Origin of the sequence: Corynebacterium sp. FDAARGOS 1242, from assembly GCF_016889985.1 — a bacterium.
Lineage (GTDB): Bacteria > Actinomycetota > Actinomycetes > Mycobacteriales > Mycobacteriaceae > Corynebacterium > Corynebacterium minutissimum_B.
In genome coordinates this window covers 57672-114330 of record NZ_CP069568.1, presented here as the reverse complement: position 1 = coordinate 114330, position 56659 = coordinate 57672, and the positions used below count along the sequence as shown (strand labels likewise).

Sequence of the window (56659 nt, the reverse complement as noted above, 5' to 3'; positions counted from 1 at the left end):
GCGGCATCAAGTCCGTCACCATCAACGACAACGGACATCTCATCATCACCTACACCGACGGCACCACCGAGGACGCTGGCAAGGTCGTTGGCGCCGACGGCAAAGACGGCAAAGACGGCGACAAAGGCGAACCCGGCCAGGACGGCAAAGACGGCACCGATGGCGAGGACGGTACTGACGGTAACGATGGCGAAGACGGCCGTGGCATCAAGTCCGTGACCACCAACGACAAGGGCGAAGTCGTCGTTACTTACACCGACGGCACCTCCGAAATCCTCGGTACCCTCGCTGGCTCGAAGGGCGACCAGGGCGCACCGGGCCGCGACGGCTTCGATGGCGCACCGGGTCGCGACGGCACCGACGGCCGCGACGGTACCGACGGACAGAACGGTAAAGATGGCAAGGACGGCCGCGGTATTAAGTCCGTGACCACCGACGCCAACGGCGACCTTGTCGTCACCTACACCGACGGCACCTCAGAGACCGTCAAGGCCGGCGACAAGCCGGCGGCCCCGGCGGGTGGATCCTCTGTGAGTGAGCGTTGCTTGCCGACGGTCCTCGGCCTCACCATCCCCGCCGCCCTCGCTATCCCACTGGCCTTCCTCGGGAACATCAGCGCGCAGTTCAACATCCCGGGTCTTGAACCGGTGCAGAAGCAGATTGAGTCGCTGACGTACAACGTCACGCGCAACATCCCTCGCGAGGCTCAGTACGCTGCTGGTGGAATCGGCCTGCTGGCTGCCCTCGGCATCATCGCTGCTGCCTGTGCTCCAACCAAGTCTGAGTAAAGCTCCCTGCTGAGCGCTTCTGTTCAGCCTGGTTAAGCCCCTCGTGATGACGAGGGGCTTTTCTCGTTCCGGTTGCGGGGTTGGTGGGCCTGTTTTAAGCTTCGTGGCCATGGGGGTATTAGAAACCTACTTCCACTACCGCAACTCGGGGATCGCGCTAGTGGAGAAAGCATCCAGCTCACCCGATGAGCTCCGCGCGCTCGGCGCCGACGCCAGTGATGCCGCAGAACTTTCCCACCTTCACCGCATCTACTTCGGGCAAACCCGCTTTACCGGCAAACAGAAGAAGGCACGTGCTGCCGCGGTGGCACAGAAACATAGCCTTAGCACTCTCACCCTGATTGAGTCCTACACCGCCAAAGTCAACAAAGACCTCGACGCCTGGAACCTACGCATCAAGCTTGCCGGCACCCCCGCCCACAAAATCCGCCAGGTAGCCACCAAGCGTTTAAAGGAGCTTCGTGCCAAACGTGTAGCTAAACCCGGGGTACGCTTCACCTACCGCTCTAAAGGACCGAACTCCATCACCATCACCGACACCCCCACCGTCATCGCCGACATCAGAGGCACCCTAGAATCCGTCAATAAAACAAACCTCCTTGATGCTGCCCGCACCGTCATTGTCACCGGCGGTATTGGAACCAAACCCGCCGTACATGCCCAAGTCGTTGTCACCCTCAACGAACTCGACCAAATTATCAACGGTGATGGGGAGGAAATAGAACTCAACCTCACTAACGGCGCACGCATGACCGGCGCAGACTTCTTGGCCTACAAGTTTGCTGAGATTGGCTACGCCACCATCATCCACCCCCTTGAAGGCCCAGTTAACTCCTATAGGCTCCAGCGGCATGCCAGCTGGAAACAACGCATCAGCCTGGCTGCAGAATTCCAAACCTGCTCACGCGACGGCTGCAACAAACCAGCTGATTACTGCCAAGTCCACCACCTCATCCCCTGGCAGGCCGGAGGATTCACCAACCTCAAAAACCTCACCTTCCTCTGCGCCTACCACAACGGCATTAACGACGATGACCCCAAACGCCCCACCGGGCGCGGTTACATGTTCCGGTTGAATACCGGGGTGAGCTACATCCCGCCCTGGGGTATGCCAATTACCGCCATGCCCGAATACCAAGAAGCCACAGCCAGACTCGCCGCCGAACAAACAAGACAAACCACAAGCCAACCACCCGACCCACCGCCAGAAACAAGCCAACCACCCGACCCGCCGCGTGCAGGCTAAACGCCCGCGATGAGGCAACGCGAGCGCCGGAACGCCAAACCACGCGCCCGCGCCGAAACCCGCCAACCACACCACGGTCAGCGGGCACATCGGCGATCCCACAGCTAGTGGAGGCAAGCGCCGAGACGGCGAAACCCGCCAGCCAGAAGAAGGTTGGTGGGCTATTCGGCGTGCGTGAAGACGGAATAGTCGGCGGGGCGGGCACCCGCAGCGACGGCGCGCTCGGCAGCCTTGAGGAAATCAGAGACAACCTTGCGGTCATCAAGGTTGCGGCCAGAAATGGACAAGCGCACGGTATTGCCGCGCTCAGCGGAGCGCTCCGCAGCGCGGATAATGTTGCGGCGCCACCACTTGGCCGAGCCAAAGCCCTCACCAAAAGACAGGTTGCGGGCTTGGTGGAGCTCGCCAGAGCGAAGGTCGTGAATACCCCGGGTGGAGGCAGCGAAATCGAAGTCGAACTCAGGAAGGACAGAGAGCGTGCCCTCCGACATGCGCCAACGCGGCGGCGCAAAAATCGTGGGCTCAAAGCCAATCTTGGCCATCTGCCGGGTCGCGCCCTTCAGGCGCAGGCGCGCCTCATGCGCATCCAGGTTGGCAAACTCCGCGCGACGCCCTTGGACCGCCTGGTCAAAGCCATTGAGAATCAGCACGCGGCCCGATTCAGCTTGCTCCCGCAACCAAGACTGTGTCACCGCATCCTTAGCCAGGTGCCAGTTGCCGTCAATGTGCGGCGCCACCAGCAACGAAACAGGAATATCGGCTCTATCGAGCTGCTTGAGCAGACTGGAGGCCTGGCTTCGGGTGTCATCAAAAATACTGGAAATCGAAACCAAAAGGTGGCCATGCATAAGGAAAATTATCGCACAGCCACCGCGCCGCCGCGCGCCGAGCGGGGGTGAAGCCTAAGCCTCCGCCCCCGTCGCTTGGTTAATGAGCCACGCATACTCAAACGCGTTCTGCTTCCACTTGGCATAGCGGCCTGACACGCCACCGTGGCCGGCAGCCATCTCAGTCTTGAGGAGGAACTCGCCGCCGGTGGCGACGTCGCGAAGCTTGGCAACCCACTTCGCCGGCTCCACGTAGAGCACACGGGTGTCGTTAAGCGAAGTCAACGCCAGAATATTCGGATACTTCTGCGGCGCGATGTTCTCGTACGGCGAGTAGGAGGCCATGTAGTCGTAAACCTCCGGGTCGTGGTACGGATCGCCCCATTCTTCCCACTCCACCACCGTGAGCGGCAGCTCCGGCATAAGGATGGAGGTCAGCGGGTCCACAAAGGGCACGTTAGCTTCGATGGCCTTGAACCTATCCGGCGCCATGTTCGCCACCGCACCCATGAGCAGCCCACCTGCGGAACCGCCTTCCGCCACCAAGGTCTCCGGCGTGGTCACCCGGCGCGCGATGAGGTCATCAGCCACCGCGATGAAGTCCGTAAAGGTGTTCTTCTTCGCCAGCATCTTGCCGTCGTCGTACCAGTTGCGGCCCATCTCGCCACCACCGCGCACGTGCGCCATGGCAAAAATCATGTCGCGGTCCATGAGCGACAAACGGAACACCGAGAAATACGGGTCCATATTCGCCTCATAAGACCCGTAGCCATAGAGCAACGTCGGGTTCGGCTGCGTGCGGTCCAGATCCGCGCGGTGCACGATGGACACTGGAATCTTCGTCCCATCGGGCGCCTCCGACCAGACGCGGTAGGCCACGTATTCGTCCTTGTCGTAGCCGCCCGGGACTTCTTGCTCCTTGAGCAGCGTGTACTCGCCCGTGGCCACGCGGTAGTCAAAGAGCTGCGCGGGCTGAATGAAGGACGTATAGCTCACGCGCAGCACCGGCGCATCCCACTCCGGGTTGCCGGCCACACCGACGGTGTAAAGCTCCTCGTTGAAGTTGAGCTCGCTTAAGGGCGTCCACCCCTCTCGCACGTCCATCACCGCCGCACGGCCGATGCCGCCGCGGCGATAGCCCACGACGATCTGGTCGCGGTAGCAATCCACGCCCTCGATGCGCACGGAGTCATCGTGCGGCATGAGGACGGTGAGGTCGCGCAGGGCTGGCAGCTCCTCAGCAACCGCGCAATACCCCAAGGCAAAGTTGGGACCCGTGGCATTGTGCGTGACGACCCAATAGTCAGTGCCGCCCACCACGGCATGATCGACGTCGTAGTCCACGCCCGACTCGCGCTCCCACAAACAGCGGAACTCACCCTCCGGGTTGTCCTGCTCAAGTACCCACGCCTCATTCGTCGTCTTCGAGCCGGAGACGATCATGATGTACTTCTCGCTGCGGGTCGTGCCCACGCCGATGCCGAAACGCGAGTCCTCCTCGCTCATGACCACGACGTCCTCCGACTGCGGGGTTCCCACGCGATGGCGCCACACCGTATCCGGGCGCCAGGCATCGTCCACGGTGGTGTAAAAGATGAACTCCTCCCCTACCCACGTCGCACCGTAGAAGATGCCTTCCAAGCGGTCTTCCAACAGCTCGCCGGTACGCAAGTCCTTGATGAAGAGCTCAAAACGCTCATCGCCAGCCACGTCGACCGAATAAGCCAGCAGGTCACCAGAATCGCTCACCGTGGACGCACCCAGGGCGAAGAAGTCGTGGCCGTCGGCGAGCGCGTTGACGTCGAGAAGCACCTGCTCCCCGTCGGGAGCGCCTTCCTCCGGGATAGTCGGCGGGGTCCACGGATCGGAACCTTCTGCCACCGGGATGCGGCAGCTGTAGCCGTACTCCTTGCCCTCCTCGGTACGGCCGTAGTACCAGTACTCGCCACGGCGCTGGGGCACGGACATGTCCGTCTGCTTGATGCGGGACTTGACCTCAGTAAAGATGTTCTCCGTCAAGGTGTCCAGGTGCGCGGTGCGCTCTTGGGTATAAGCGTTTTCGGCCTCAAGGTACTCGCGGGTCTCCGGAGCGTCTTTCTCACGCAGCCACTCGTAGTCATCGACGAAGCTGCGGCCGTGAAACTCTCGCGTGATGGGGTGCTTAGCAGCAATCGGTGCGTTCATTCAGCCTCCTTAAAAAGTGGTTCCGGACAGGCGCTCAAAGGCCTCAACGTAGCGCGCGCGGGTGGCCTGGACCACGTCCTCGGGCAGGCGCGGCGGCGTGGACTCCTTGTCCCAGCCGGAGTTGGTGAGCCAATCGCGCACGTACTGCTTGTCAAAGGAAGGCTGGACCTTGCCTTCCTCATAGGTATCGGCCGGCCAGTAGCGCGAGGAATCCGGGGTGAGGACCTCATCGGCCAACACCAGGGTGCCGTGCTTATCGACGCCAAACTCGAACTTCGTATCCGCCAAAATAATGCCCTTCTCCTCCGCCAACGCGGCTGCTGTGGCATAGATACGTAGGGTCGCCTCACGCAGCTCCTCGGCGCGTTCGCGGCCGAGCTTGTCCACGACGACGTCGAAGGACACGTTCTCATCGTGATCGCCCTGCTCCGCCTTGGTGGCCGGGGTGAAGATGGGCTCGGGCAGGCGGGAAGCCTCGGTGAGTCCCTCGGGCAACTCAACGCCGCATACGCTGCCGGATGCCTTGTACTCCTTGAGTCCAGAACCGGTGAGATAACCGCGGGCGACGCACTCGAAGGGCAACATGTCGAGCTTCTTCACCACCATGGCGCGGCCGAGGACCTCTTCGGGGATGCGCTCATCATCGAGCGGGCCGGCGAGGTGGTTGGGGAAATCGATGGCGTCGAAGAAGAACATCGAGGTCGCCGTGAGCACGCGCCCCTTGTCCGGGATGGCGGGTTCCAGCGCATGGTCATAGGCGGAGATGCGGTCGGAGGCCACCATGAGCAGGGTGTTGTCGTCGATGTCATAAATATCGCGCACCTTGCCGGAGGCGATGTGGGTGTAGGAAGAAAGTTCAGGACGCATGACAACCATCCTAGCCCCGTCTACACTGCATCAAGATACGTCCCTATTCCGAGGAGTTAGACCACCATGCGCACTCGCGTGACCTCTCTTGTGACCTCTGCTGCGCTGGTGTGCGGCGCCCTGTCTGTGCCCGCTGCGCACGCAGCCGACGTCTCCGTGCGCGAGTCCGCCCACGGCCAGTGGCTGTGCTCGATGTCGGCGTCGGCGTCGGATCGCGAGCTGGCTCGCGACGTCCGCGAAGGCTACATCAACACCATCCGCGAAACCTCGGAGCAAATTCAGGCACAGTTCCCGAAGCTGGACTTCTCGGCGTACACCTCACGGGACGTGAGCAAGGCGCCGGGCTATACAGCGACGGTCGCCGCGCTGGGCAGGGCCGGCTACACCGGCGCGGACATGCTCATCATCTTGGTTGGTGCTTCTGCTCCGGAGGCACTCGTGGCGGACGAGTCGGTGTTGCTGCCTGAGGACGCCGAGTATTCCATCAACGCAGCAGCCGCCCGCTCTGAGAAGGGCCCGGCACCGCTGCTGTCAACGGGTAGCGATTTTAGCCCTAAGCTTCGCGCCGCCTTGGCGGAAAACCAGGCACAGGAGAAAGAAGCCGTCGACGCCTTCAACGCGGCTCAGTCGCAGGCCTTCGAAGAGTGCGTTTCTGAGCTGCGCGAACGCGGCGCGGAAGAGGGCATTCAGGAAGTTCCGGAGCTGACTATTCCGGGCGAGACCACGCAGGAGAAGAGCTCGTCTACGGGCGCTGCGGTCATTGGCGTGATGGTGGCGCTGACCGCGATTATGGTCGGCGGCTACCTGGCCTCGAACGGAAAGTCGATCGGTGCCTTCGGCGGCTTTGAGCTGCCGGTGCTGCGTGTACCGGGGCTTGGCTAATGGCAGAGGACCCTCGTTCTGACGAGCTGGCTGTCGTCGTGAGCGACGATGGTGCCCTCGTCCTCGGCCCCGCAGCTGAACTAGAGCGCTTGTCTGACAGTACTGACTCCTCTCCCATTACTCCCCAGCTCCTCCAGCGCGCGGGCCAGGCATTGTCGGGCCTTGAGCAGTACCAGAAGGAATCTGGTCGGTGGCTCAAGCTCGACGCGGAATCGGCTGCGTATCTCAAGCGCATGGGAATGAAGCGGGCGATATTCGGGCTGGTGTCATCCGCGTGAAGGACACCCCTCGCGGGGCGAAGGCTGCCAACGGTGGCGCTCTTCTCAAGCACGTGAAGTTTGACAAAGCGGGGTTGCTCACGCCTGCGGCGCCGATGGTGTTGGCGTCGATGATGCAGCAGGTGGCCGTCGAGAAGCAGATGGCGCAGATGCAGACTTACTTAGAGCGCATCGATGCGAAGCTCGATGCAGTGTTGCGCTTCCAGCAGAACACGCTGGCGGGCGAGCTCGACGGCGTGGCGGAGACGCTTGCCGAAACCGCTCTCGTGCTCGAGGAGACTGAAAAGGTTACCGATACGCAGTGGGCCGCCGTGCAGCATCTCAACGCCGACCTGGCCAAGCTGCAAGGCCGGGTGTTGCGGCACCTCACGGCGGTGGCCGAGCGGATGGCGCAGTCCAAAACCTCGCCCGGCAGGGTCAAGGAGACATTCCAGAAGACCAACGACGACGCGCGCTTCTGGCTCTACGAGCTCGCCCGCACCGTGCAGCTGCAGAACCAGATGTACATACTGCAGCTCAACCGTGTCGAGGCCGTGGAAGGCGAGGCCGCCACCGACTACGCCGCTGCGGTGGCCCGCGCGCGAGACAAGCGCGCTGCGCGGCTTCTGGAGACCCTGTCCGGGATTGCCCAGACGGCGCATGAGCTCGGCAGCTTCTCGACGTTCCGCAAGGCCATCGACTGGAACTCTCCCCGCGCCGTGCAGGAGGTCAACCGCTTCTTTGCCCAGCTTCGTGATTTCTCCGAGGCTGCCAACCTAGTCGTCGAAGGCACGGAGGACTTAGAGCCCGTCCGGCACCTCGACGCTGCCCGCGAGCTCACCGCGTCGGGCTCAGCCCGCGCCCGCGAGGCTGCTGGTGTTGCGCAGCAGCGCACCTTAGAAGCCCGCGAAACCGTAGCCAACCGCACCCGGCAAGCCTGGGCACAACCCGCAGCGCCCTCGAGGCCGCGACGAAGGGCGCAGACAACGCGCCGGATAAAGCAGAAAGTGACTAAATGGTCGTTTCGATCAAATAAGGGCCAGAAAATTCGATCTGGGCAACCTTATTTGATCGAAACGTACATGGACCGGGCCAGCGCGGTACGTTTTCGTAAATAGCGCCTCAAAAACTCACGTTTGAGAGGGCTTGTCTGCGAAAACGTACCGCCAAGGGTGGGGAGCTAGAGGATGTCGCCCGGAGTGTAGGAGGCGGCGTGCGGGTGCTGGTCCGTTAAGGCCTTGATACGGCCAAGCACCTGGGCCACCTGGGACTCGGCGGCGCCGATGAAGGCGTGCTTGTCGGAGAGGGCGTCGGCAAGCGCGGCGGCATCGAGCGGGAGGCGCTCATCCGCAGCAAGGCGCTCGATAAGATCCTGCTCACCGCCGTTCTCGCGCATGTTAAGCGCCACAGCGACGGCATTTTCCTTGATGACCTCGTGCGCGGTTTCGCGGCCCACGCCCGCGCGCACGGCCGCCATGAGGATGCGGGTCGTGGCGAGGAAGGGCAGGTAGCGCTCCAGCTCGCGGTCAATCATGGCCGGGAAGGCGCCAAACTCAGCCAACACGGTGAGGAAGGTTTCAAACATGCCGTCGAGGGCGAAGAAGGCGTCGGGAAGCGCGACGCGGCGCACAACCGAGCAGAAGACGTCGCCTTCGTTCCACTGCTGGCCGGACAAGTCCGCCACCATGGTGAGGTAGCCGCGCAGAATCACCTGGAAGCCGCCGACGCGCTCGCAGGAACGCGCGTTCATCTTGTGCGGCATGGCGGAGGAGCCCACCTGGCCCTCCTTGAAGCCCTCCGTCACCGTCTCGTTGCCGGCCATGAGGCGAATCGTCGTGGCCAAGGAGGACGGCGCAGCGCCGAGCTCCACCAGCGCGGAGACAGCGTCAAAGTCAAGGGAGCGGGGGTAGACCTGGCCCACCGAGTTAAAGACACGGGAGAAACCAAGGTGGTCCGCAATGCGCGTCTCCAGTGCAGCAAGCTTGTCCTCGGAGCCGCCCATAAGATCCAGCATGTCCTGGGAGGTGCCCATCGGTCCCTTAATGCCGCGCAGCGGGTAGCGGCTGAGCAAAGACTCCACGCGTTCGATGCCGAGCAGCATCTCATCAGCGGCAGAAGCGAAACGCTTGCCCAAGGTTGTGGCCTGCGCTGCCACGTTGTGCGAGCGGCCCGCCATCACCAGCGCCTGGTACTGCGCGGCGCGCTCGCCGATGCGCGAGACCACCGCAATCGCCTTATCGCGGACCAGTTCCAGGGAACGCAGAATCTGCAGCTGCTCGACGTTTTCGGTGAGGTCACGCGAGGTCATTCCCTTGTGGATGTGCTCAAATCCAGCCAAGGCGTTGAACTCTTCGATGCGCGCCTTGACGTCGTGGCGCGTGATGCGCTCGCGCTCCGCGATAGAGGCGAGGTTGACGTTATCGACCTGCGCCTCGTAAGCGGCGATGGCCTCGGCGGGCACGTCGACGCCGAGGTCCTTTTGCGCCTTCATCACCGCAATCCAGAGCTGGCGCTCCAGGATGATCTTGTTCTCCGGAGACCAGATTTCAGCCATGTCTGGGGAGGCGTATCGAGCGGACAGGACGTTGGAAATGTTCTTCTTTTCAGCCACGTCGCTCATTATTCCACGCCGCGGGGCACTAGATACTAATTTCGCCCTTCGCCGCGCGGTCACCAATGTCGGTGCGGAAGAAGCTACCGTCCAGCTCGATGCGGCGGATGACGTCGTAAGCGTTGGCACGAGCCTCCTCCAGTGTGGCGCCCTTGCCCAGGACGTTGAGCACACGTCCGCCGTTGGAGACCACGCCGCTTTCCGACGTCGCCGTGCCCGCATGCAGGATCTTCTCGGGATCCGCAAGGTCTGGGGAGGTGATGACATCGCCCTTGCGCGGGGACGCCGGGTAGCCCTCAGCTGCGAGCACGACGGTCACGGCGTAGCCGTCCTCCCACTCCAGCGGCTCCAGCTCCGCGAGGCGGCCTGTTGCGGTGGCGTGCAAGACCTCTCCGAGCGGGGACTTCAGCAGGGACAGGACCGCCTGGGTTTCCGGGTCGCCGAAGCGGGCGTTGAACTCGACAACGGCCGGGCCTTCCTTGCCCCATGCCAAGCCGGCGTAAAGCAAACCCGAATACGGGGTGCCGCGGCGAACGAGCTCGCGGGCGACGGGGACACAAATCTCGTCGACGATGCGCTGCACGCCATCCTCCGGCAGCCACGGCAGTGGGGTGTAAGCGCCCATGCCGCCGGTATTGGGGCCCTCGTCGTTGTCGTAGGCGCGCTTGTGGTCCTGGGCCGGCAAAAGCGGGACGACGGTCTCGCCGTCGACGAGGCAGAAGAGGGAGACCTCCGGGCCATCCAGGAAGGACTCGAGCAACACCGGGTTGCCCGCGGCATGGACTGCGTCGACGTGTGCGCGGGCCTCCTCGCGGGATTCGGTCACCACCACTCCCTTGCCGCCGGCGAGGCCGTCATCCTTGACCACAAAGTGCGGGCCAAAGCGGTCGAGGGCCGCTTCAATGTCGGCCTCCGCGACGCCCGGCGCAAGCTGTTCCGCGCGGGCAGTGCGCACGCCGGCGGCCGCCATGACGTCCTTGGCGAAGGCCTTGGACCCCTCAATCTGAGCCGCGCTTGCCGACGGCCCGAACACCGCCACCCCACGTTCCCGCAAGGCATCAGCCACACCGTTGACCAGCGGGACCTCCGGTCCAATGACGACGAGGTCCGCAGCGATGTCAAGGGCGAGCTCCACCATGCGGGCAGGGTCATCCACCTGGGAGTACTCCGGGTGGACCGTGGCCTGCTGCGCGTGCGCCGGGGAGCCCGGAGCGATGTGAAGATCGGTCACGAAAGGATCAGCTTTGAGGCCGGTGAGCAGGGCGTGTTCGCGGCCGCCCGAGCCAATTACGAGTATGCGCATGACGTCCATCTTAACTGGCGGTAGCCTAGGGGCCATGTCGTCTGTATTTACTAAGATCATCAACGGTGAGCTGCCTGCTCGCTTTGTGTACCGCGACGAGAAGTGCGTCGCCTTTTTGTCCATCGAACCGCTGCGCTACGGCCACACCCTTGTCGTTCCGGTGCAGGAGGTTGATAAGTGGACTGATCTGGATCCTGAGACCTGGGCACACCTCAACGCCATCGCACAGGAAATCGGCGGCGCTATCAGCACCGCCTTCGATACCCCGCGCGCCGGCTACATCATTGCTGGCTTCGATGTTCCGCATACCCACATCCACCTCTTCCCTGCGGAGAAGATGGAGGACTACGACTTCACCAAGGCCTTCGCCGCTGACGCCACCGACCCCGCCGCTATGGACGAGGCTGCCGCGCGCATCCGCCAGCACCTCGGCACCGACGAGGAAGGCTACCGCAGCTAGTCGGCCTGCTTAGCCTTCGGAAGGCACACCGTAAAGACGGAGCCGCGGCCCAGCTCGGAGTCCACAGAAATCGAGCCGCCGTGCTGCTCCACCAAAGACTTCACAATCGCTAGGCCCAAGCCCGAACCACCGGTGTCTCGGGTACGCGAGGTATCCGCCCGGTAGAAGCGCTCGAAAATGTGGGAGGCATCCTCGGGAGAGATGCCTTTGCCGTCATCGGAGACGTCGATAAGCACGTGCTCCTCATCGTCCCGTAGCGTGAGCGTGACGGACGCATCCTCCCCGCCGTGGCGAATACCGTTGGACACAAGGTTGAGCAGCACCTGGTGGAGGCGGTCCGGATCGCCGTCCACAATGGGGATATCAGTGGCCTCATTGTTGACGTTGATGGTGCGACCGGCAAATGCCGCGCGCGCCGAAGAGCCCACCGAAAGCACCAGCTCCAGCATGTCCACCTGGCGCATATCTAGGCGGTTGCCCTCCGCACGGGTCAGGGACAGTAGGTCTTCCACCAGCAGAGACATGCGCTTCGACTCAGCGTCAATCTTGCTGAACACAAACTCCGCATCCTGCGTCGCGCCCGAGCGGTACAGCTCAGTATAACCGCGCAGACTCGTCAGCGGGGTGCGCAGCTCGTGGGACGCATCGCCAACGAAGCGGCGCATCTGCTGCTCCTTCTCCTGCGCGTCGACCACGGAGTTCTGCAGCTGGCCCAGCATGACGTTGAGCGCCGCGGCGAGCTGCCCCACCTCGGTATGCAGCGGCCATTCCGGAACGCGCTTATCGAGGTTTCCGGCCGCGATTTGTGACGCCGTCTTCTCCACGACCCGCAGCGGCCGCAAGGCCCTATGGATGAACCACATGCCCACGATGGCGATGATGAGCATGACCACCGCCGCGATAATGACCTGCACGATGGCTAGGCCTTTGAGAATAGAGTTCTCTGTGGTCATGTCCTTGGCCACGACCACCACGGAACCATCGGGCTTTACTGCGGCCACCGCGCGCCACTCGGTGTCGCCCTCCGTCGAGGCAACGCTCATCGGTTCGCCGCCGACGTAGACATCCCGGACATCGGGGATGGCGGCCATGGGCCCGGTGGAGACCACGGAGCCGTTGGGGTAATAGGCAATCGCCACGTAATCCGTCGGTGGGCGGCGGCTGCGGTCCTGGGTGTAGAAGGTTTCGTCGAGGTTGCTAGCCCAGGAATGGAGGGCGTCGTTCAGCTCTGTGTCCACGCGGGTATAGAGCACGTTGCGCATAATCGACGAGACCGCCAGCGAGGACATCGCCAAACCGATGCCCGAGACAAGCACCATGAGCACGAGCAGCCACGTGCGCAGCGGCAGGGCCTTGGGGCGCTGGATGCGACGGCGCTGGGTCTTCTCGCGCACGGGAGTGCCCCCGGAAACCGAAGCCTGCGTGTTCGTGTTGTTCGTGGTGGTATCGCTCATGCTCTCTTCAGCCTACGAGCGGGGCATGCGCAGAACGTAACCCACGCCGCGCACGGTGTGGATCAGCGGGGTATCACCGGTGTCGATCTTGCGCCGCAGGTAGGAGATGTAGGACTCCACCACGTTACCGTCGCCGCCGAAGTCGTAGTGCCACACGTTGTCGAGAATCTTCGCCTTGGACAGCACCACCTCACGGTTCTGCATGAGGTAGCGCAGGAGGTTGAATTCGGTGGGCGAAAGCTCGACGATTTCGCCGCCCTTGGTGACCTCGTGAGTGTCATCGTTGAGCGTGAGGTCAGCATAGGACATGGTGGCGCTGCCATCCTGGTCTTCCGTAGCACTGCCACGGCGCAGGATGACGCGCAGACGGGTAATCACCTCTTCCAAGCTGAAGGGCTTGGTCACGTAGTCATCGGCGCCAATGGTGAGGCCGTGGATGCGCTGGTCTACGGAGTCTTTGGCGGTCAGGTACAGCACAGGACCGTCGAGGCCTTCGCTGCGCAACTTGCCCAGCAGCTCGAAGCCATCCATGCCGGGCATCATGACGTCCATGATGTAGGCATCCGGGTTAATCTCGCGAGCAATACGCAGGGCCTCGTTGCCGGAGTTAGCGCTGTGAACGTCGAAGCCCTGGAATTTCAGGGAAACGGTGAGCAGCTCAACGATATTCGGCTCGTCATCGACGACGAGTACCTTGATGTCCTTGGAATCATCCATGGTCCCGCTTAATCCTTTCTCCGCTGAGCTCGATGCCACGACGGGGCACCTGGGGCGCAGCCTCTGTTCAGGTATCTCATTCAAAGAGATGAGTATGGCATTGCGCCTTCCCAGGGTACTGAGCGGAGTCTGTGCGTGCGCTGTGAACCGAAAGACGGCTGGATGTTTGCCTAAAATAACGAACCATGACACACGTTTCCCAACGCACCGACCGCCTCACCGTGGCCGCTTGGGCCCTCTGGGACTGGGGTTCTGCCGCCTTCAACGCGGTGCTGGTGACGTTCATTTTCTCGGTCTATCTCACCGATTCGGTGGGCAAACAGATCGAGTCCCAGTTCACCCCGGCGCAGTGGTTGTCCTGGTCCATGGCTGTCGCGGGCCTTGTCATCTTCGCCGTGACCCCGATTATGGGCCAGCGCTCGGACCGGTTAGGCACGCGGCGCCGGGCCTTAGGTTTCTGGTCGCTGCTGACGTTTCTCGTCATGGCCAGCTTGTTCTTCATCCGCAACGATGCACCGCTGTACTTCTGGCTCGGCCTTGCCGGCTTGGCGGTCGGCAGCGTGACCATCCAGTTCGCGGAAGTCAACTACTTTGCCCAACTCAACCAGGTGGCCACAGAGGACAACGTGGGGCGCGTGTCCGGCTTAGGTTGGTCCGCGGGTTATTTCGGTGGCATTGTGCTGCTGCTCGTCTGCTACTTCGGGTTTGTAGCGGGCGAGGGCGGCGCACTGGGGCTGAGTACCGAGGGCGGCTGGAATATACGGCTTGTCGCGCTGTTGGCAGCGCTGTGGTTTGGCTTAAGCGCCATTCCGGTGTTGCTCCGGGTGCCTGAGATTGCCCCGTCGGGTGACACGACCGGTGGCGTGGCAGCGTCCTACCGCGAACTCTGGCGAACGTTGCGCTCGTTGTGGTCGGAGGATCGCAACGCCTTTGCCTTCCTTTTTGCCTCCGCCATCTTCCGCGATGGCCTGTCGGCGGTGTTTAGTTTCGGTGCGGTGCTGGGAGTCTCGGTCTATGGGCTTTCGCCTGGCGATGTCCTCATGTTCGGCGTCGCCGCCAACATTGCAGCCGCACTTGGCGCGGTGGTGGGCGGGCTTATCGATGACCACGTCGGCCCCAAAGCCATTATCCTCACCTGCCTGGCGATTCTTACCACCATGGCCGGGGTGATGTACGTCGCGCAGGGAGCGACGGCGTTCTGGATCTGCGGGCTTATCCTCTGTCTCTGCGTTGGCCCAGCGCAGGCCTCCGCGCGCGGCTTCCTCGCTCGCGTGGCTCCGCCGGGCCGCGAGGGCGAACTGTTCGGTCTCTACGCCACGACGGGACGCGCAGTCTCGTGGCTAACGCCTTTCCTGTTCGGAGTTTTCGTCTCCGTGATAGGTCAAGGCGACCGCGGCGGCGTGCTCGCCATCGGCCTAGTCCTGCTCTTGGGGGCTCTTGTCCTTATCCCAGTCAAGGACCCCGCCAAGGCTTAACGCTCTCACACGCTAGAAGTCCTGCGGGCGCGGGATGTTGCGCAAGTTGGACTTCGCCATGCTGAGCATCTGGCCCACGCCGCCATCAAAGACGGTGCGGGTAGCCGCCTTGGAGAAGCCCAGGAGCTGCTCGAAGGTGAGCGTCGGCGGGAGGGAGAGGGCGTTGGGGTCGGTGACGACGTCGATAAGCGCAGGCCCCTCATAAGCCAAGGCCTCCTTGATAAGGCGCGGCGCGTCCTTCGGGTCCTCGATGCGGAAATGCTTGATGCCCGCAGCTTCCGCGATCTGGGCGAAGTTGACGTGCTCGTGGTCGGTCTCGTGTTCTGGGAGGCCTTGGACCAGCATTTCCAGCTTGACCATACCGAGGGAGGAGTTGTTGAAGACGACGGTCTTCAGCGGCAGGTTGTGCAGCTTCACGGTGAGTAGCTCACCCATGAGCATGGAGAGACCACCGTCACCGGAGAAGCTGATGACCTGGCGGCCCGGGTTCGCGGCTTGAGCACCAATGGCCATGGGCAGGGCGTTAGCCATGGTGCCATGGCGGAAGGACCCAATCTGCTCACGCTGACCATTGGGGGTGATGTAGCGCGCGCCCCACACGTTGCACATGCCGGTATCAACGGTGAAGATGGCATCCTCGTCGGCTTCCTTGTCGATGAGGTCCGCGATGTACTCCGGGTGAATCGGGGTGTGCTTCTCCACACCGGAGGTGTAGGCCTCCACGACGTGCTCAAGCTTGTCGTAGTGCTTCTTGAGCATCGTGTCGAGGAAGGAGCGGTCCTTCTTTTCATCGACGTGCGGCAGGATGTTCTCAATGGTGGCGGCAACGTCACCGGTCACCGGGTACTTGATGCGGGTGCGGCGGCCGATGTGGGAACCATCGATGTCGACCTGCGCCACGTTGGCATCGGGCAGGAAGTCGTTGTACGGGAAGTCCGTGCCCAAGAGGATAAGCAGGTCGGCGTCGTGGGTGGCCTCATGGGCGGCACCGTAGCCGAGGAGGCCGGACATGCCGACGTCGAAGGGGTTGTCGTACTGGATGTACATCTTGCCGCCCAGGGCGTGGCCGATGGGCGCCTTAATCTTTTCCGCGAGGGCCAGGACCTGCTCGCGCGCGTTCTTGACACCGGCGCCGACGAAGAGGGCAACAGTCTTGGCCTCATTAATGGCCTGGGTCAAAGCAGCGGCCTCGGCCGGGTCCGGGTAGACGATGGGGCGGCCCGCAGAGATGGCCGAGGACGTAAAGGTGTCATCCTCTGCCTCCTGCATGGAGACGTCACCGGGGATAACGAGGACGGAGACGCCGTTGCCCGCCATGGTGGACTGGATGGCGTGGTGCAAGACAACGCCTCCCTGCTCAGCAGAGTTCACCATTTCGCAGTAGCCGGAGCACTCCTGGAAGATGGCCTCCGGGTGGGTTTCCTGGAAGAACTTCGAGCCGATCTGGCGCGATGGGATGTGGCTAGCAATGGCGAGGACCTTGGCGCCGTTGCGGTGGGCGTCGTAAAGCCCCTGGATAAGGTGCGTATTACCCGGGCCGCAGGAGGCAGCGCACACGGCCAGCTTGCCGGTGGTGAGAGAATCCGCCTCCGCGGCGAAGGCAGCGGCCTCCTCATTGCGGACGTGGACCCACTCAATAGAGGAGCGGCGCACCGCATCCACGATGGGGTTAAGGGAGTCACCCACAAGGCCGTAAATGCGCTCGACGCCTTGGGCCTCGAGCATCTCGACGAGTTGTGCAGCATATGTGCGTGCCATGAAGTCTTCCTCTCTAACGTTTGTTGTGAACAGAACCCCAGTGTTGCTCTAACAGGGCCGGTTTCGCCACATTAAAGCTAGATTCTCACGTAAAAATTCCTTTGTGACCTCAACAACAAAACCCTTTGCGAAGAATTGAAACTGTAACGGCCGTTCGGTAGAGTTTCGCATCATGACTGACACTCAGAACACGGCGTCTGCCGACGCCCTCCGTGCCTCCGCGACGCGCCGCTGGAGCTTCTTTGGAGTCGTGTCCTTAGGTCTGCTCATGATCGGTCTGGACAACTCGATTCTCTACACCGCGCTACCGGAGCTTTCCGAACAACTCCACGCCACCTCCCTGCAGCAGCTGTGGATCATCAACGCCTATGCCCTGATGCTCGCCGGCCTCCTTTTGGGCACCGGAACGTTGGGCGACAAAATTGGGCATCGCCGAATGTTTGTCATTGGTCTATGGATTTTCGGTGCGGCGTCGTTGACAGCAGCACTCGCGCCCGGCGCGTGGGAGTTGGTCGCCGCCCGCGCCTTTCTGGGGCTTGGTGCCTCCATCATGATGCCCGCCACGTTGGCTCTTATCCGCCTGACCTTCGAGGATGAGATCGAACGCAACACCGCGATTGGCATTTGGGGCTCCATTGCCGTCGTCGGTGCCGCAGCTGGCCCGACCGTGGGCGGCTTCTTGCTGGAGCACTTCTGGTGGGGGTCGGTCTTTTTAGTCAACGTGCCCATCGTCATCATCGCGCTTGTACTCACCGCGTTTCTCGCGCCGCCGAACGTGGCGAACCCCGCCAAGCACTGGGACGCTTTGTCCTCGTTGTATGCGCTGATGACGTTGGCATCCCTCGTTCTCGTCATCAAGTCTGTAGCCAGCTCCCACCTCAACGCCATGCTCATCGGCGGCGCGCTCGCTATCTGCCTCGTGGGCGCCGTTCTGTTTACGCGCCGCCAAGACAGGCTGGAGGATCCCCTCCTCACCTTCGATATCTTCCGCTCCCCTATCTTCACGGGAGGTGTACTTGCCGCAGCGGGCGCCATGTTTGGCATGGCGGGCCTGGAGATGACCACAACACAGAAGCTTCAGCTCGTCGACCTGTACTCACCTTTGCATGCCGGCCTCATCATCTCCATCATCGCGCTGGCAGCACTGCCCATGTCTGCCCTGGGTGGTGCAAACCTGCACCGTTGGGGTTTCCTGCCGATTATTGCCGGCGGCTTCCTCTTCATGGCGGGAGGCATCGGCTGCACCGTGTGGGGCGGGCACCGCGAACTCTTCCCTGCCTACTTGGCGGGGCTCTTCCTCACCGGTGTGGGCGCGGGCCTTGTCATGTCAGTATCCTCCACCGCCATCATCGGTGCGGCCCCGGCGTCGCACTCCGGTATGGCCGCGGGCGTGGAGGAGGTCTCCTATGAATTCGGTACGCTGCTGTCCATCGCGGTGACGGGCTCGCTCGTACCATTGCTGTTCACGCGCGGCCTCCCTGAAGACATCCAGGAGCTAGGTATGGAGGCGCTGTACACACCGGAGCTTGCCGGAGTATCCTCCAGCGCCTATACCCACGCCTACCTCAGCACCGCCGCCGGGCTCGCCGTGGTGATGCTCATCTTCGCCGCAGTAACCGGATGGTGTTTCCGCACTAACCCGACATCTGGAGGTGCCGATGCCCCGCATCAGTAAAAAGATCGAAACGCTCGACATGGCGCTCGCGATCATCGAGAAGGAGGGCGTACATGCGCTGACCTACGATTCCCTCGCCACGGCGACCGGCATGAGCAAGTCCGGACTCATCTACCACTTCCCTACCCGGCACCAGCTGCTCATTGATTGTCATACGCTCTGCGCGGAGCGCTGGGAAGAGGAACTCATCCGCCTCTCCGGCGGCAAGACCGCAGATCAACTCACCGAACGTCAGCGCTACCGCGCGGCCATCGAATCGATGGGCAAGAATGACCCGCTCATTGAACTCCTCATGTCCATCCACGCACAGTCACATCCGGACTTTCAGGGGGTATGGAGGGACGTCGATAAGCGCTGGCTCCCTGACCCCGCCACGGCAGACGAGTCCGTCCTGTTAGCGTCGGTCATTGCGAACGGGCTGTGGGTACATGATCACCTCACCGAGCGCGCCCTGCCGCCGCGGCGACGCCGAGCGCTCATCGACGTCGCCCTCAGCCACCTCGCCGAATAGTGTGCGGCCGAACAAAATGAGCTGGAGACGAGACTTGAACTCGCAACCTACGCATTACAAGTGCGTTGCGCTACCAATTGCGCCACTCCAGCACCGCGGATGATCCGCTAGGGGAATCGTACCCGAGTCCACCCTGAAGACGGAAAGTCGGGGTCTCTATGCTGCACAGAAGCGTGCGCCGCGCCACACTAAAAGCACTGGCAGGTGCATAATTCGGCGGCAGTTACTAAAGTGCTGATTTATCGAACCCAGAAATGTTGTTGAGGTCTGACTTTTCCGTGTCTGTTCTTTCTTCGCTTCGCCAGCGCTTGCGCGATGGCTCGGCACACGTCGCCACCATCGACGCCGCCAAAGCTGCCCCGCCGCCCTCCCCGCTTGCCCCGGTTGATCTGACCGACCCGGCGCAGGTCACGGGTGTTATGGAGATTGCCGCGCGCGTCGGTGAGATTCTCATCGCAGCTGGCACAGCGAATACGGATGCCCAGGCGCAGATCCACCTTGTGGCCTCCTCCTATGGTCTGCACTACTGCCACGTGTCGATTCTGCTTAACACCATCACGATTCACACCGCGATTGGCACCGGAACAAACCGTCGTAACCTGCACGTATTCCGCGTCGCGCCGAGTATTGCGGTGGACTTCACCAAGCTGTCCGCGGTAGACCGACTCATTCGCTCAATCCACTCGGGTGCCACTCCGCCGTCGATGGCGGAAAAGATTCTCGACGATATCGATGCAATGAAGAATCCGTACTCGAAGAAGACCATCGTGAGCGCCTGGGGCGCTATGGGTGGTTTCATTGCCGTGATGCTGGGCGGTGACCTGCTCGTCGGCGTGGTCACGTTCCTCATCTCGGCGCTCATTATGGGCACGAACATGTTCTTGGCCCAGTACCGCCTGCCGCCCTTCTATCAGAACCTCGTGGGCGGCCTCTTGGCGGTTGTTCCGGCGGCGATCTTGTACAACGTGTTTGCGCAGTTCGGCATCCAGATGCTGCCCTCACAGATCATTGGTTCGGGCATTATCGTCCTCGTGGCTGGCCTGACGCTGGTGCAGTGTTTGGTGGATGGCATCACGCGCGCGCCGGTGACGTCCTCCGCGAAGTTCTTTGAGGCCCTCATGTCCACCGGCGCCATTATCGCCGGTGTGGGCCTGGGTATCCAGATAGCCGGCTGGCTGGGCTTTAGTCTGCCGCCCTTGGCCACGTTGGCGCCGCCCGTCTACCACCAGATTCCGCTGCTCGTGGTGTGCGGTGGAATCGGCTCGGCGGGTTTTGCGCTGGCGCTGGGTGCGTCGTGGACAGAGGTCGCCATCTCCGGATTGACGGCCGCGGCAGGTATGGTCTTTTACTATTCCGTCGTCGTGCCTTTTGGTGTAGGCACGGTGGTGGCCTCGGGTATTTCGGCAGTGGCCGTGGGCCTGGCCGGTGGTTTGCTCTCCCGCCGCTACATGATGCCGCCGCTTATCACGATGATTGTGGGCTACACGCCCATGCTTCCGGGTCTCACGTTGTACCGCGGCATGTATGCCACGCTCAACGAGCAAATCATCACCGGCGTAACCAACCTGGCCAGCGCTATGGCCATCGCCGGCGCGCTAGCAGCTGGCGTGGTCTTTGGTGAACGCGTGGCTCGTCGCCTGCGCCGCCCGAAGTACTTCCGCCCCTACACCGCCTTCAAGCGCCTGGGCACCTTCTCCTTCGCCCGTGCCACGCGCCTGGCACAACGCGCCCGCATCCCGCGCGTGCCTATGTCACCCTTCGCCCCTCGTCACAACCTGCCGGCTCCGCCACCGCAGTATGGTCCGAAGCCACCGACCCCGGCGCAGCAGGCTCGCTTCCAGCAGGGCGATGCGGTCACCGATATGTGGCCTGCCACCACCCAATTTCCTGCGCAGCGCCCCACCTACACGGTGCCAGGCAAAGACGCCCCCACCACCCCGCCGGCCGAGCAATAGCGTAGAATGGCCGGTCTGAAAGCTTTCACACTTCATTCCAGGAGGACTCCGTGCCACCCAAGGTCACAGACACTCAGCCTGCCGCTGATCAGACTCATGCCGTCGAGGAAGAGACCGCCCGCGCCGCGCGCCGCGTCGTTGCTACCTACGCCGAGGATTTCCTGGACGGTGTGACGCTCATGTCGATGCTGGGCGTTGAACCCGAGGGCTTGGTTCACCGCAAGGTACTGGCAGAGCACGAAGACGCTGCGCCGAAGAAATCCACGAAGAAGGCGTCCAAGAAGGCCTCGAAGAAGGCGACTAAGAAGGCAACAAAGAAGGCCACCAAGAAAACCACTAAGAAGGCGACCAAGAAGTCCACCAAGAAGGCAACGAAAAAGGCGACCAAGAAGACCACTAAGAAGGCCTAACTATGCCTGGGCGCTCCAATAGCTTCGTCGTCGTGGCCAACCGCCTGCCGGTGGACCTCGAGACCAGCCCCGATGGCACCCGCACATGGAAGGCCTCTCCGGGCGGGCTCGTCACCGCGCTCTCCCCTGTCTTGGAGAAACACCACGGCTGCTGGGTGGGCTGGCCAGGCGTGGCTGATGAAGCCCCGGAGCCCTTTACCACGGACAACGGGGTTTTACTCCACCCGGTGCGCCTGACCCAGGACGATTATGAATCCTTCTACGAGGGCTTTTCCAATGCCACGCTGTGGCCCTTGTACCACGATCTCATCGTGACACCCATCTATAACCGCGACTGGTGGGACGCCTACCGCGAGGTCAATTTGCGGTTTGCCAACGAAGTCGCTGCCGTGGCCGCAGAGAACGCCACGGTGTGGGTACAGGACTATCAGTTGCAGCTCGTGCCGGGGATTCTGCGCCAGCTGCGCCCAGACCTCACCGTTGGTTTCTTCCTGCACATTCCATTCCCCTCCCCCGATCTCTTCCGTCAGTTACCGTGGCGTGAGGAATTGGTGCGCGGGCTTCTCGACGCCTCCTTGATCGGCTTCCACCTCGAATCCAACGCCCGCAACTTCCTCGAACTCGCCCGCACTCAAGGTCTTGAGGTCGAAGGAGAGGTAAGCACCCGCCGTGTTACCGCCCATATCACCTCGAATAGTGGGCATTCCGTGGGCGTGGCTGCCTTCCCGATTTCCATTGCGGCGGGTGAGTTTGGAAATGAGGGGGATGAGGGGGACGTCGCTAAGCTTCGCGCCGAATTGGGGGATCCGAAGCGCATCATTTTGGGCGTGGACCGTCTGGATTATACGAAGGGTATTCTGCAGCGTCTCACCGCGTTTGAGGAGCTGCTCGAGACCGGCGCGCTGGACCCAGCGGAGGTGACCCTGGTGCAGCTGGCCACTCCGTCGCGGGAGCGGATTGACCACTATCGCGCCACGCGCTCCAAGGTGGAGGAAGCCGTGGGCCGCATCAATGGGCGCTTTAGCCAGCTCGGCCGGCCGGTGGTGCACTATCAGCACCGTTCCGTGCCCAAGGACGTGCTGCGCAGCTACTACCGTTTGGCGGATATCATGCTGGTCACGCCGTTTAAGGACGGCATGAACCTCGTGGCCAAGGAATACGTGGCCTCTCATGGCGATGGTTCGGGCGCACTCGTGCTTTCTGAGTTTGCCGGTGCCGCGGCGGAGTTGACGCAGGCCAACCTGTGCAACCCCTTCGATATCGAGTCCATTAAGCGCGCGCTGCTTTCGGCTGTCAAGGCCCTTGATGAGTCCCCGGAACTCATGCGCGAGCACATGCTGGCAATGAACCGCCAGGTTCGTGAGCATGACATTGCGCTGTGGTCGGAATCCTTCCTCGGCGCACTGAAGGCAATGAAGGAGGCATGATGCGCAGGTTTTCTATGGCGCTCATAGCGCTGTGCTTGGCCGCGCTTCCTGCCTGCAGGTCCGCTGAGGAGGAACCTGCTCCGCGGGGTGATGAAAGGGTCGTTGGCAAGCAATGGCAGGTCACAAACCTGTACACCACTCCGGAGGCACCTTCGGCTATCCCACCGGATACGGCGCAGGTTCCGCACATGAGCTTCGGTGAGCACACGGTGGTGGGCTCGACGGGATGCGTGCCGTTTACCGCCGAGGTGTCTTTTACCGAGGGTGATAAGAACTCCACGATTTGGGAGGCCGATGGCATGCACGTGGACAAGGTTGACTACGAATCGGTGCCGTCGAACGAGGACTGCACGGGCTCGGCGCTGTGGGCGGATAAGCTTCTGCGCACCCTCATCGCGCAAGGTCATGATTTTGATTTCGCGCTGAACCACAACAACCAGCTGGTTTTGACGCTGCGCACGGACAAAGTGGATTCCCCCATCATTCGTATGGCCTCGCTCTAGGACTAGGGTTTTAGGGCTAGGGTGGGCACCATGATGGATGCTCTTGCCTCAGCCTCGCACCTCGCGGTGGTGTCCGATTTTGACGGCACACTCGCCGGTTTTGCCACGCGCCCAGACGCCGTCCAGCCGGAGAAGCGCTCTCTCGACGCGCTGGCCTCGCTTGGGCAGTTGCCCGACACCACAGTGGCGGTGTTGTCAGGCCGCCACCTCGACGGGCTCAAGCGCGTGTGTTCGCTGCGCGAGCCGGTGCTCATGGGTGGCTCACATGGCGCGGAATCCTCGTGGGAAGAATCCCCGCTGACCCCGGAGATGAAGGCGCACCTAGCAAAGAAAGAGGCGGAGATTGAGGAGATCATCGCCCGCCATCCCGGCGCGGAGCTAGAGGTCAAACCTTTCCAGCGTGTGCTGCACTTGCGTGCCCTAGAGCTCACGGACCCCGCTGCTGCCGCCGCGGCGTATGAGAAGGGCTTAGCCTTAAGCGCGGATGGATTCCCCAAGACGGCGGGCAAGTGCGTTGTGGAGTTTTCCGCCACGCAAGCGACGAAGGGCACGTGGATTAAGACCTTGCGCGAGCGTGTCGGCGCCACGGCCGTGGTTTTCTTAGGTGATGACACGACCGACGAGGACGGTTTCGCCGTGCTCAATCAGCCGCCGGACCTCGGCGTGAAGGTGGGCGAAGGCGATACCTTGGCCACGCACCGCGTCGCGGATGTCGTGGCGGTGTCGGAGTTTCTGGAAGATCTCGCGGCCGCCCGTGCGGCTCACGTTCCACGTTAAAAGCCCGCGCCGTGCCCCTTACCTGTGCCGCGGTGTCTTACGCCGGAGGCGCGACCGTGCGGCCTTCGTGGAAGGTCGTGCTGAGCACCTTGCGTGGCGGCTCTTGGGTCTGACTGGTGCGCGACGACGCCCCCGTCCGGGCACCCGCGCGGTCGATGAGGTCGGCGAGCATATGCCCGGCGGCCGCTCCTTTCGCTTTGTTGGGCTGCACGACGGTGCTCAGACCCACGGCTAAGGCTGGGGCGATGCCATCGAAGCCGGTAACAGACAGCTGCGAAGGCACGGCGATGCCGTGGTCGCGTGCATAAGCCAGCACGCCCAGCGCCATGGAGTCCGTCGTACACAGCACCGCAGTAAGCTCCGGATGCGCGGTGAGCAATTCCTCCGCGGCAGCGTACGCCGTGCGGGAATCATTAATGTGCCGGGTGACCACAGGAATCGACTCAGGAGAAAGACCAGCTTCCTGAAAGACATCCAGTGCTCCCAGCACGCGGGAGCGCTGCACGTGCATATCGGCGGCCGCCAGCTGCTCGGGAGATACGAAACCGTCGAGACGTTCGCGGTGTAGGCGGATGGTGAGGATACCGATGTGGGTATGGGAGGCGTCGATAAGCGCGCGCGCTGCTGGGGCAATCGCAGCCCTGTCATCGATACCCACGAAGGGCAAGCCGGAATCCGTGGGCTGGTCACAGACCACGACCGGCAGCCCGCGCCGCCGCACGGCCTCGAGGTAAGCATCGCCCGCAGCCACGGAGTACACCACGAACCCATCCACCGCTGCGGAGCCGACGAGCTGGCCTGCGTGAGCGTCATCGGACGCGCCCACTGTATCGGGGCCGGCCGGAATGAGGGTCAACGTTGTGTTCGCGCCTGCGGAGGCCTCCGCCATGCCGGCAAGGAAATCAACGGACGCCATGTCCTCGAAGGCATAGGACAGGTGCTCGGTGAGCAGTACCCCCACCGAGCCTTGGCGGCGCGTGCGCAGGCTGCGCGCGGTGGGGTCTGGCCCGACGTAACCGCGGGCGGCAGCTGCGGCTAGGATGCGTTCGCGGGTGGCAGGTGCCAGCTGGTCAGGGCGGTTATACGCATTGGACACCGTGGTGCGGGAGACCCCGAGTTCGGCGGCGAGGGAGGCCAGCGTGGTGCTGCGAGTGGACATGCCGGTTACCTTACCCGTTTTCAACTCATCATCATTTGACAACAATTTTCACTAGGACGTTAGAATAGACGCCATGACTACATCGCTCTCACGCCAATCTTGGCGCCGCCCCACCGCTCTCCTTTTCGCCGCTACCCTCGGCGCTGCATCGCTGACTGCTTGCTCCTCCAGCGGTGACAACTCTGACGGCGATGCGGGGGCCGGAAGCGATAAAGAGACCATCCACGTCGTCGCCTCGACGTCCATCTGGGCCGACGTGGCGCAGGCGGTGGTCGACACAGCACAGACCGACGTCAACATCAACGTCCGGGCCATTGTCACCGGCAACGGCGTGGACCCGCACCACTTCGAGCCCACCGCGGCCGACATCGCCCGGGCTAACGAGGCCGATGTCATCATCGCCGGTGGCGGCGGCTACGACGCCTGGCTCTACCAGGCCGTCAAGAACCAAGACGCCATCATCCACGCCCTGCCCCTCACGGAGCATTCCCATGACCATGCGCACGATGAACATGGACATGACCACGAGCACGCGCATGAGCATGACGAGCATGAGCACGCGCACGACGAGCATGAGCATGAAGACGCCCACGATCATGGCGACCATGACCACGCACACGACGAGCATGCGCACGATGAGGGCCATGACGAGCATGAGCACGCCCACGACCACGAGCATGACGTCGAAACCGTCAGCATGGACGAGGCCAAGAAGATTGCCGCCGAGCACCCAGAGACGATCACCAACATCGAAGGCAACGAGCACGTCTGGTACGACGCCGCAGCCATCGAGAAGGTGGCCAATGAGGTAGCCAAACTAGTCAACGAGACCAACCCGGAAGCCAAGGCCACTGCGGACCCGCTGGTTCAGCGCGTGGAGAAGATTAAGGATCGCGTCGAAAAGCTGCCGGCACAGAATTACGCGCAGACCGAGCCCATCGCGGATTACATCATGAAGTACTCCGACAGCACCGACGTCACCCCGGAGGGCTACCGCAAGGCCACCGTCGCCGAGGGCGAGCCGAGCGCTGCGGACCTTGCGCGCTTCCTCGAGGCGATTAACCAGGGCGAGGTCGACCTGCTCATCTTCAACCCGCAGACGGAGACGGACATGACCAAGCGCATCCGCTCCGCCGCTGAGGACAAGGACATCCCGGTCGTCGAAATCGGCGAAACCCCGCCGGAGAACACCGACTTCCTCGACTACTACGAGGAAGCCGTCAGCGCACTCGAGGCTGCATAAGTGCTCGTTTCCTTTCACAATGCCGCAGTGGAACCGCTATGGTCGGACCTGAACCTCGCCGTGGACCGCGGCGAGTTCATCGCCGTTTTGGGGCCCAACGGCGTGGGCAAATCCACGCTGCTGGGCACCATCCTGGGAACGCGGAAGCTCACGACGGGCACGGTAGACGTCGATTGTCGCGTCGGCTTCATCCCCCAACAGCGCATGTTCCCCGCTGACCTCCCATTACGCGCCCGCGACCTAGTCTCCCTGTCCCTGGCACATGGCACCGTGACGCGCCGCCGGCCTCCCCGGCACCGCGTCGATGAGCTGCTGGAGGAGGTGGGCGCAACCGGTATTGCGAACCGCCGCGTGGGCCAGCTTTCCGGCGGCCAGCAACAGCTTGTCCGCCAGGCCCAGGCGCTTGCCAACGACCCAGAGCTCATCCTCGCCGATGAACCACTCTTGTCGCTGGATCCGGGCAAGCAGCAAGTGACGGTCGAGCGGCTCGAGGCATGGTGCCGCGAGCGCGGTACCTCCGTCCTTTTCGTCACGCACGGCATCAACCCCGTGCTGCACGTCGTCGATAAGGTGCTTTACCTCGCGCCGAACGGGCATACTTTTGGCCCAGTAGATGAAGTCATGCGCTCCGACGTGCTGTCCGAGCTTTATGGTTCCTCCGTGACCGTCCTCAACGTCGATGGGAGGCTCATCGTTGTCTAAGTTCATCGAAGACACCCAGTACCTTTTGCAGGTTGATTTTGTGCAGGACGCGCTCATCGCCTGTGCGCTTCTGGGCATCCTCTCGGGAGTGATGACCTCGCTCATCGTCTTGCGGCAGATGTCCTTCTCCGTGCATGCCACCTCGGAGCTCGCGCTCATGGGTGCGGCCGCAGCGCTGTTGTTCGGACTGAACATCGGCTTCGGCGCGATTGCCGGCGCCATCGTCGCCGCCATCATTCTGGCGGTGCTCGGCCTCAAAGGCCAACAGGACAGCGCCATCGGCGTGGTCATGAGCTTTGGCCTAGGCTTGTCGGTGTTATTCCTGCACCTCTACCCTGGCAACGCCAACACCGCTATGACGCTGCTGACCGGACAAATCGTCGGTGTATCTTCGGCGTCCGTGTGGCTGCTGGCGGCGACGACCGTCATCATTGTCGCAGCCGTTACTATTTTGTGGCGCCCGCTTCTTTTTGCCTCCGCGGACCCTGTCATGGCGCAGGCAGCGGGCGTGCCGGTGAAAGCCCTCTCCGTGGTCTTCGCAGTTCTCGTCGGTTTGACCGCCGCGCAGTCGGTGCAGATCGTCGGCTCGCTGCTCGTCATGGCTTTGCTCATCACGCCGGGCGCGGCGGCAGTGCAGATTACCTCCTCCCCGCTGCGCGCGGTGGTGTGGGCAACCATCTTCGCGGAGGTCTCCGCCGTGGGAGGGTTTATTCTGTCGCTAGCGCCGGGCCTGCCGGTGTCGGTCTTCGTGACCACTATTTCTTTTGTCATTTACCTGGTTTGCCGTCTAATCGGCTGGCTACGCAACCGCCGCGCGGTTCGCGACGACATCGCCGCCGCCCGCGTCACCAAAGCTCACTTCGAGGGCCGCAGCGATTCGGAAAAGCACCACACCAGCACCCACGACGAGCACTGCGCCCACCCCGACTAAACTTTTGTTCCATGACCATCGTGGAATTTCAGGGATTCAAGCGTAAATACACCGTCGTCGCGCCGGAAGATCCCGGCCCGAACCAGCTGCTTTTCCTCCACGGTTCGCTGCAAAATGGCAGCGTGATGCGGCGCTTTACAAACGGCACTTTTGATGAGCTCGCCGCCCGCACGGGCACGGTGGTTGTCTACCCCGACGGTGTGGATAGGCACTTCAACGACGCCCGCGGGGTACTGCCGGTCAAGGCCCGTGAGCTTGGCATTGACGACGTCGCCTTTCTCCAGCACGTCGCCGCCACCGTGCAGGAGGAATACGGCACGCAGCGCACCTACGCCTGCGGTTATTCCAACGGTGGGCAGATGGTAATACGCCTGCTTTTCGACGCCCCCGGCTTCCTCGACGGCGCCTGCATCTTCGCCTCGACGATGGGCAGCGGCGCTAACCATGCGCCGTCTAATCCCGAGGGCTATAAGCCCACCCCAATTCTCATGATGCACGGCACTGCGGACCCGCTAGCGCCTTATGAAGGCGGCCAAGCTGGCCTCGCGAATAGCTCCCGCGGCGAGGTTACTTCCGCGTTGTGGACTGCGCAGCGCTTCGCCACGATGAACGGTTGCTCTAAGGCCAAGGTAACCCGCCCGTTTTCTGATGTGTCTTTGCACTCCTGGGAAGGTGACAACCCCGTCGAACTGTGGACCATGGAAGGCGTGGGCCACGTCATCCCCTCGGGCAACGGGCTCGACGCGCGCTTGGGCCCGAATACCGATAGCTTCATCGCAGCCCAGGTGGTGGAGGACTTCTTCGGCTTTTAGCCCCGCGGCTCGCCTCCCCCACCACCTACCCAGCCCTGGAAATGCAGCTCTCTGGTGGATTGCAGGGCGTCGGCAAGCGCGTGAAAATGCGAACAGGAGGTCTGGTTTTCCTGCCCTGGGAATTTGCAACAGGATTGGCAGCTCAACCCATAGCGGGTAAGGTTTTGATGGCTAACTGGACTCTGTTCTCTGCAGCAAAGATGTCAAGCAGCTGGGAAACTATTTTCTTGATCATCGGCACAGAAAGATGTTTTTCTTCCGCGATGCCATTATTTGAGTGCCCACATACAATTCCGTTTAGAATTCGAAGCTGAATTGCGGATAGTCGCTCGAGGTTTCGCTGCATAGAGGTTTCGCTGCATATCTGGTTCAGGCATTGTCCCAACAGCTACGCCGTTTATATCGAAGCAACAACTTAAGTTAAGGCCCCCATGGCCGGAGCGAGCTTCCCGGGTAACCACACAATATGCAGACGCGCCCAAATTGATTGCCTTTTGAAGCTTCTCACGCGAATGCTGTGAATAATCCACCAAGTAAATGAAATCGCTGCTCTTTAACTCTTGTATATCCCATACCCAGGTCGCCGAGTCTTTGCGCTCGCACAACACCAGCAATTGCTCCTGTGAGCGAGACAATGCATTCAGCAGCTCCCTTTGAGTGGACGCACATTCAACCTGGGGCCAGAGGAAGTAGCGTCTTAGCTCATCGAGTATCGGTTGCTCATCGTCTCGGATGCCAGCGAGCAGACACGGCATATCCGAGTATTTCAATCGCCACACTAAAGCGTTACCTCGCAGTCTGCTTGGTCGGCTACATGCTTGGAATGCGTCGCGACGACGACAACGGCGCCTTGGTCAGCGAAAGCACGAAGGTGTTCAACAACCAGCTGAGCATTGTCCTCGTCAAGCGCACCGGTTGGCTCGTCCGCCAATACGATTTTGGGCTTGGAAAAGAGGATCCTCGCCAAGGCTACTCGTTGTTGTTCGCCGCCCGACAAGCCGCTGACCACACGCTTTTCATAGCCGCGTAAACCAACCTGCGCCAAAGCGCTGTCTAGCGCCTCGTCGAAAGCACGGCGCGAAACGTTACTGGCTGCGAGCTTCACGTTGTCGACAACGGTGAGGTCAGGAACCAAGCCGTAATCTTGAAAAAGATACCCAACGCATTCGCGTCGATACTTGCGCAGTCGACCTGCCGATAGCGATGCAATGTTGTTTCCATCCCACATGATTGAGCCTTTGTCCGGCGAGATCAGACCGCCCAAGAGGTTCAACAGGGTGGTTTTCCCACTTCCGGAGACACCGGTTAATGCAGTCACCCGGCCAGCCGCAAAAGACCGCGTAAGGCCGGAAAGAATCATTTTTCCCTTCACACTGTAGTGAAGGTCTTCAACCTGAATTTCCATATCCTAATCTCCCTCGCTGTCTGTCCAGCGCATTTGATTTCGCGCACTAATCCACCAGGTCAAACCGATTGAAATACACATCCACACGATCGAAAATGCGACGACAGCAAGAACGGTTGCCGTGGACCACCTGTTTTCAAACCCCATCGACCACGTTGATGGATAGTGCGATTCCAGTTGTTCCTTATGCTCGCGCAAACGATACAAAACCCAGCCGATGGTGGTAACGAAAAAGAATAGCTCGGCCAGCAGAATCTTCCTGCACATCTTCCACGGGCTGCGCCCACAAATGAAGGAAACATAGAGCTCTCGCCGGAACGCCACCTGGAAACTGAAAAGCCCCGCGACGATTAACAAGGAAACCAGTAATATCGCTACGACCGTATTTAACGACCAAAGGCTGAATTGATCTTTGGCTTCCTCAAGGGACGATCGCCAGGAATCAGCATGCGGTTGTGCCGTGGCAAGCACCTTGCCCACCGTCCCATCTTTCAGCTCACCAACGACAGTTGGCTCGATGGCAAGGAGGACTTTCTGCGAGGCTTTCGCGAGTAAATTCCGGTCACCGATAGCTTCAAGCCCCACTGGTAACGAGACCACAATGGGGTCATTAATTACTGGCCGCAGCTCAACGTCATAGGAAAAGACTTGCCCAAGCGAACAATCCTCTTTCCAGTTAAAATCTGGAACTTTCTTCTTCGCGAGTTCGGCTTCAAATGCAACGGAGTCAATAATCGTCTGTTTGGATTCTTCACTGAGGGCAACGGGAGCACAAACGGTTACGTCTTCTTCAGAAGGGGAAACACCAGCTTGAACGGCGAACCGATGGTTGCTGAGAATAACCGGGGCTTCCAGTTGAGTCGGCCAGGTAAGCCAAAAAGGATCCGCTAAGAGTAGCTTTCCTTCGCGGTCCGCCTGGCGCAAGGGCGCTGCAGCTGCAGCCTGTTCTTTTTCATCCGGAGTGATATTCGAGCTCAGGGCAAACTCTTGCTCATTGGCATGTCCGCTCCAATACGGTTGCAATTCCTCTCGCGCGGACACCTCAGCACCGGTATCAACCATCTGCGAAAGTGCCGTCAGGCTCGTCAAGAGTGCCAATAGCCGGACAGCATACAGTGCGTAGGTAATTGGACGCGCCCGAACCTTGCCTTTGATGGCCTGCGGGATCGAAATATTTCGAACCAATAACTGCCCGAGCACATAGCCCAGCGCCAAACCGACCCATTGGAGCAACACAGAAACGCCGAAAAAGGCCCAAAACAACGTCGCTTCTGCCCAGTCGTTGTAAAGATACAATGCCGCCGCAATAAAAATGATCGCAAGAAAAAATGGTAGCCATGTTTGCTTGGCAAACCGCGTTACATCAAGCCTTAGCGTCTGCGATAGCTTTAGCCCCAAAAGTCTGTGAATGCCGATTTCGCGAGCCCGCACTAGGCAGTGCCCGCCACCCAACACGAGCGCGAGTAGAAAAGCAGCCGCGACCAACAAAGGCAGCGACGAAGTCATGACGAAACTCCAAGTCAAGTTCTGGAGCCCTATCACGGAATACCCGCGCTCCTCCAACCATGTCGTTAGGTCTCGAGCGTCGTTTTCCGATCCTTTAATGTTAAAAACTTGGCGCGGTTCCTTAGTCGGAATTTCCGACAATGGATACCAAACAAGCTTTTCGCCTCTCTGAAACTTTTGAGACTCAAAGTTAGCTACACCTGAAGGCAGAGCCGAGGAGTAGATTCGCAGCTCACCATCCGAATCAGCTAGCGAGGAGTAATAAATCGATACGTCAAATCCTGAGTCCCCTGCAAATTCAGAAAGCTCAGGAAACAGTGTTTCTGTGTGACTGTCAGGTTTGAAGTCTTCGATCTGGACAAACTCGTTGCCAAGCCGATAATCCAGAGTCGATAAGAGGCTGGCTCCGACAAAGGCAATGAATGCGCTAATAACCGTAGAGAGCAAAATCCCTACGGTTAGTAGTCTGACTGAAGTTTTCATCGAGCCTTAGCAGTGTCGGTAATAGGACTTATTTCCAGAGGGCTTCTTGGGAGCTGTTGCTCGTGACCAAGTGTTTTTGTTGACGCAACCGCTATCCGACTTGAAGGTACCAACAGCAGTTGAACCGTGCCGCACCCCATTGTGAAAGTAGTGCGACCAAACTTGGCCACTACCCGTACCGTAGTCCCACGTGCCGCCATCGATATTTACAATCGTGGCCCCAGCAACACCTGTACCACCCAACGCCAACAAACCTGCGAGAGTTACTGAAACTGCTCGCTTAGACATGCTCACTTTCATAAGCATTCCTTTCTTGAGAAGGATCCGAACTTATAGCGCGCGATACTGAAAGATATACGCTGCCCCTAAACCGCATTCAAGTGTCAAAAGTTACCTTTCGCAGATTCATCAACTCCGCGCAAATATCCAGGCCTCAATCCGCAGCTCTCTGGTGGATTGCAGGGCGTCGGCAAGCGCGTGAAAATGCGAACAGGTGGTCTGTGTTTCCAGCCCTGGACATTTGCGACCAGGACGGCGGGAGCTGCCCAGCAGACACATTGGAGGCAAACAAAAAGGCGCCACACAACGCGACGCCTTCCAAATTACTTGTTACTTCGCAGCGCGACGCTGCCGAGCAAACTCCGAAAGCACTGCACCCGCAGCAACGGATGCGTTTAAGGATTCGACCCACGCGGTCATCGGGATGGACATGATGACGTCACAGTTCTCGCGGACCAAGCGGGAGATGCCCTTTCCCTCAGAGCCGATGACGATGACCACGGGATCCTTGCCACCCGTGTAGGTGTCGAGCGTGTGCTCGCCGCCGGCGTCCAGGCCAACGACCTGGTAGCCGGCTTTCTGGAATTCCTGCACGGTGCGGGTCACGTTGGTCACGCGCGCGACAGGCAGGCGTGCTGCGGTACCGGCCGAGGTGCGCCAAGCCACCGCGGTAACGGAGGCCGAACGGCGCTCCGGGATGATGACGCCGTGGCCGCCGAAAGCAGCGACGGAGCGGATAACCGCGCCGAGGTTACGGGGATCCGTAATGTTGTCGAGGATGACGAACATGCCCGGTTCCTGAGCGTCGCGCGCGCGATCCATGAGGTCATGCACCTCGGCGTACTTGTAGGGCGGAATCTGCAGGCCGATACCCTGGTGCAGACCGTTGCCAGTCATGCGGTCCATCTCGTGGCGCTGCACCTCAAGAATGGGGATGTTGCGGGTATTGCACATGGCCACGGCCTCCGACAGGCGGGCATCGTTGCGCGTGCCCTGCACAATGTAGAGCGAGGTGGCCGGCACCTTGGCGTGGAGGCACTCGATGACCGGGTTGCGGCCCACGACCATCTCTGCGGTTTCCTTCTGGTGGCGGCCCGAGTTACGGCGCTCGCGCTCCAGTTTTGCCTTGTGCTTGGCGTGGTAAATACGGTCCTCCGCCTTGGGCGTGGGGCCCTTTCCAGCCAGGCCCTTGCGGCGCTGACCGCCCGAGCCCTTCGTAGCGCCCTTCTTGTTGGACTTGCGGGCGCCCGCGCCGCCGCGGCCGTGGGTGCGTGCCATGGTTCTTCTCCTTTGTTGTCCTTGGCCTAGCCCAAGGACGGTTAGTCCGCCAGGGACCAGGTGGGACCGTCGGCGGTGTCAGTGATAGTAATACCCGCGGCGGTCAGGCGGTCGCGCACAGCGTCCGCAGTAGCCCAGTCCTTCTCTGCGCGGGCGGTCGTACGGCGCTCAAGCTCAGCCTGGACAAGAACGTCCAGTGCCGCGACAGCGCCGCTTGTTTCGCCACCATCTTTCCACTGTTCATCGCACGGATCAAAGCCAAGAACCGCAGCCATGGCGCGCACTGCTCCGGCGAGGCGCTCGGCCTCTTCCCGGCGGCCTTCAGCAAGGGCCTTATTTCCTGCACGCACCGTGGTGTGGACTTCCGCCAACGCCTTCGGCACGGCGATGTCATCATTCATGGCCTCTGCGAAGGCTGGGGTCCACTCGCCCTTCTCGACGCCCTCGAACTTGCCCACGAAGTCCTCGATGCGGCGGTAGCCCGCAGCAGCCTCCGTAAGCGCGGCCTCGGAGTACTCGAGCACGGAACGGTAGTGCGCGGAGCCCAAGTAGTAGCGCAGCTCCACCGGGCGGACAATCTCCAGCATGTTGGCGATGGAGAGCACGTTGCCCAGGGACTTGGACATCTTCTCACCAGACATGGTCACCCAGTGATTGTGCATCCAGTAGTTGGCGAACTTATCGCCCGCCGCATGGGACTGCGCAATCTCGTTCTCGTGGTGCGGGAACTGCAGGTCCAGACCACCACAGTGAATGTCGAACTCGCTGCCCAGATAGTAGGTGGACATAGCGGAGCACTCCAGGTGCCAGCCGGGGCGGCCCCTACCCCATGGCGTCGGCCAAGCCGGCTCACCCGGCTTGGCAGCCTTCCACAGCGCGAAATCCTGCGGGCTGCGCTTACCTTCGGTTTCCGACTCGCCCTGCTCCATATCCTCGACGCGATTACCGGACAGCGCACCGTAATCAGAACCTTCGGCGACATTCCATGCGGCGACGTCGAAATAAACCGAGCCGGAGGCGTCTTCTCCTGCGGTGCCACCAGGCACGGCATACGCATAGCCGGCGTCGATAAGCCTCTGCATGTACTCCACCATCTGCGTGACAAAGCCCGTCGCGCGCGGCTCCACCGAGGGTGGGAGCACACCGAGGGTGTTGTAGGCCTTGGTGAACTCGCGCTCGTAGGTGGATACCCACTCCCACCACGGGCGGTTGTTTTCTGCGGCCTTGGTCAGAATCTTGTCATCAATGTCCGTCACATTGCGCACGAGTGCCACGTCATAGCCCTGGGCCAGAAGCCAACGGCGCAGAATGTCGAAGGCCACGCCGGAGCGCAGGTGGCCTATATGCGGCTGAGATTGCGGAGTGGCGCCACAGAGATAAATCGAGGCATGGCCGGGGCGAACCGGCTCAAAGTCACGTTGGGTGCGGGTGGCGGTATCAAAAATGCGCAAAGTACTCACGCCGACTAGTCTAATTGACCCTCCGGTGGGAATTCACCATGGCCGATGCCCCCGCGCCTCAGCACTAGGTGCCGTGCCTTTCTTTTCGACGGTGTAGCCTATTTCTCGTAGTACTTGCGCAGCAACCTCTTGATTATCGGCTACCGCTCCGCGCAACTGATCATCGAGCCACTTTTCTCGGCTCTGCGCAAGAAAGCTTTTCCAACCGGGACGTGAACGAAAGCCACACTCCATAAAAAGAAAGAAAAAATAATCCTCCAGGGATACCCGGAACCGACGGCCGCCAATAGGAAAATGTATATCCTCAATTCGGCCCTTCTTTCGAGGGTTCTTCACCCCAGAAAAGTTCTTCATTAGTGCGGGACTCAACAGTCCGGCCACCCCTGAGTGGTGAATGTGGGCCGTCGGAGCAGTACGATTCTCTCGCTCATATTCGAAACGAACGCCTGGGGCTGTTCCTACACGCAGCTCGAATTTGCTCGACTTCACGCTGAGAGATGATTCATCGGGCGACAGGGACGTGTGAAAGCGAACAACGGATTCGAAAAGGTCGCTGTAGGAAAACCGATCGCCTCCCTGACTTCCTACCCCGTAGACCAACGGTGCGTGAAGTTCTAACAATCCAGTGCCATCGTCTGGATTGAGATCTGTCCACACGCGGATATCGGAATCTTCATTGAGGGGCAAAACCTTCACATGCACGGCATGCACCCAGTTAAAAAAATTCTGCTGTCAGATGTTGCCCTAGTCCCCCCATGCGCACCGTCATTTAGCGTTCAAGCATCAGCTCTACGCGACGGAGTTCGTCATAAAGGTCGCGCTCTTCCGTGGAAAAACGGCCGGATTCTGCGAGCATGCGCAGATCTTCAGAACTAAGGTTCGCCCCAATGGCTACTTCTAAGGCATGCAGGAGTTCCCCATACCGAGCCCGCAGGGCCTCGGTATTTATAATTCGCATTGTCAATGCCACGGCAGCCTCCTCTCCCTCGACTTTACGTTAGGAATTGGGGGCGCGCCAGACCACGGCGGTGGCCACGGCGGCGCGGCCCTCCTCGCGCCCGGTGAAGCCGAGACGGTCAGTCGTGGTCGCAGAAATGGAGACCGGCGCACCAAGAATCTCACTCAACACAGACTCAGCCTCCTCGCGGCGCGGCCCCATCTTAGGGGTTTGGCCGATGAGCTGGGCGGAGGCGTTGCCGATGGTGAAACCTTCCTTCTCCAGCAGCTCTCGGCACTCGCGCAGCAGCTGCGCACCGGATACGCCATCATATTCCGGGCGGCCCACGCCCACGAAGGATCCGAGGTCACCGAGGTGGGAGGCGGACAGCAAGGCGTCGACAAGCGCATGCGCCACCACGTCTCCATCGGAGTGGCCCTCGCAGCCATCTGCGCCCTCGAAGAGGAGGCCGGCAATCCAGCACTCTTTGCCGGGTTCGATCTGGTGGGCGTCTGTGGCAATACCAACGCGCGGGATGATGGGGTTAGTCACTGGGCACCTCAAAAATGGTCGGTTCGGCCTCATCTGTCACAGCCCTGGCGAGGACGAGGTCAATGGGAGTGGTGATTTTAAAAGCGAAGGTATCACCCTGCACGGTCTCCACGCGCGCGCCGTGCCATTCCATCAGGCTGGCATCATCCGTGGCGGTGAAATCCGGGTCCTGCTCCCAATAATCCATATTGGCCTGACGCAACGCGGCCAAGTTGAAGCCCTGCGGCGTCTGCACTGCGCGCAGACGGGAGCGGTCCGGGGTGGACAGGACAGTCTCCCCCTCGACTTCTTTAATGGTGTCTGCCACGGGCACAACTGGGATAACGGCGACGGCCCCATCGAGCACGCGCTTGGCGACGCGCGCGATCATTCCCGGAGGCGTCAATGCCCGGGCCGCATCGTGGATGAGGACCACGGCGTCCGTGTCCGGGATTGCCTGAAGACCAGCCCACACGGAATCGGCGCGCTCGCCACCGCCATGGACAAGCCGGAGGGGGATATCGGCGGCAACGCGCTCAAGGATACGTGCGGCGAACTCCTCCATCGCGGGACTGACCAGCACGATGACCTCATCGACGATGCCGGAGGTCACCATGGCCTGAACGGAGCGCTCCACCAAGGTGCGGCCGCGTAGCTCGACATAAGCCTTGGGCACATCCGCGCCGAGGCGCGTGCCTTTGCCCGCGGCGGCGACGAGCGCGATGACGCGAGGTTTAGTCTTCGTCGTCGAAGGAGAGATCATCAAGATCGATGTCGCTATCAACGTCGGTAGTGATGGACTTATCGTCCACCAAACCTGCGGCACGATGGCGCTCGATGGTGGCGTCGATTTCCTCCATCATGGTGTCGGCCTTCTTTTCATCGACCGGCTTAGCCAGGGAGAGCTCACCCACGAGAATCTGGCGCGCCTTGGCCAGCATGCGCTTCTCACCAGCAGACAGGCCACGGTCCTGGTCGCGGCGCCACAGGTCACGAACAACTTCAGCAACCTTGTTGATGTCGCCGGAGGCGAGGCGCTCCTGGTTGGCCTTGTAACGGCGGGACCAGTTGCCGGCTTCTTCGACGTCTACCTCACGCAGAACCGAGAAGACCTTTTCCAGACCTTCCTTGCCCACGACGTCACGGACGCCGACCATTTCGACGTTCTTGGAGGGCACACGGACAACCAGGTCGGACTGGTTGATGTGGAGGACGAGGTACTCGAGGGTCTCGCCACCCATCTCGCGCGTTTCAATCGCCGTGATTTTGGCGGCGCCGTGGTGCGGGTAGACGACGACCTCTCCGACCTTAAATTCCATTGCCACTCCTTGTGAAGCCTTTGAAGACGATGCTCATCGAGGACGCTCGCTTAGCTCTCGATGGGCCGCATATACAGGGAATCGATTCTAGCACGCAGGATTTCACCCCCGCCCGCTGAGGCATCGCGGGGAGGCTATACACCACGACGCGTACGCGGTGAAGCACGGCTACCCCCGGTTTACCCAAGGGGTTTGCCGGAAACTGTGTGCTTTTCGTGGAGAGGGACTAGGCTAAAGCGTTGATAAGCTTTGTGATCGCAATTCAATGGAGGACACTCACAGTGCAGTCCCTGAAGTCCGCCGCTCGCTGCGGTGCCATCATGTCAGTTACCGCCCTTTCCGCGCTGGCGCTGGCGTCCTGCTCGGCTGGTCATGTTGCGCAGACCGCAGAGAAGGTTGCAGCTGTCGATGGCGCAACCGCCAGCACCGAAGATGGCAAGGTGGCCGTACGTGACGTCACCATTCAGGTTGAGCCGGACTCCGGTGAAGCCTCCCTGAAGTTCATCGCCGTGAACCAGGGCTACAAGGTCGATGAGGTCACCTTGGAATCCATAAGCGTTGATGGCCAGGATGTCGTCATCGAGGGCGTTACCCCGATTGCCCGCGATCAGGCACTGTACGGCGATTCCGCAACCAACCTGGAGAACCTTCCGAAGGATGAGAAGGACAACAACGTCACCTACGTGACCACTTCCCTGGAGAACGATGGCTTCGCCTTCGGCGGCTCCCGCCCGGTGACCTTCACCTTCAACACCGGCACCATTGAGGTCGACGCCACCGTGTCCGCCTCCCCGCTGGAGGCCGGTAAGTTTGACCGCGACCCGGAGTCCGAAGAGGGCTACACCGAGGCTAAGTAAAGCTTCGTCCACGAGGCTCCACACCGCCCTAGCTGCACACTTCACACCGCCCTAGTTGGCACAGCGTGCAGCTAGGGCGGTTTCGCATTGCTGGACCTTCTCCCTCCTAAAACGCACTAACGCCGCCGCACACAGAAAGTGCACGGCGGCGACAGAGTGGTGAGTTCTACAAGCTTCTAGCGCATGGAGGAGCTAGCGAGGATTGCCTGAGCCCAGCCAAGGGTGGACAGGGTGGCCGGAACCAGCAGGAGGTTCGGCGCCTGCGGGCCACCGTACCGAACCATGGTGTCCATGACCTGGTTCAGCGGCTCCGGGTAGGAAGCAGCGGAAGCGGCCGGGGTGCCAGCCACAGCGACGGCGGATGCAGCAGCGATTGCAACGAGGGAACGACGGATCTTCTTCATTGTGTCTCCTTGAATGATTCTTTGAGGGGGATAGTTACGGGGTTATTACAGAACGTTCAAAATGAAGCCCAAGGAGGACAGGGCTGCCGGTACGAGGATGACGTTCTGAGCATCATAGCCAGCAACGTTGGTAATCTGCGTCAGGACATCTGCGAGCGGCTGCGGTGCCTGAGCGGCGGAGGCAGCAGGGGTACCAGCCAGGGCGATAGCAACAGCAGCACCGGCGGCGACGAGGGTACGACGGATCTTCATAAAATCACCTTAGGGGTTGTGAGAGTTGTGCATGGGGGGACGGTTTCACGCATCACTTATTAAAGTTTTGCCCGTAACCTGACTAACACTGTAGGGCCTTAGTGATGATGATGCCTAGGTTCGTGGGGAATATTTCCATATGGGGGTAATAAAGATTTCTTGATGATGAGTAAACAGAATCCTCGATGTCCGGGCCGCTTACTACAGTAAGAGGCATGGCTAAAAAGGTTCGTCCCGTTCACACGTGCACCGAGTGTGGCTTCGTCTCCCCCAAGTGGTTGGGCCGCTGCCCTGAGTGCGGGTCGTGGGGAACGCTGCAGGAAACTGCTGCCGCGCAGGAAAGCAGTGCCGCGCAGGCAGCGATGAGTGGACGTCGGCCGACGGGCCTCACGCCAACGAGCCCGGCTGTCCCCATCACCAAGGTGGGGGCGGCACAGACCAAGGCGCTTAACACCGGGATTGGGGAGCTTGACCGCGTCCTTGGGCGCGGTATCGTGCCCGGCTCCGTCGTGCTTATGGCAGGCGAGCCGGGGGTGGGCAAATCCACACTGCTACTTGAGGTCGCATCGCGCTGGGCGCAACTAGGCCGCACGGCGTTGTACGCCACGGCAGAGGAATCAGCTGGACAGGTCCGGGCCCGCGCCGAGCGTACCGGCGCACTGCACGAGACGCTCTATTTGGCAGCGGAGTCGAATCTGGATGTTGTCTTCGGACACGTCGAGCAGCTTAAGCCCAGCCTCATCATTGTGGACTCGGTGCAGACCATGCATGCAGCAGGCGTCGAAGGCGTAGCCGGAGGCGTGGCGCAGTCCCGCGCAGTCACCGCCGCATTGACCACATTAGCTAAGACCACGGGAATCCCGATCCTTCTCGTTGGTCACGTCACCAAGGACGGCAACGTGGCCGGTCCGCGCGTGCTGGAGCACCTCGTCGATGTGGTGTTGAACTTTGAAGGTGACCGCCAGTCCTCTTTGCGGCTGTTGCGCGGGCTCAAGAACCGCTTCGGCGCTACTGATGAGATGGGCTGCTTTGAGCAAACCGCCGCCGGCATCCGCGAGGTCGCGGACCCGTCCGGGTTGTTTCTTTCCCACCGTGGTAGCACACCGGACGGCTCCGCGGTCACGGTAGCCATGGATGGTGTGCGCCCCATTCTCGCGGAGGTACAAGCGCTCACGGTTGATCCGGTGGCCAAGAATCCTCGCCGCGTCGTGACTGGTTTGGATGCCAACCGAGTCCCCATGGTGCTTGCTGTCTTGCAGGCTCGGGCGGGTGAGCGCACCAACGACAAAGACGCCTACGTCGCCACTGTAGGTGGCATGAAGATTCAGGAACCTGCAACAGACCTCGCGGTAGCCCTAGCCACGTGGTCCTCACTCCATGAGCGGCCGCTACCACCGAAGACTGTGGTGATTGGAGAAGTCGGCCTAGCCGGCGAGGTACGCCGCGTGCCCAACCTGGATCGTCGTCTAGCGGAGGCTGCGCGTTTGGGCTACCGCCAGGCCATCGTCCCGCCCGGCGAGGTAGAGGTCACCGGCATGCGCGTGCATCAAGCATCCACGTTGAGTGAGGCAATTTCTGCGCTGAGCTAGCACTGCCCTAGTGCTGCCACGAAAGCTAGCGCTTAGAGCAGGTTGAAAGGCAAGGGTGCCGAGTAGTTGTCACCGATGACGGTGTGCAGGAAGTATGCACCGGAATCGGCCTCTGGGCGGTCAGTGCACTGACCGGGTTCAGAGCGCTTGCGGGACCAGTCGGCTTGGAAGAAGCGGGTCTCGCCGGACTTGAAGGTTTGCTTGCCGGTCTCCACGGAGGCGTAGCAATCGGTGTCAGACCACACGCGCTCGTTGGAGCCCATCTTGTAGACCTCAAAGCGCAGTTGCTGCTCATCGAGGTCGATGGAGCAATCCTTCGTGGTGGGGTTGAAGACTTCCATGTAGAAGGTCGGCATCTTGCCGCCCGGAACGCTGTCCTCATTGGTCTTAGCCATAACCTTGAGGTCCTCCAGGGAGCATTCCGTTTTCGAGGGATCCACGACCAGCTCGGTGTTCTGGGATTCTTCGCTCTTCTCGGCATCATCCGAGCCCTCTTCCGAAGGCTGATCCTCTTCGGATTCGGATGCTGGGGTCTCAGACTCAGTATCCTCGGGCTGCGAGGTAGTCGTCTGCTCCGATGGCTGAACCAAGCTGCTGGATGCCGCTGCCGGCTGCGACTCCTTATCCTCTGAGGACCCACCGAAAAGCGCAGTGGCCGCCCAGATAAGGATGACCACGAGCACCAGAATCGCCACGAGCGCAGCAATGCGGCGGCGAACATAAATCTCGCGCGGCAGCGGCTTCGAGGTACGGGTTGGCTCAGTCACAGCCTTTAGTTTAAGGGGACTGAGCGCTAACCCGGGCCAGCGTTAGGCCGCGTGTCTCGTTCTTTCCCCACCACGCAGCCTTATTGTCGCGCTACTGCACGCCGTGGAGGACAACGATCTCCACACTGGAGTCCTCAAGGAGGTAGCGCAGGCCGACGATACCGAGCGTTCCAGCGTCGAGAAGCTCGCGCGCCGCCGGGACGTCTGAGATGATCTGCGAGACTGTCTGTGCGGTGTTCTCACGCTCAAAGTCAGCGCGGTCCTCGCGGCCATCGCGCCGAGCCACCATGGACGCTACCGCGACCTGCTCAATGATGGGGCGCTGCAGCCCCGTCGGCAGCTCGCCGCCATCCAGGAAATCGGAGGCCGCGCTCACCGCACCACAGGACTGATGCCCCATCACGACGAGCAGGTTGGCGTTGAGGTTCTCCAGGGCATAGTCCAGCGACGCCATCACCGCACTATCCAGGATGTGCCCCGCTGTACGGATGACGAAGGCATCACCGAAACCAATGTTGAATACGTGCTCAATCGGCGCGCGGGAATCCGAGCAGGCCAGCACAATAACGCGCGGGTCTTGGCCCTGGGTCAACCCAGCGCGCAGCTTGGCATCCTGATTAACGGCAATAAGGTTTCCGCTCACGAGGCGACGGTTACCTTCCTGGAGGGCTTCCCAGACTTCCTGTGGACGGTGCGGCACATGTGCTAGAGGCATGATTCACACTCTAGTCCCACCACCCCTACACTGAGGTGTTTATGGATACCCAAGCTGTCATGGAGTGGTTCGACGCTCACGAGCGCCCCCTGCCCTGGCGGGCGCCGGGGACCTCGGCCTGGGGTGTACTGCTCAGCGAGGTCATGAGCCAGCAGACTCCCGTCGCGCGCGTGGCCCCGCAGTGGGAAGAGTGGATGCAACGTTGGCCCACGCCCCAGGATCTCGCGGCGGCGTCCAAAGCCGATGTGCTGCGCGCTTGGGGCAAGCTAGGTTATCCGCGGCGTGCGTTGCGGTTGTGGGAATGCGCGAAGGAGATTGGGGAAGGTGAGGTTCCGGGGGACGTCGATAAGCTCTTGGCCCTGCCCGGTATCGGTGAGTACACCGCGCGGGCGGTGGCGGCGTTTCATTTTGGGCATAACGTGCCGGTGGTGGACACCAATGTGCGCCGCGTCTATGCCCGCGCTGAGACGGGCCGGTTCCTGGCGCCGACACCCTCGAAGCGCGAGTTGGCACAGGTGGAGGAGCTTCTTCCGGAGGAGAATGGGCCGCGTTTTTCGGCGGCGCTCATGGAGCTGGGAGCGCTCGTGTGCACGGCGAAGAATCCGGACTGCATGGCCTGCCCCATTAAAACCAAGTGTGCCTGGCAGCTCGCCGGATGCCCCGAGCCGAGTGAGGAAGAGGCTGCGCGGGCGAAGAAGCGCGTGCAAAAGTTCACCGGCACGGACCGCCAAGTACGTGGACTGCTTCTCGACGTCCTCCGCGCCTCACCCCGCCCCGTTGCCCAGTCCGAATTGGATGCTGTGTGGGAAGACGCTCCGCAGCGCGCTCGCGCACTCGCTTCACTGCTGGACGATGGCCTTATGGAGCAGAACGAGGAGGGGCTGTTCCATCTTCCTCAGTAGGGCGATGGGAGAAGTCGATAAGCCGGCCCATGGTCCAGTTGCGGTCAGTAAGCATGCGGGCGCAAACAAGACCGCAGCCAATCGCCACGACGGCCATTGAGGCGATGGCGAGGTTGTTCAAGGCTTGGTCCATGTTGCCCACGTTGAGGTGGTAGACAGTGCGGAACATGGCGGTGCCCGGGATCATGATGACAGACGCCGGCACCGTCGTAGTGATACGCGGCAGGTGTGCACGCTTGGACGCCACCGCACCCAACAGGCCCACGATGAGGCCACCGATGAAAGCGCCCACGTAGTTGGTCGCTCCCCAGCTGATGAGGAACAGACGCACGATGTTGGCCACCGTCCCCACCGACGCCGCCACCAGTACCATCCGCCGAGAGGAGTTGAACAAGAAGGCAAAGCCAGAAATGCCGAGGAAACTTGCCACGGCTGCTGCGATATACCATTGGGCATCGGGGCTCGGGATGCCTGGTTCAGGTGTCAGTTCCGTGGTCCAGCTCACCAGCGCCACGGTAAAAGTGGCCGCGGTAATGATGGTCAGCGCATACGCCAAGCGGGTCAGGCCCGCGCCGAAGTCGAAGCGTGCGAGGTCAATAAGCGCCGAGAACAGCGGGAATCCTGGGATGAGGAACAGCACCGCCGCAACATAACCGGAGGAAAAATCGGCGGGGTTAGCGATGCCTGTAGCGGCGACCGCCTTGGTGGTGATGAAATACACCAGGCTCGCTACTGTTCCGCCCGCCACGATGCAGCCGAGCTGGTGCACGTGTTTGTGATGCAGTGAGGCGCGGGTCAACTGACCGCAGAAAGCCGCCAGCGCAACGAGGACGACTGCATAGACGGTGAAGTAATTGAGCACGGCAAAGGATGCACAGGCAACGGCTGCCGCGCAGGCCAAGAGCCAGCGGTTCCACCGTTTAATCACCGTGGACTCGATGACATCGAGCATGGCGCTGAGATCCTCAGCGGTAATTCCTGAAAACAGGCGGTTGTGGGTGAGGTCCTCGAGAGCCTCGATGCGAGAGGCATCGACGGCCGGTGAATGCTGCTGGGCCACAACGGTCCGAAAATCACGGCCGCGGTGAAAGGTACACGTGATTTGGGTGACGCCAACGTCAGCATCAAGCCGGTCGAAGCCCAGCGCGCGAGCAGCACGTTTCATGCCGCGCAGCACCCGATAGCCCGACGTGCCCGCGCCCATGAGCATCATGCCCAAACGCAGGACGACGTCAGCCTCATACCCCATCCGGACATAGTCGGTGCTGGGGTGAGAGTTCATTAACGCCAGCGCCCCCGGAAATTCAGGCCACCGGGTAGGTTGACCCACATGCCACCGCGGGAATTAAAGGTCACGGGTCCGACCTTCGTCGACATCGACGCACCGGAGCCAGAGACGTTAATCCAGCTGTTCTTACCGGTCTTCTTCCGCTTGCGATAGTAAATTCCCATGCCAGCAAGCTTAGCGCGGATGCGCAACTGAGCTAGGAAGACTACGCTCAACATCGTGAGAATTAAAGCCCTGATTACTGCTCTTGCGACCGCTGCGGCCGTCGCCGTGGCCACACCAGCAGCACAGGCAGTTCCCCCGGGCACCGTGCACTCCGCCGCCCCAACCGAACAGCCCAACGCGAGGATCACGGCCATTTCCTACGCCTCCACGCTCATGGACGGCACTCCCACCACAGTCACGGGTATGGTCTTCGAACCCAAGGTCCCGTGGAACGGGCCTGGTGAGCGGCCCACCATTGTCTACGCGCCAGGAACTCGCGGGGCAGGCGACCAGTGCGCGCCGTCACGTGCTTACACAGCACCTAGTGCCGGAGGCAGGGACCAGAACTTCGATGCTGCCGCAGGACTTTACGACTTCGCCCTATCGCAGGGCGTACGTGTTGTGGTCACGGACTACATCGGGCTCGGCACCCCCGGCCACCACTCCTACGTGAACAACATCGAAGAAGCCCACGCGGTTCTTGACGCCGCCCGCGCGGGCCTCAAGCTCGCCGGTGCACCGGCCACTGCCCCCGTCGGCTTTGCCGGTTATTCCCAAGGCGGTGGCGCAGCTGCCGCCGCTGGCGAGTACGCGGCCACCTATGCGCCTGAGCTCAACGTCAAGGGTACCTTTGCCGGCGCGCCACCAGCAGACCTTTTCGAAGTCATGCGTGCCGTCGATGGTTCGTCCCTTGTCCACGTCTTGGGCTATGCCATCAATGGTTTTGCCGAGCGCAGCCCCGAATTCTCACACGAAATCATCGATGAGCTGAACCCCCGCGGGCGCAAGTTCCTCACTGATGCCGAGACTTTCTGTGCCCGTGACTCTATGTCTGCCTGGGGAAATGTCCGCACCAGCGAGCTCACGAACAACGGTGAATCCTTTGAAGAATTGCTGCGCCGCAAACCAGCGGCCTCCCGCATGTTGAGGGAACAGCGCCTAGGCCAGCATGCTCTCAATGCGCCAATGCTGGTCATGAATTCCCCCACCGATGACATCATCCCTTACCAGCAGGCGCGCACCATGGCCCGTGACTTCTGTGCAGCCGGCGGCACCGTCCAGTTTGAGGATGCCCGGGCCGTCAACATCCGTCCCGGCTCCGGCGCCAACCATGCCGCGCCAATGGCCCGTTCGCTTCTGCGCGGCACGAGATACCTCATCGACCGCTTCAAGGATGTCCCCGCCCCATCGAACTGCCAGCCTGCTGAATCCTAGACTCGCCCCCCAGGACTCACACAAAGAACCTGACTTGGAGTCGCCGGCTGCGCCCGCCGCCATCCTTTTTCATTTTATTGTCAATAAGCATCAGTGGCGATAGGCTGAGTGCATGGCACACGAGCACCACGACCACGATCACTCCAGCACGCCGCTGCGCGCACTTCTGATCGCGCTCAGCATTACCGGCACCGTCTTCTTCGCGGAGCTGATCGGCGGCTGGTTGGCGGGTTCAATGGCGTTGATGGCGGATGCTATGCACATGCTTTCTGACGCCGCTGGGTTAATCATTGCGGTGCTAGCGGTGCTGGTGGGTCGCCGACAAGCATCAGCCCAGGCCACCTACGGCTACCGGCGGGTGGAGGTGCTTGCGGCGCTGGCGAACGCGGTAATGGTGCTGGTGATCTCGGTGTGGATTGTCGTCGAGGCGGTTCGCCGACTGCAGAGCCCGGCCGAAGTACAGGGAAAAACGATGCTGATCATCGCGGTGATCGGCCTGGTGGCGAATGCGCTATCGGCGTGGGTTCTGCACCGCCACCGCGAATCCTCGATCAACGTGGAGGGTGCGTTCTTGCACGTGCTGGTCGATATGCTGGGCTCGGTGGCAGTGATCGTGGCGGGCATCGTGGTGCTGACCACCGGGTTCGTGGCTGCGGACGTGATCGCCTCCCTGGTGATCGCGGCGATGGTGCTGCCGCGCGCATGGCAACTCATGCGGCTGTCGGCGAGCGTGCTGCTCGAGCAGGTTCCGGCGGGCTTCGACGCCAGCGCAATCGAGCCCGCGCTGCGGCAGGTCGAAGGCGTTGCCGACATCCACGACCTACACCTGTGGAGCCTGGATGGCGTAAGCGTGCTCACGACCGTGCACATCGTGCGTGACGGCACCGTCGACGCCGGCCCGCTGTTGGATGCCGTTCAGCACGCCCTGCACGAATTCGGCATCGAGCACTGCACCATCCAGATTGAGCACCCGGAGCACGAATCGCACGAGACGGTGTGCTGATTCAGTTCTAGCCTGACTTAGGTCTTGGGTGGGTGAGCAACGGGACTCTTGACACTGCTACCTGGTGGTTTTCGGCGGTGAGGTGGGATTGTTCCGCACTAAATTGGCCTAAGTCTGTGATGTCTAGCGACTTTTTGGACACGGAGTCCAGGATGTTTTTGGACGGGATGTCTAGTGGCTTTTTGGACGTTTGCGGCGGTGGAATAGCCGAATGGCTATTCCATTGCATAAGCGTAGAAAGGTCGCAGATTTCGATCCCGTTCGTGACGGCAAGACGGTCACACAGTTTTGCAAAGAATTAGGAATCTCGCGGCAGACGTACCACAACATCAAAAGCCGGATAGCGCAGAAGGGTCGCGCAGGTATTGTGCCTGATTCGACTGCCCCGAAGAATCCGATTAAGAAATTTAACGAGGCCGATAAAATCGCAGTCGTCCACGCCAGGCAGGAGTTGATGGAGCAAGGCTTGGATTATGGGCCTTGGTCGATCTACTACTTCTTGTTTGACACTGTAGGCCCAGATTCCACACCGTCGCGTTCTACAATCGCCTCGTGGCTTCATGAGCTGGGATTTGTTGATGCCAATGCCCGCAAACGCCCCCGCAGCTCCTATAAGCGCTTCGCCCGTGATCTCGTCGGTGAACTCTGGCAAATCGATGGACTGGTCTACCGCCTCTTTGACCATGCCCACACACATGTCACGATTTACCAGATTATCGATGATGCCAGCAGATTCGATGTCGGAACCACAGCGTTCGCTCTGCCAGAAAACGGTACTGATTCCCGCGCCGCACTGGCCGCAGCGTTCGCCGCCTACGGCAAACCTCAAGAAATCCTTTCCGACAATGGCGATGCGTTCGCCACCTATCACCGTGGTTTTCTCTCTGCTACTGAAACTTGGCTCGCTAGCCAAGGTGTACTTGCTATTGCTGGTTTCGCCCCGACAACCCAGGGAAAAGACGAACGCTCTCACCGCACGTTGACCCAGTTCCTCGATGCACGCCACCCAGTCAGCCTTGCTGAGGTCAACACCTACCTGGCCGAATATCGCCAGGTCTACAACGAACGACGACGGCACCAATCACTGCTGGTCGGCAAAATGCACATCACACCACGCCAGGCCTTCGATACCTTCCCCAAGGCACCATCACCTACACATCCACTCGATCCCGAGCAGGTCTGGGCCCGCGTAGTCGCTTATAACCAAGCGCACAATCCACAAGCTGTATCCGAAATGCTAAACGGCCCCGCGGAAGCGGCAACTTCACACGAGGCCTGCACCGATGACATGGCAGCTTTGCAAGGCATACCTCCCACCGATACCCCCACACTAACGGCGCCGACAACAAATTCAACAAACCATTGGGGTATCCCAGACCAGCTCTGCGTAAGCAAAGACGGCGTTGTACGCGTGTGCGGCTTCGGTCTCTACATTGGTCTGAGGTTTAAAAACCGCAGACTCTACTCCACAGTCACAGCCGAAAACGTTGCGGAGTTCTACACGGCCCATGACGGTGAATTCCTCTTCAGCGTGCCACTGCCGATCACGTTGAGCCACAGACCACCAGGTGGCCAGATCAACATCAACCTCGTTGAAGGAATGAAACACCGCCAACCACCGCGGATGAACCCGAAACTATCCAAACCCCGGCCGAAACGCAGGCCACAACCATAAACCGCTAGAAGTGTCCAAGACCTCCATGGATTCCGTGTCCAAAAAGACACCGGACTCCATGTCCAAAAACCCTATGGACATAACAAAATTGGCCTAAGTCCGGCTGATTCAGTTCTAGTGGTGGACTGGGGGGGCGGGCCGCTCCGTGAAGGTCACGCACAGCAAGCCCCGAACCGAACGTGGTTTCACACGCATGCGGTTCGGGGCTATTCCTCATGGGCCCAGTGGCTGGGCCAGAGTCAGCGCTTAGAGCGGCTGACCGGCGCCAGCGCCTGCCGGCGGCGGGTTGCCGTCATCGCCATCATCGTTATGGGACTCGTCAGCGGAATCGCTGCCAGACTCCCCAAGGACATCCGGGCTGATGGTATCCGGCTCATCCGAGGATGCTTCCTCATCAGCCTCGCGCACGGCGATGTCCTCCAAGTTCTCGAGCTCTTCATCGAAGGTTCCCTCCGGCAGCGGGCGCGGACGCGGGGTGAAGGTGAAGGTGGCCGAGGAGTTGTCCTTGGACTCGCCGTCCCAGCCCTCGACGTCCACGGTGATGATTTCACCGGCACCGATTTCACCGTAAAGGATCTTCTCGGAGAGCTGGTCCTCAATCTCACGCTGGATGGTACGACGCAGCGGACGGGCACCAAGAACGGGGTCGAAGCCGCGCTTGGCCAGCAGGTCCTTGGCCTTCTGCGTGAGCTCGATGCCCATATCGCGCTCGGAAAGCTGCTTTTCCACGCGACCAATGAGCAGCTCTACCATCTCCACAATCTGCTCCTGGGTGAGCTGGTGGAAGACCACAATCTCGTCGATACGGTTGAGGAACTCTGGGCGGAAGTGCTTCTTCAGCTCATCGTTAACCTTATTCTTCATGCGCTCGTACTGCGCATCCGAATCGGTCTCAGAGGAGCCGGTGAATCCCAAGCCCACAGCCTTAGAGATGTCCTGGGTACCCAGGTTCGAGGTGAAGATGAGCACCGTGTTCTTGAAGTCCACGTTGCGGCCCTGGCCATCGGTCAGGCGGCCATCCTCAAGCACCTGCAGGAGGGTGTTGTAAATCTCCTTGTGGGCCTTCTCAATCTCGTCGAACAGGACGACGGAGAACGGCTTGCGGCGGACCTTCTCGGTCAGCTGGCCACCCTCTTCGTAGCCCACGTATCCCGGAGGAGCACCAAAGAGGCGGGAGGCGGTGAAGCGGTCATGGAACTCACCCATATCGATCTGGATGAGGTCATCATCCGAACCGAAGAGGAAGTTAGCCAGGGACTTCGATAGCTCCGTCTTACCCACACCGGACGGACCCGCGAAGATGAAGGAACCAGATGGTCGGCGCGGATCCTTCAGGCCTGCACGGGTACGGCGGATAGCGCGGGAGACAGCCTTGACGGCCTCGTCCTGACCAATGATGCGCTTGTGCAGCTCCTCCTCCATATTGAGGAGTCGGTTGGATTCCTTCTCTGTGAGCTTGAGAACCGGGATGCCAGTCCAGTGGGCCAGGACCTCAGCGATCTGTTCCTCGCCGACCTCGGCGATTTCTTCCAAATCACCGGAGCGCCACTGCTTTTCCTTCTCCGCGCGCTCTTCACCGAGCTTGCGCTCCTGATCGCGCAGACCTGCTGCCTTCTCGAAGTCCTGCGCATCAATCGCGGCTTCCTTTTCCTTGCGGACCTCGGCAATGCGGTCATCGACCTCACGCAGGCCTTCCGGAGCGGTCATGCGCTTGATACGCATGCGAGCGCCAGCCTCATCGAGAAGGTCAACGGCCTTATCCGGCAGGAAGCGGTCATTGATGTAGCGGTCAGACAAGGAGGCCGCTGCCTTGAGGGCCTCATCGGTGTAGGACACGCGGTGGTGCGCCTCGTACTTATCGCGCAGGCCCTTAAGAATCAGAATGGTGTCATCGAGGGACGGTTCTTCCACCTTGACCGGCTGGAAGCGGCGCTCGAGAGCAGCGTCCTTCTCAATATGCTTGCGGTACTCATCCAGGGTGGTTGCACCAATGGTCTGGAGCTCACCACGAGCCAGCTTCGGCTTCAGCAGGGAGGCAGCATCGATGGCTCCCTCGGCGGCACCAGCGCCCACCAGGGTGTGGATCTCATCGATGAAGAGGATGATGTCACCGCGCTGGTTAATTTCCTTGAGAACCTTCTTCAGGCGTTCCTCAAAGTCACCACGGTAGCGGGAACCGGCCACCAGGGAGCCCAGGTCCAGCGAGTACAGCTGCTTATCCTTGAGAGTCTCCGGGACCTTGCCGTTGACAATGTCGAGGGCCAAGCCCTCGACCACGGCGGTCTTACCCACACCGGGCTCACCGATGAGCACCGGGTTGTTCTTAGTACGGCGGGAGAGCACCTGCATGATGCGCTCCACCTCAGACTCACGGCCCACCACGGGATCCAGCTTGCCGTCCTTAGCAGCCTGGGTGAGGTTGCGGCCGAACTGGTCAAGCACCAGGGAGTTGGAACGCTCTCCGGCGCCGCCGGAACCGCCACGACCACCCTGGCCAGCACCAGCACCAGCGCCTACTGGGCCAGGACCGCCCTGGGAGGTGCTGCCACCGTCACCTTCGCCGCCCTCATAACCGGAGAGCAGCTGGATAACCTGCTGGCGCACGCGCGGCAAGTCCGCGCCCAGCTTGGTCAGCACCTGGGCTGCCACGCCATCGCCTTCACGAATGAGGCCGAGGAGCAGGAACTCGGTGCCAATGTACTTGTGGCCCATTTGCAGGCCCTCGCGCAGGGAAAGCTCAAGAACCTTCTTGGCGCGCGGGGTAAACGGAATGTGGCCAGTGTGTGGCTGGGAGCCCTGACCAATAATCTCCTCCACCTCACGGCGGACGTCCTCCAGCGAGATGCCCATGGATTCCAGGGCCTTGGCGGCAACGCCTTCACCCTCGTGAATGAGACCCAGGAGGATGTGCTCGGTGCCGATGTAATTGTGGTTGAGCATGCGTGCTTCTTCCTGCGCCAAAACGATGACGCGGCGAGCACGGTCTGTAAACCTCTCGAACATGACCTCTTACCTTTCGCTGTTAATGTGTCATCCACTCTAACGCGCGGGGTCGACACTCCATTCACGATTTTTCTCCGCATCACCATCACACGCCCGTTTCCCCAGCTCACCACACTGTACGCCGGTAGCGAACAGGCCCAAATGGCCGCACCCTACGCCTGCCGCCCCTGGGGAAATCTCCCCGCCACTAGGTTGGGCCCCACGATGCTTGTTAAAATAAGCGGCGCTGGTTCGGGATGCAGCGTGACGTTTGATTCCCGTTCCTTTCCTTATCACTCACGGCGTCGCCCCTCATTTCCCTATACCGGAGGTTTCGCTCCGTAAGTCTCTCTGCCCCATAAGGAACTCTCATGGTCAGCGAGCTGATGTCACCACAGACTCGCTCGCCCCGCCTCCTCAACGCACTCCCTATTGGCGAGGTGCTCTGGCCCTCTATGAACCTCCCACCGCAGGTCATGAAGTACACTAACCTCCTAGTTAGCACTGTTGACACGTTGAGGGAGGAGCCAGTCACCATGTCGCAGCCACAGCAGGGTGCCTTGCTTGTCGACGATCTTATTGGCCACTCGCAGCTTCTTAGCGTTACCGAGTCCGCCACCTTGGGCCGTCAGGGCGATATCCTCCTTGCCGCCGACGACCCAGCCATGCACCGCACGTTCCTGCAGGTATGGTCCAACGGCGCCCAGTGGTTCCTCAAAAACATTGGCAGCTTCGTCGCCGCCACCATTCAGCCACCGGCCTCCTGCGGATATGGCCGCACGGTGCTGAGTCCCGGCAGCATCGAAGTACTACACCCGGGAACATCAACGCTGTATTTCTCCACCGCCACGATGAGCTACGAATGCGAGCTTACCGTCATGCAACCGCTACGGAGCCCTGAACCTAGCCTGCCACCGGATGGCCCATTCACAACCCACGTCTTTGAACCCAACGAGGAGCAGTGCCTCCTACTCAAGGCTCTGGCCCAGCCTCTCATCGATGATCCCGCTGCCGAACCACGCGTGGTTGTGGGAACCCAGCGCGAGCTCGCCGAAACCTTGGAGTGGACGGAAAAGAAGGTTGAGCGCAAGATTCAAACTCTGGCGGAAACTCTGCAGAAGCTCGGCGTGCCTCAATTTCAGCCGGGGCAGAAGATTTCGTGGCGCATCGTTCTGGCGCAGTTCGCCGCGGCCCACCCCCAATACTATGCACACCTTTCATAACAATTCAGTCATCATTTCTTGATTTGACCTTGGATTCCTGCGCAGTACTGGTACTCTTTGTCTGATTCTGTTTTCTCCACGCTGCAAGGATCTGCCCACTCTCATGCTCTCCCCGTTCTCGCTGCGCACGCTGGCCGTTCTTGGCTTAGCACTCGCCACACTGTCGGCGTGCGCCACGGACAAGGACACCGCTGAGGATGCGCCGAAGTTCACAGTCAACGGCACCACATCCCGGTCGGATGCGACGCCGACGGCGGCGGAGGCATCAAAAAGCGCAGAGCCTACCGGGCTACATCTGCGCCAAGCGGATGGTTCATTCCTTATTACCACCAAACAGCCAGGTCCAGGGCCGGTCGATGAAATCACCGCAAATTACTCTGAGCTGGAGGAATACGGCTTCGGAATGCTGCGTGCGGTGGTGGACAACTCCGGCTATGACGGCACCGTGAGTGGCTCGGCACCCACTGGTGTGTTGCAGTGGGCTGTCGGCGGTGTGTTCGTTCTCAATGCCCAGGCGATGAACCTCAGTGACGACGAGGCAGACTTGGAGAATAATGCCGAATGGCACGTTGCCCTGTTGGATGGCGAAGGGAATAATCATCTCGACGAAGCCACTCAGAGCACTGTGAGCTGTAATTTCGGCGTCTGCACATTGGCCGCAGCCCTTCAGGAAGCCGGCAGCTTCACCGCCGAAATCACCATCCGTCAGGCGGGCTATGAACCTTTCCTCATCCGTCAGCCCATCATCGTGGCGGCCTAGCAATGAACGCGCAGCCCACCGCCTCCGGCCTACCTTTGGATCTTGAGCCTGCGCTCAGTGCCAAAGGCTATTCGCAATTCCATCAGATCGGCGCCGGCGGCATGGGCACCATTGTTTTTGCCCGCAAGGAAAGCCTCGACCGCGAGGTGGCCATCAAGGTTATTGCCCAGCATGCGACTGGGGACGATGCGGAGGTCCGCCGCTTCATGGCGGAGATGCGCACGGTGGCAGCGCTGGATCACCCAGCTATCGTCCCCATCTACGACGGAGACATTACTCCAAGCGGCGTGCCGTATTTCGTCATGAAGTTCCTGCGTGGGCCCAGTTTGGAGGCGCGCATCAACCGCCGGATCTTGGAGAATTCCAAGTTCACGGTGGAGCAGACCGTGCATCTGCTGACGCCCATCGCGCAAGCTCTGGATTATTTGGCGGCGCTTCCCTCCCCGGTCATTCACCGCGATGTCAAACCCGCGAACATCATCGCGGATAGTGATGCGAGTGACGAAGGATGCACTGTCATGCTCGCGGATTTTGGCATCGCCATCAATGAGGACGCTACCCGAATGACTCGGGAGGGCCTGCGCGTTGGCACCGATGCATACATGGCCCCAGAGCTCTACCCCACCCAGTTAGCGCAGGCCCCGCCGCAGCCCACGGCGGCCAGTGATCGGTACTCGCTGGCGCTTATCGCGCTGGAGATGCTCACCTTGGTCAACTTACGTCGCGCTACGAGTCCGCAGCAGTGGGCGCACAGCCGCACCATCCCTGAGCTGACTCCACAGAACCTAGCGCTTGCCAACGGCCCCTCGGCTCCCGCCCTCAACGCCTTTTTCGCCACCGCGCTCCACCCGGATCCGCAGCTGCGCTTTGCCACTTCCACCGAGATGATGGAAGCACTGGCCGCTGCAGCGGACACGGAAGGCCCTGTCACGGCACCGCAACCTTCCTCGCGGGGCACAGCACCATCCACCACGCCCGCCAACGCCGTTCCCGCACGCGCAGCCACCTCAGCGGGCGAGAATGCCGCGACTGCCCCCTCGCGACGTCGCTTCGCCCTTCTCGCCGCAGTTCTGGCGGGCATACTTCTTGTGACTAGTGTTACCGGTGGCTTGGTTCTCGCTGGAACTGGCTGGGACGCCGAAGAGAAGGTCCTCGCCCAATCGTTCCCGCTGCTCTTCCCCGCACGCCCTGGCCGCGCGCCATGGAAGGACATGAACTGCCGCTCCGCGGAACCGGAGGCAGGCCAACGCGCCCGTATCATTTGCGAAAGCGATGACCTCACCTTCGTCGGCGCCGACTTTGGTACCGAGGACAACCGCGACGCGATCGTGCCGGCCACCGTCGAGGAGCTTAGTAGTGATGCCTGCACCATCACCTCCGCGGAAATCCCCGACCAGCCCGGCACATGGGGAATCTACCCCACCGGAGTATCCGCTCGTTTTGCCTTCGTACTCGCAGGTCCCAACGCCGACGAGGACCGCCTGAACCTACCCGTGTGCTAGCGCTGTGCTTGGTCCTAGCGTTGCCTCGTGGCACGACGTGTTGTCCCTTACACTGAAGGGCATTCCGAATCGACCACATAAGGATCCCCTCTCATCGTGACTACGCTTCCTGAATTCTTCACTTCCCAGCACCAGCTGCGCGAACTTGCCGTCCTCGACCAAGGTGCCGGTTCCACGTTGTTCCTGGTTGAGGACCCAGCTCAGAATCAGCTGCTCGTGGAGTTGTTTTCCGCCGAGCACCGCGGCGTGCTGCGAGAAGCTGGCGTAGCTGGGCAGCTTCAGCACAGCGCCATCGCCCCCATCGTGGGCACTGGCACGACAACAAGTGGTCAAGAGTTCTTTGTGCGCCGCTGCTTTCCGGGTGAACAGCTTTCGGACTACACCAGCTCCGGGGTCGGCGCGCGGCATCTCTCCCGCGAGGAAGCTCTGGCCACCTTTGCCCCGCTGGCCGACGCCGTGGATTTCCTGCTGCAGCGAGACCGCGCCGGTTATGCCCTGCGTGCGTTGAATCCGCGGCGCATCATCTTAACCAGCAATCGCTCGACGGCGTTCCTCGCCACGGTAGGCCCCGATGCGGCCTTTACCCCGTCCCGCGCCTCCGCGCAGGAGGTCATCGGGCGCCTCGCGCACCTATTGTCGGCTGCCTATCCGGCGTTCCGCGCAAATGCGGCCTACCCTTCCGCCGCAGCCGTCCTCGAGGCTCTGCGCGCCCAGGGTTCCTACCACCAGGCGCCCCAGACTGCGCCGCAGCCAGCAGTTCACCCAGCCCAGCAGCAGCCTTTCCAGCAGCCAGCGCAGCCTGAGCAGCCTAAGCAACCCAAGAAGAAGTCTTCCGCGAAACTCCTGCTAGGGCTCGGCACCGGTGCTGTGGCCCTGCTGCTCATCGCCGGTCTGCTGTGGTTCTTCATCGGCCGCGCCTCGTGGTCCGAGCAGGAGCAGGCGCTTGCCGACGCCCACCCGGGCCTCCTCAGCTCCCGCCCCGGCGACGAGGGCTTTGAGGGAGCGACGTGCGAATCCCGCGAGCCGGAGGAAGGCCAGGAAGCCAAAATCACGTGTACCGGTGATGGGGTGACGTACTCGGTGGCGAGTTATGGGGACGTCGAGAAGCGCGAAGCGGCCGGCCCAGCCCAAGGCGGACAGGAACTCTCCAACGGACAGTGCACGGTGCATAGCTACGATCTGTCCGATG

General features: G+C 61.2%; 54 protein-coding genes and 1 tRNA gene (2 of these 55 only partly in view). 28 read left to right on the top strand and 27 right to left on the bottom strand.

Annotation, left to right across the window (positions count from 1 at the left end; genetic code table 11):
- Together I6J72_RS00550 and I6J72_RS00540 are read left to right on the top strand one after the other, a co-directional pair.
- Window positions 1–788, top strand: partial view of an ExeM/NucH family extracellular endonuclease gene (locus I6J72_RS00550; protein WP_239107402.1) — the 3' portion only. 2509 nt of this gene lie to the left of the window's left edge; only the last 788 of its 3297 coding nucleotides appear in the window; its start codon lies beyond the left edge, outside the window; it ends in the stop codon at window positions 786–788.
- Window positions 789–897: 109 nt separating this feature from the next.
- Window positions 898–2034, top strand: coding sequence for an HNH endonuclease signature motif containing protein (locus I6J72_RS00540; protein WP_204099557.1), 1137 nt, complete (start codon window positions 898–900; stop codon window positions 2032–2034).
- A gap of 161 nt (window positions 2035–2195) precedes the next feature.
- Here I6J72_RS00540 and I6J72_RS00535 read toward each other — a convergent pair whose 3' ends face one another.
- The 3 genes from I6J72_RS00535 to I6J72_RS00525 are packed head-to-tail and all read right to left on the bottom strand — an operon-like array spanning window position 2196 to window position 5912.
- Window positions 2196–2882: a DUF2334 domain-containing protein gene (locus I6J72_RS00535; RefSeq protein ID WP_204099556.1), complete on the bottom strand. Its 687-nt coding sequence runs from the start codon at window positions 2880–2882 to the stop codon at window positions 2196–2198.
- A 54-nt stretch (window positions 2883–2936) separates the two neighbouring features.
- Window positions 2937–5045: a S9 family peptidase gene (locus I6J72_RS00530; RefSeq protein WP_204099555.1), complete on the bottom strand. Its 2109-nt coding sequence runs from the start codon at window positions 5043–5045 to the stop codon at window positions 2937–2939.
- A 9-nt stretch (window positions 5046–5054) separates the two neighbouring features.
- Window positions 5055–5912 (bottom strand): phosphoribosylaminoimidazolesuccinocarboxamide synthase, encoded by an 858-nt coding sequence (locus tag I6J72_RS00525; RefSeq protein WP_204099554.1) that lies wholly within the window; start codon window positions 5910–5912, stop codon window positions 5055–5057.
- 66 nt (window positions 5913–5978) lie between these two features.
- Here I6J72_RS00525 and I6J72_RS00520 point away from each other — a divergent pair, with 66 nt between their 5' ends.
- From I6J72_RS00520 to I6J72_RS00510, 3 genes are read left to right on the top strand one after another with little or no spacing between them, the layout of a single operon-like run.
- Window positions 5979–6794 (top strand): serine/threonine protein kinase, encoded by an 816-nt coding sequence (locus I6J72_RS00520; protein WP_204099553.1) that lies wholly within the window; start codon window positions 5979–5981, stop codon window positions 6792–6794.
- Window positions 6794–7072 (top strand): hypothetical protein, encoded by a 279-nt coding sequence (locus I6J72_RS00515; protein ID WP_204099552.1) that lies wholly within the window; start codon window positions 6794–6796, stop codon window positions 7070–7072. The genes I6J72_RS00520 and I6J72_RS00515 overlap by 1 nt, the downstream gene beginning before the upstream one ends.
- Window positions 7069–8169 (top strand): hypothetical protein, encoded by a 1101-nt coding sequence (locus I6J72_RS00510; RefSeq protein ID WP_204099551.1) that lies wholly within the window; start codon window positions 7069–7071, stop codon window positions 8167–8169. Before I6J72_RS00515 ends, I6J72_RS00510 begins: the two co-directional genes overlap by 4 nt.
- A 62-nt stretch (window positions 8170–8231) precedes the next feature.
- Here I6J72_RS00510 and purB read toward each other — a convergent pair whose 3' ends face one another.
- Together purB and purD are read right to left on the bottom strand one after the other, a co-directional pair.
- Window positions 8232–9671 carry an adenylosuccinate lyase gene (gene purB / locus I6J72_RS00505; RefSeq protein ID WP_204099550.1) on the bottom strand — a complete coding sequence of 480 codons (1440 nt, stop codon included), beginning with the start codon at window positions 9669–9671 and terminating at the stop codon, window positions 8232–8234.
- 19 nt (window positions 9672–9690) lie between these two features.
- Window positions 9691–10965 carry a phosphoribosylamine--glycine ligase gene (gene purD / locus I6J72_RS00500; protein ID WP_204099549.1) on the bottom strand — a complete coding sequence of 425 codons (1275 nt, stop codon included), beginning with the start codon at window positions 10963–10965 and terminating at the stop codon, window positions 9691–9693.
- Between the two features lie 34 nt (window positions 10966–10999).
- Between purD and I6J72_RS00495 the strand changes: the two genes are divergently transcribed.
- Window positions 11000–11425 (top strand): HIT family protein, encoded by a 426-nt coding sequence (locus I6J72_RS00495; RefSeq protein WP_115023548.1) that lies wholly within the window; start codon window positions 11000–11002, stop codon window positions 11423–11425.
- On the opposite strand, the gene I6J72_RS00490 is transcribed toward I6J72_RS00495, so the two are convergent.
- Together I6J72_RS00490 and I6J72_RS00485 are read right to left on the bottom strand one after the other, a co-directional pair.
- Complete coding sequence (locus I6J72_RS00490; RefSeq protein WP_204099548.1) at window positions 11422–12879, bottom strand: HAMP domain-containing sensor histidine kinase; 1458 nt, start codon at window positions 12877–12879, stop codon at window positions 11422–11424. The genes I6J72_RS00495 and I6J72_RS00490 overlap by 4 nt on opposite strands.
- A gap of 12 nt (window positions 12880–12891) precedes the next feature.
- On the bottom strand, window positions 12892–13596 hold the full coding sequence (locus I6J72_RS00485) for a response regulator transcription factor (protein ID WP_115023552.1): 705 nt from the start codon (window positions 13594–13596) through the stop codon (window positions 12892–12894).
- Between the two features lie 185 nt (window positions 13597–13781).
- Here I6J72_RS00485 and I6J72_RS00480 point away from each other — a divergent pair, with 185 nt between their 5' ends.
- Entirely contained in the window at window positions 13782–15071 is a 1290-nt protein-coding gene (locus I6J72_RS00480) for an MFS transporter (protein ID WP_204099547.1), read from the top strand.
- A gap of 12 nt (window positions 15072–15083) precedes the next feature.
- Here the strand turns inward: I6J72_RS00480 and I6J72_RS00475 are convergent, their stop codons facing one another.
- On the bottom strand, window positions 15084–16829 hold the full coding sequence (locus tag I6J72_RS00475; protein WP_204099546.1) for a pyruvate dehydrogenase: 1746 nt from the start codon (window positions 16827–16829) through the stop codon (window positions 15084–15086).
- Window positions 16830–17001: 172 nt separating this feature from the next.
- On the opposite strand from I6J72_RS00475, the gene I6J72_RS00470 reads away from it, so the two are divergent.
- Together I6J72_RS00470 and I6J72_RS00465 are read left to right on the top strand one after the other, a co-directional pair.
- Complete coding sequence (locus I6J72_RS00470; protein WP_115023558.1) at window positions 17002–18504, top strand: MFS transporter; 1503 nt, start codon at window positions 17002–17004, stop codon at window positions 18502–18504.
- On the top strand, window positions 18488–19015 hold the full coding sequence (locus I6J72_RS00465; protein WP_204099545.1) for a TetR/AcrR family transcriptional regulator: 528 nt from the start codon (window positions 18488–18490) through the stop codon (window positions 19013–19015). The genes I6J72_RS00470 and I6J72_RS00465 overlap by 17 nt, the downstream gene beginning before the upstream one ends.
- Window positions 19016–19034: 19 nt before the next feature.
- Here the strand turns inward: I6J72_RS00465 and I6J72_RS00460 are convergent.
- A tRNA-Thr gene (locus I6J72_RS00460) sits at window positions 19035–19107 on the bottom strand.
- A gap of 186 nt (window positions 19108–19293) precedes the next feature.
- Between I6J72_RS00460 and I6J72_RS00455 the strand changes: the two genes are divergently transcribed.
- Genes I6J72_RS00455 through otsB form a run of 5 tightly spaced genes read left to right on the top strand, consistent with a single transcriptional unit; the run spans window position 19294 to window position 24087 of the window.
- On the top strand, window positions 19294–20970 hold the full coding sequence (locus I6J72_RS00455; RefSeq protein WP_204099544.1) for a threonine/serine exporter ThrE family protein: 1677 nt from the start codon (window positions 19294–19296) through the stop codon (window positions 20968–20970).
- Between the two features lie 50 nt (window positions 20971–21020).
- On the top strand, window positions 21021–21380 hold the full coding sequence (locus I6J72_RS00450) for a hypothetical protein (RefSeq protein ID WP_204099543.1): 360 nt from the start codon (window positions 21021–21023) through the stop codon (window positions 21378–21380).
- Between the two features lie 2 nt (window positions 21381–21382).
- Window positions 21383–22807, top strand: a complete 1425-nt coding sequence (locus tag I6J72_RS00445) for a trehalose-6-phosphate synthase (protein ID WP_204099542.1) — start codon at window positions 21383–21385, stop codon at window positions 22805–22807.
- The gene (locus tag I6J72_RS00440; RefSeq protein ID WP_204099541.1) at window positions 22804–23310 is read left to right on the top strand and encodes a hypothetical protein; all 507 of its coding nucleotides are present in this window, start codon (window positions 22804–22806) and stop codon (window positions 23308–23310) included. The genes I6J72_RS00445 and I6J72_RS00440 overlap by 4 nt, the downstream gene beginning before the upstream one ends.
- Window positions 23311–23340: 30 nt before the next feature.
- A complete protein-coding gene (gene otsB / locus I6J72_RS00435; protein ID WP_204099540.1) occupies window positions 23341–24087 on the top strand; it encodes a trehalose-phosphatase in 747 nt (248 codons plus the stop codon).
- A 37-nt stretch (window positions 24088–24124) separates the two neighbouring features.
- Here otsB and I6J72_RS00430 read toward each other — a convergent pair whose 3' ends face one another.
- Window positions 24125–25246, bottom strand: a complete 1122-nt coding sequence (locus tag I6J72_RS00430) for a LacI family DNA-binding transcriptional regulator (protein WP_204099539.1) — start codon at window positions 25244–25246, stop codon at window positions 24125–24127.
- Window positions 25247–25319: 73 nt separating this feature from the next.
- Between I6J72_RS00430 and I6J72_RS00425 the strand changes: the two genes are divergently transcribed.
- Genes I6J72_RS00425 through I6J72_RS00410 form a run of 4 tightly spaced genes read left to right on the top strand, consistent with a single transcriptional unit; the run spans window position 25320 to window position 28934 of the window.
- Window positions 25320–26489, top strand: coding sequence for a metal ABC transporter solute-binding protein, Zn/Mn family (locus I6J72_RS00425; protein WP_204099538.1), 1170 nt, complete (start codon window positions 25320–25322; stop codon window positions 26487–26489).
- Window positions 26490–27191 carry a metal ABC transporter ATP-binding protein gene (locus I6J72_RS00420; protein ID WP_204099537.1) on the top strand — a complete coding sequence of 234 codons (702 nt, stop codon included), beginning with the start codon at window positions 26490–26492 and terminating at the stop codon, window positions 27189–27191.
- Window positions 27169–28122, top strand: coding sequence for a metal ABC transporter permease (locus I6J72_RS00415; protein WP_204099536.1), 954 nt, complete (start codon window positions 27169–27171; stop codon window positions 28120–28122). The genes I6J72_RS00420 and I6J72_RS00415 overlap by 23 nt, the downstream gene beginning before the upstream one ends.
- A gap of 11 nt (window positions 28123–28133) precedes the next feature.
- On the top strand, window positions 28134–28934 hold the full coding sequence (locus I6J72_RS00410) for a PHB depolymerase family esterase (protein ID WP_042532290.1): 801 nt from the start codon (window positions 28134–28136) through the stop codon (window positions 28932–28934).
- A 778-nt stretch (window positions 28935–29712) separates the two neighbouring features.
- On the opposite strand, the gene ccmA is transcribed toward I6J72_RS00410, so the two are convergent.
- The 10 genes from ccmA to I6J72_RS00360 form a co-directional block, all read right to left on the bottom strand.
- A complete protein-coding gene (ccmA, locus tag I6J72_RS00405) occupies window positions 29713–30339 on the bottom strand; it encodes a heme ABC exporter ATP-binding protein CcmA (RefSeq protein WP_204099535.1) in 627 nt (208 codons plus the stop codon).
- Between the two features lie 3 nt (window positions 30340–30342).
- Window positions 30343–32328 carry a hypothetical protein gene (locus I6J72_RS00400; RefSeq protein ID WP_204099534.1) on the bottom strand — a complete coding sequence of 662 codons (1986 nt, stop codon included), beginning with the start codon at window positions 32326–32328 and terminating at the stop codon, window positions 30343–30345.
- A 6-nt stretch (window positions 32329–32334) separates the two neighbouring features.
- A complete protein-coding gene (locus I6J72_RS00395) occupies window positions 32335–32616 on the bottom strand; it encodes a lactococcin 972 family bacteriocin (RefSeq protein WP_186302166.1) in 282 nt (93 codons plus the stop codon).
- Window positions 32617–32937: 321 nt separating this feature from the next.
- Window positions 32938–33885: a 23S rRNA (guanosine(2251)-2'-O)-methyltransferase RlmB gene (gene rlmB, locus I6J72_RS00390; protein ID WP_115023583.1), complete on the bottom strand. Its 948-nt coding sequence runs from the start codon at window positions 33883–33885 to the stop codon at window positions 32938–32940.
- Between the two features lie 41 nt (window positions 33886–33926).
- Complete coding sequence (gene cysS, locus I6J72_RS00385) at window positions 33927–35345, bottom strand: cysteine--tRNA ligase (protein WP_115023585.1); 1419 nt, start codon at window positions 35343–35345, stop codon at window positions 33927–33929.
- Between the two features lie 33 nt (window positions 35346–35378).
- Window positions 35379–36047 (bottom strand): hypothetical protein, encoded by a 669-nt coding sequence (locus tag I6J72_RS00380; protein WP_204099533.1) that lies wholly within the window; start codon window positions 36045–36047, stop codon window positions 35379–35381.
- A gap of 67 nt (window positions 36048–36114) precedes the next feature.
- Window positions 36115–36315, bottom strand: a complete 201-nt coding sequence (locus I6J72_RS00375) for a hypothetical protein (protein ID WP_042532302.1) — start codon at window positions 36313–36315, stop codon at window positions 36115–36117.
- 27 nt (window positions 36316–36342) lie between these two features.
- Window positions 36343–36834 (bottom strand): 2-C-methyl-D-erythritol 2,4-cyclodiphosphate synthase, encoded by a 492-nt coding sequence (gene ispF / locus I6J72_RS00370; RefSeq protein ID WP_115023589.1) that lies wholly within the window; start codon window positions 36832–36834, stop codon window positions 36343–36345.
- Complete coding sequence (gene ispD / locus I6J72_RS00365; RefSeq protein ID WP_204100384.1) at window positions 36827–37576, bottom strand: 2-C-methyl-D-erythritol 4-phosphate cytidylyltransferase; 750 nt, start codon at window positions 37574–37576, stop codon at window positions 36827–36829. Before ispD ends, ispF begins: the two co-directional genes overlap by 8 nt.
- The gene (locus tag I6J72_RS00360; RefSeq protein WP_115023593.1) at window positions 37548–38132 is read right to left on the bottom strand and encodes a CarD family transcriptional regulator; all 585 of its coding nucleotides are present in this window, start codon (window positions 38130–38132) and stop codon (window positions 37548–37550) included. Before I6J72_RS00360 ends, ispD begins: the two co-directional genes overlap by 29 nt.
- 281 nt (window positions 38133–38413) lie before the next feature.
- Between I6J72_RS00360 and I6J72_RS00355 the strand changes: the two genes are divergently transcribed.
- Complete coding sequence (locus tag I6J72_RS00355; protein WP_204099532.1) at window positions 38414–38989, top strand: hypothetical protein; 576 nt, start codon at window positions 38414–38416, stop codon at window positions 38987–38989.
- A gap of 176 nt (window positions 38990–39165) precedes the next feature.
- Here I6J72_RS00355 and I6J72_RS00350 read toward each other — a convergent pair whose 3' ends face one another.
- Complete coding sequence (locus I6J72_RS00350; protein WP_204099531.1) at window positions 39166–39393, bottom strand: hypothetical protein; 228 nt, start codon at window positions 39391–39393, stop codon at window positions 39166–39168.
- Window positions 39394–39438: 45 nt separating this feature from the next.
- Complete coding sequence (locus tag I6J72_RS00345; RefSeq protein ID WP_070670593.1) at window positions 39439–39645, bottom strand: hypothetical protein; 207 nt, start codon at window positions 39643–39645, stop codon at window positions 39439–39441.
- 215 nt (window positions 39646–39860) lie between these two features.
- On the opposite strand from I6J72_RS00345, the gene radA reads away from it, so the two are divergent.
- Window positions 39861–41234 carry a DNA repair protein RadA gene (radA, locus tag I6J72_RS00340; RefSeq protein WP_204099530.1) on the top strand — a complete coding sequence of 458 codons (1374 nt, stop codon included), beginning with the start codon at window positions 39861–39863 and terminating at the stop codon, window positions 41232–41234.
- A gap of 32 nt (window positions 41235–41266) precedes the next feature.
- Here the strand turns inward: radA and I6J72_RS00335 are convergent, their stop codons facing one another.
- Both I6J72_RS00335 and I6J72_RS00330 read right to left on the bottom strand, forming a co-directional pair.
- Window positions 41267–42001, bottom strand: coding sequence for a hypothetical protein (locus tag I6J72_RS00335; RefSeq protein ID WP_204099529.1), 735 nt, complete (start codon window positions 41999–42001; stop codon window positions 41267–41269).
- A 91-nt stretch (window positions 42002–42092) separates the two neighbouring features.
- Complete coding sequence (locus I6J72_RS00330; RefSeq protein ID WP_204099528.1) at window positions 42093–42716, bottom strand: carbonic anhydrase; 624 nt, start codon at window positions 42714–42716, stop codon at window positions 42093–42095.
- 41 nt (window positions 42717–42757) lie between these two features.
- On the opposite strand from I6J72_RS00330, the gene I6J72_RS00325 reads away from it, so the two are divergent.
- Complete coding sequence (locus I6J72_RS00325) at window positions 42758–43618, top strand: A/G-specific adenine glycosylase (RefSeq protein ID WP_204099527.1); 861 nt, start codon at window positions 42758–42760, stop codon at window positions 43616–43618.
- Here I6J72_RS00325 and I6J72_RS00320 read toward each other — a convergent pair.
- Window positions 43575–44900: a threonine/serine exporter ThrE family protein gene (locus I6J72_RS00320; RefSeq protein WP_239107400.1), complete on the bottom strand. Its 1326-nt coding sequence runs from the start codon at window positions 44898–44900 to the stop codon at window positions 43575–43577. The genes I6J72_RS00325 and I6J72_RS00320 overlap by 44 nt on opposite strands.
- A complete protein-coding gene (locus tag I6J72_RS00315; RefSeq protein ID WP_082013969.1) occupies window positions 44900–45070 on the bottom strand; it encodes a DUF4236 domain-containing protein in 171 nt (56 codons plus the stop codon). Before I6J72_RS00315 ends, I6J72_RS00320 begins: the two co-directional genes overlap by 1 nt.
- A gap of 55 nt (window positions 45071–45125) precedes the next feature.
- Here I6J72_RS00315 and I6J72_RS00310 point away from each other — a divergent pair, with 55 nt between their 5' ends.
- The 3 genes from I6J72_RS00310 (at window position 45126) to I6J72_RS00300 (ending at window position 49003) form a co-directional block, all read left to right on the top strand.
- Window positions 45126–46325, top strand: a complete 1200-nt coding sequence (locus I6J72_RS00310) for a lipase family protein (protein WP_239107399.1) — start codon at window positions 45126–45128, stop codon at window positions 46323–46325.
- Window positions 46326–46437: 112 nt separating this feature from the next.
- Entirely contained in the window at window positions 46438–47328 is an 891-nt protein-coding gene (locus I6J72_RS00305; protein WP_204099526.1) for a cation diffusion facilitator family transporter, read from the top strand.
- Between the two features lie 211 nt (window positions 47329–47539).
- Window positions 47540–49003, top strand: a complete 1464-nt coding sequence (locus I6J72_RS00300; protein WP_204099525.1) for an integrase core domain-containing protein — start codon at window positions 47540–47542, stop codon at window positions 49001–49003.
- A 246-nt stretch (window positions 49004–49249) separates the two neighbouring features.
- Here the strand turns inward: I6J72_RS00300 and I6J72_RS00295 are convergent, their stop codons facing one another.
- A complete protein-coding gene (locus I6J72_RS00295) occupies window positions 49250–52006 on the bottom strand; it encodes an ATP-dependent Clp protease ATP-binding subunit (RefSeq protein ID WP_204099524.1) in 2757 nt (918 codons plus the stop codon).
- Between the two features lie 515 nt (window positions 52007–52521).
- On the opposite strand from I6J72_RS00295, the gene I6J72_RS00290 reads away from it, so the two are divergent.
- The 4 genes from I6J72_RS00290 to I6J72_RS00275 all read left to right on the top strand — a co-directional run.
- On the top strand, window positions 52522–53208 hold the full coding sequence (locus I6J72_RS00290; RefSeq protein WP_147279347.1) for a hypothetical protein: 687 nt from the start codon (window positions 52522–52524) through the stop codon (window positions 53206–53208).
- Window positions 53209–53311: 103 nt separating this feature from the next.
- Complete coding sequence (locus I6J72_RS00285) at window positions 53312–53968, top strand: hypothetical protein (protein ID WP_204099523.1); 657 nt, start codon at window positions 53312–53314, stop codon at window positions 53966–53968.
- 2 nt (window positions 53969–53970) lie between these two features.
- Window positions 53971–55470 (top strand): serine/threonine-protein kinase, encoded by a 1500-nt coding sequence (locus tag I6J72_RS00280; protein WP_204099522.1) that lies wholly within the window; start codon window positions 53971–53973, stop codon window positions 55468–55470.
- 96 nt (window positions 55471–55566) lie between these two features.
- Window positions 55567–56659 carry the 5' portion of a serine/threonine protein kinase gene (locus I6J72_RS00275; protein ID WP_204099521.1) on the top strand. The gene runs 101 nt beyond the window's last position, so the window shows 1093 of its 1194 coding nt (coding positions 1–1093); the start codon lies at window positions 55567–55569; its stop codon lies off the right edge, out of view.

Bases quoted from the DNA above. Each gene is read 5' to 3' on its own strand.
- I6J72_RS00540 (WP_204099557.1), top strand. From the start codon at position 898: ATGGGGGTATTAGAAACCTACTTCCACTACCGCAACTCGGGGATCGCG.
- I6J72_RS00535 (WP_204099556.1), bottom strand. From the start codon at position 2,882: ATGCATGGCCACCTTTTGGTTTCGATTTCCAGTATTTTTGATGACACC.
- I6J72_RS00530 (WP_204099555.1), bottom strand. From the start codon at position 5,045: ATGAACGCACCGATTGCTGCTAAGCACCCCATCACGCGAGAGTTTCAC.
- I6J72_RS00525 (WP_204099554.1), bottom strand. From the start codon at position 5,912: ATGCGTCCTGAACTTTCTTCCTACACCCACATCGCCTCCGGCAAGGTG.
- I6J72_RS00520 (WP_204099553.1), top strand. From the start codon at position 5,979: ATGCGCACTCGCGTGACCTCTCTTGTGACCTCTGCTGCGCTGGTGTGC.
- I6J72_RS00515 (WP_204099552.1), top strand. From the start codon at position 6,794: ATGGCAGAGGACCCTCGTTCTGACGAGCTGGCTGTCGTCGTGAGCGAC.
- purB (WP_204099550.1), bottom strand. From the start codon at position 9,671: ATGAGCGACGTGGCTGAAAAGAAGAACATTTCCAACGTCCTGTCCGCT.
- purD (WP_204099549.1), bottom strand. From the start codon at position 10,965: ATGCGCATACTCGTAATTGGCTCGGGCGGCCGCGAACACGCCCTGCTC.
- I6J72_RS00495 (WP_115023548.1), top strand. From the start codon at position 11,000: ATGTCGTCTGTATTTACTAAGATCATCAACGGTGAGCTGCCTGCTCGC.
- I6J72_RS00490 (WP_204099548.1), bottom strand. From the start codon at position 12,879: ATGAGCGATACCACCACGAACAACACGAACACGCAGGCTTCGGTTTCC.
- I6J72_RS00485 (WP_115023552.1), bottom strand. From the start codon at position 13,596: ATGGATGATTCCAAGGACATCAAGGTACTCGTCGTCGATGACGAGCCG.
- I6J72_RS00480 (WP_204099547.1), top strand. From the start codon at position 13,782: ATGACACACGTTTCCCAACGCACCGACCGCCTCACCGTGGCCGCTTGG.
- I6J72_RS00475 (WP_204099546.1), bottom strand. From the start codon at position 16,829: ATGGCACGCACATATGCTGCACAACTCGTCGAGATGCTCGAGGCCCAA.
- I6J72_RS00470 (WP_115023558.1), top strand. From the start codon at position 17,002: ATGACTGACACTCAGAACACGGCGTCTGCCGACGCCCTCCGTGCCTCC.
- I6J72_RS00465 (WP_204099545.1), top strand. From the start codon at position 18,488: ATGCCCCGCATCAGTAAAAAGATCGAAACGCTCGACATGGCGCTCGCG.
- I6J72_RS00445 (WP_204099542.1), top strand. From the start codon at position 21,383: ATGCCTGGGCGCTCCAATAGCTTCGTCGTCGTGGCCAACCGCCTGCCG.
- I6J72_RS00440 (WP_204099541.1), top strand. From the start codon at position 22,804: ATGATGCGCAGGTTTTCTATGGCGCTCATAGCGCTGTGCTTGGCCGCG.
- otsB (WP_204099540.1), top strand. From the start codon at position 23,341: ATGATGGATGCTCTTGCCTCAGCCTCGCACCTCGCGGTGGTGTCCGAT.
- I6J72_RS00430 (WP_204099539.1), bottom strand. From the start codon at position 25,246: ATGTCCACTCGCAGCACCACGCTGGCCTCCCTCGCCGCCGAACTCGGG.
- I6J72_RS00425 (WP_204099538.1), top strand. From the start codon at position 25,320: ATGACTACATCGCTCTCACGCCAATCTTGGCGCCGCCCCACCGCTCTC.
- I6J72_RS00415 (WP_204099536.1), top strand. From the start codon at position 27,169: ATGGGAGGCTCATCGTTGTCTAAGTTCATCGAAGACACCCAGTACCTT.
- I6J72_RS00410 (WP_042532290.1), top strand. From the start codon at position 28,134: ATGACCATCGTGGAATTTCAGGGATTCAAGCGTAAATACACCGTCGTC.
- ccmA (WP_204099535.1), bottom strand. From the start codon at position 30,339: ATGGAAATTCAGGTTGAAGACCTTCACTACAGTGTGAAGGGAAAAATG.
- I6J72_RS00400 (WP_204099534.1), bottom strand. From the start codon at position 32,328: ATGAAAACTTCAGTCAGACTACTAACCGTAGGGATTTTGCTCTCTACG.
- I6J72_RS00395 (WP_186302166.1), bottom strand. From the start codon at position 32,616: ATGTCTAAGCGAGCAGTTTCAGTAACTCTCGCAGGTTTGTTGGCGTTG.
- rlmB (WP_115023583.1), bottom strand. From the start codon at position 33,885: ATGGCACGCACCCACGGCCGCGGCGGCGCGGGCGCCCGCAAGTCCAAC.
- ispD (WP_204100384.1), bottom strand. From the start codon at position 37,576: ATGATCTCTCCTTCGACGACGAAGACTAAACCTCGCGTCATCGCGCTC.
- I6J72_RS00360 (WP_115023593.1), bottom strand. From the start codon at position 38,132: ATGGAATTTAAGGTCGGAGAGGTCGTCGTCTACCCGCACCACGGCGCC.
- I6J72_RS00350 (WP_204099531.1), bottom strand. From the start codon at position 39,393: ATGAAGAAGATCCGTCGTTCCCTCGTTGCAATCGCTGCTGCATCCGCC.
- I6J72_RS00345 (WP_070670593.1), bottom strand. From the start codon at position 39,645: ATGAAGATCCGTCGTACCCTCGTCGCCGCCGGTGCTGCTGTTGCTATC.
- radA (WP_204099530.1), top strand. From the start codon at position 39,861: ATGGCTAAAAAGGTTCGTCCCGTTCACACGTGCACCGAGTGTGGCTTC.
- I6J72_RS00330 (WP_204099528.1), bottom strand. From the start codon at position 42,716: ATGCCTCTAGCACATGTGCCGCACCGTCCACAGGAAGTCTGGGAAGCC.
- I6J72_RS00325 (WP_204099527.1), top strand. From the start codon at position 42,758: ATGGATACCCAAGCTGTCATGGAGTGGTTCGACGCTCACGAGCGCCCC.
- I6J72_RS00320 (WP_239107400.1), bottom strand. From the start codon at position 44,900: ATGAACTCTCACCCCAGCACCGACTATGTCCGGATGGGGTATGAGGCT.
- I6J72_RS00315 (WP_082013969.1), bottom strand. From the start codon at position 45,070: ATGGGAATTTACTATCGCAAGCGGAAGAAGACCGGTAAGAACAGCTGG.
- I6J72_RS00305 (WP_204099526.1), top strand. From the start codon at position 46,438: ATGGCACACGAGCACCACGACCACGATCACTCCAGCACGCCGCTGCGC.
- I6J72_RS00300 (WP_204099525.1), top strand. From the start codon at position 47,540: ATGGCTATTCCATTGCATAAGCGTAGAAAGGTCGCAGATTTCGATCCC.
- I6J72_RS00295 (WP_204099524.1), bottom strand. From the start codon at position 52,006: ATGTTCGAGAGGTTTACAGACCGTGCTCGCCGCGTCATCGTTTTGGCG.
- I6J72_RS00290 (WP_147279347.1), top strand. From the start codon at position 52,522: ATGTCGCAGCCACAGCAGGGTGCCTTGCTTGTCGACGATCTTATTGGC.
- I6J72_RS00285 (WP_204099523.1), top strand. From the start codon at position 53,312: ATGCTCTCCCCGTTCTCGCTGCGCACGCTGGCCGTTCTTGGCTTAGCA.
- I6J72_RS00280 (WP_204099522.1), top strand. From the start codon at position 53,971: ATGAACGCGCAGCCCACCGCCTCCGGCCTACCTTTGGATCTTGAGCCT.